The sequence below is a fragment of the Actinobaculum sp. 352 genome (assembly GCF_003957265.1).
GTDB lineage: Bacteria > Actinomycetota > Actinomycetes > Actinomycetales > Actinomycetaceae > Asp313.
Genome location: NZ_RQSN01000006.1, coordinates 1 through 57,671, shown reverse-complemented (window position 1 = coordinate 57,671; position 57,671 = coordinate 1). Strand labels below are relative to the sequence as shown.

At 61.1% G+C, this 57,671-nt stretch carries 46 protein-coding genes (1 of these 46 running past the window's edge); 18 read left to right on the top strand and 28 right to left on the bottom strand.

Features of this window, described 5'->3' with window-relative positions; translation table 11 throughout:
* A protein-coding gene (locus EKN07_RS07510; protein ID WP_108716174.1) for a PLD nuclease N-terminal domain-containing protein crosses the window boundary here: on the top strand, positions 1 to 54 show its end. It extends 315 nt beyond the left edge of the window; the window shows 54 of its 369 coding nt (coding positions 316-369); its start codon lies off the left edge, out of view; its stop codon occupies positions 52 to 54.
* Between the two features lie 96 nt (positions 55 to 150).
* Here the strand turns inward: EKN07_RS07510 and EKN07_RS07505 are convergent, their stop codons facing one another.
* The 4 genes from EKN07_RS07505 to EKN07_RS07490 all read right to left on the bottom strand — a co-directional run bounded on the left by EKN07_RS07505 (position 151) and on the right by EKN07_RS07490 (position 1,836).
* Positions 151 to 834 carry a histidine phosphatase family protein gene (locus EKN07_RS07505; RefSeq protein ID WP_126146071.1) on the bottom strand — a complete coding sequence of 228 codons (684 nt, stop codon included), beginning with the start codon at positions 832 to 834 and terminating at the stop codon, positions 151 to 153.
* Positions 831 to 1,319, bottom strand: coding sequence for a MarR family transcriptional regulator (locus EKN07_RS07500; protein ID WP_108716175.1), 489 nt, complete (start codon positions 1,317 to 1,319; stop codon positions 831 to 833). Before EKN07_RS07500 ends, EKN07_RS07505 begins: the two co-directional genes overlap by 4 nt.
* 113 nt (positions 1,320 to 1,432) lie before the next feature.
* The gene (locus tag EKN07_RS07495) at positions 1,433 to 1,531 is read right to left on the bottom strand and encodes an AURKAIP1/COX24 domain-containing protein (protein ID WP_005504750.1); all 99 of its coding nucleotides are present in this window, start codon (positions 1,529 to 1,531) and stop codon (positions 1,433 to 1,435) included.
* An 89-nt stretch (positions 1,532 to 1,620) separates the two neighbouring features.
* Positions 1,621 to 1,836, bottom strand: coding sequence for a helix-turn-helix domain-containing protein (locus EKN07_RS07490; RefSeq protein WP_126146070.1), 216 nt, complete (start codon positions 1,834 to 1,836; stop codon positions 1,621 to 1,623).
* A gap of 423 nt (positions 1,837 to 2,259) precedes the next feature.
* Here EKN07_RS07490 and EKN07_RS07485 point away from each other — a divergent pair, with 423 nt between their 5' ends.
* The 3 genes from EKN07_RS07485 (at position 2,260) to radA (ending at position 5,917) form a co-directional block, all read left to right on the top strand.
* The gene (locus tag EKN07_RS07485; RefSeq protein ID WP_240611247.1) at positions 2,260 to 3,663 is read left to right on the top strand and encodes a potassium transporter TrkG; all 1,404 of its coding nucleotides are present in this window, start codon (positions 2,260 to 2,262) and stop codon (positions 3,661 to 3,663) included.
* Positions 3,664 to 3,682: 19 nt separating this feature from the next.
* A complete protein-coding gene (locus tag EKN07_RS07480; protein ID WP_108716177.1) occupies positions 3,683 to 4,348 on the top strand; it encodes a TrkA family potassium uptake protein in 666 nt (221 codons plus the stop codon).
* A gap of 195 nt (positions 4,349 to 4,543) precedes the next feature.
* Positions 4,544 to 5,917, top strand: coding sequence for a DNA repair protein RadA (gene radA, locus EKN07_RS07475; protein ID WP_126146069.1), 1,374 nt, complete (start codon positions 4,544 to 4,546; stop codon positions 5,915 to 5,917).
* Between the two features lie 1,024 nt (positions 5,918 to 6,941).
* Here radA and EKN07_RS07470 read toward each other — a convergent pair.
* Entirely contained in the window at positions 6,942 to 8,015 is a 1,074-nt protein-coding gene (locus EKN07_RS07470; RefSeq protein WP_126146068.1) for a hypothetical protein, read from the bottom strand.
* 55 nt (positions 8,016 to 8,070) lie between these two features.
* On the opposite strand from EKN07_RS07470, the gene EKN07_RS07465 reads away from it, so the two are divergent.
* Positions 8,071 to 8,988: an A/G-specific adenine glycosylase gene (locus EKN07_RS07465; RefSeq protein WP_108716180.1), complete on the top strand. Its 918-nt coding sequence runs from the start codon at positions 8,071 to 8,073 to the stop codon at positions 8,986 to 8,988.
* A 42-nt stretch (positions 8,989 to 9,030) separates the two neighbouring features.
* On the opposite strand, the gene EKN07_RS07460 is transcribed toward EKN07_RS07465, so the two are convergent.
* On the bottom strand, positions 9,031 to 9,996 hold the full coding sequence (locus EKN07_RS07460) for a D-glycerate dehydrogenase (RefSeq protein ID WP_126146067.1): 966 nt from the start codon (positions 9,994 to 9,996) through the stop codon (positions 9,031 to 9,033).
* Between the two features lie 415 nt (positions 9,997 to 10,411).
* Between EKN07_RS07460 and EKN07_RS07455 the strand changes: the two genes are divergently transcribed.
* Positions 10,412 to 10,867: a hypothetical protein gene (locus tag EKN07_RS07455; protein WP_126146066.1), complete on the top strand. Its 456-nt coding sequence runs from the start codon at positions 10,412 to 10,414 to the stop codon at positions 10,865 to 10,867.
* Between the two features lie 96 nt (positions 10,868 to 10,963).
* Here EKN07_RS07455 and EKN07_RS07450 read toward each other — a convergent pair whose 3' ends face one another.
* Positions 10,964 to 11,464 (bottom strand): amino-acid N-acetyltransferase, encoded by a 501-nt coding sequence (locus tag EKN07_RS07450; protein ID WP_108716182.1) that lies wholly within the window; start codon positions 11,462 to 11,464, stop codon positions 10,964 to 10,966.
* A complete protein-coding gene (locus tag EKN07_RS07445; RefSeq protein WP_126146065.1) occupies positions 11,461 to 12,465 on the bottom strand; it encodes a sugar-binding domain-containing protein in 1,005 nt (334 codons plus the stop codon). Before EKN07_RS07445 ends, EKN07_RS07450 begins: the two co-directional genes overlap by 4 nt.
* Positions 12,466 to 12,559: 94 nt before the next feature.
* On the opposite strand from EKN07_RS07445, the gene glpA reads away from it, so the two are divergent.
* The 3 genes from glpA to EKN07_RS07430 are packed head-to-tail and all read left to right on the top strand — an operon-like array spanning position 12,560 to position 16,711.
* Positions 12,560 to 14,266, top strand: a complete 1,707-nt coding sequence (gene glpA, locus EKN07_RS07440) for an anaerobic glycerol-3-phosphate dehydrogenase subunit GlpA (RefSeq protein WP_108716183.1) — start codon at positions 12,560 to 12,562, stop codon at positions 14,264 to 14,266.
* 1 nt (position 14,267) lies between these two features.
* On the top strand, positions 14,268 to 15,440 hold the full coding sequence (locus tag EKN07_RS07435) for an FAD-binding protein (protein WP_108716184.1): 1,173 nt from the start codon (positions 14,268 to 14,270) through the stop codon (positions 15,438 to 15,440).
* Positions 15,437 to 16,711 (top strand): anaerobic glycerol-3-phosphate dehydrogenase subunit C, encoded by a 1,275-nt coding sequence (locus EKN07_RS07430; RefSeq protein ID WP_108716185.1) that lies wholly within the window; start codon positions 15,437 to 15,439, stop codon positions 16,709 to 16,711. Before EKN07_RS07435 ends, EKN07_RS07430 begins: the two co-directional genes overlap by 4 nt.
* A 535-nt stretch (positions 16,712 to 17,246) precedes the next feature.
* Here the strand turns inward: EKN07_RS07430 and EKN07_RS07425 are convergent.
* From EKN07_RS07425 to EKN07_RS07340, 18 genes are all read right to left on the bottom strand, one after another.
* Positions 17,247 to 17,894 (bottom strand): ABC transporter ATP-binding protein, encoded by a 648-nt coding sequence (locus EKN07_RS07425; protein ID WP_206435697.1) that lies wholly within the window; start codon positions 17,892 to 17,894, stop codon positions 17,247 to 17,249.
* Positions 17,891 to 20,287 (bottom strand): hypothetical protein, encoded by a 2,397-nt coding sequence (locus tag EKN07_RS07420; RefSeq protein ID WP_126146063.1) that lies wholly within the window; start codon positions 20,285 to 20,287, stop codon positions 17,891 to 17,893. Before EKN07_RS07420 ends, EKN07_RS07425 begins: the two co-directional genes overlap by 4 nt.
* A 630-nt stretch (positions 20,288 to 20,917) precedes the next feature.
* A complete protein-coding gene (locus EKN07_RS07415) occupies positions 20,918 to 21,961 on the bottom strand; it encodes an NAD(P)-binding domain-containing protein (RefSeq protein ID WP_126146062.1) in 1,044 nt (347 codons plus the stop codon).
* Between the two features lie 422 nt (positions 21,962 to 22,383).
* Complete coding sequence (locus tag EKN07_RS07410) at positions 22,384 to 23,943, bottom strand: FGGY family carbohydrate kinase (protein WP_126146061.1); 1,560 nt, start codon at positions 23,941 to 23,943, stop codon at positions 22,384 to 22,386.
* A gap of 622 nt (positions 23,944 to 24,565) precedes the next feature.
* Positions 24,566 to 26,125, bottom strand: a complete 1,560-nt coding sequence (locus EKN07_RS07405) for an FGGY-family carbohydrate kinase (protein ID WP_126146060.1) — start codon at positions 26,123 to 26,125, stop codon at positions 24,566 to 24,568.
* Between the two features lie 120 nt (positions 26,126 to 26,245).
* Entirely contained in the window at positions 26,246 to 26,401 is a 156-nt protein-coding gene (locus EKN07_RS12865) for a hypothetical protein (protein ID WP_206435696.1), read from the bottom strand.
* Between the two features lie 520 nt (positions 26,402 to 26,921).
* Positions 26,922 to 27,554: an ATP-binding cassette domain-containing protein gene (locus tag EKN07_RS07400; protein WP_126146059.1), complete on the bottom strand. Its 633-nt coding sequence runs from the start codon at positions 27,552 to 27,554 to the stop codon at positions 26,922 to 26,924.
* 28 nt (positions 27,555 to 27,582) lie between these two features.
* A complete protein-coding gene (locus EKN07_RS07395; RefSeq protein WP_108716192.1) occupies positions 27,583 to 27,954 on the bottom strand; it encodes a hypothetical protein in 372 nt (123 codons plus the stop codon).
* Between the two features lie 9 nt (positions 27,955 to 27,963).
* The gene (locus EKN07_RS07390) at positions 27,964 to 29,952 is read right to left on the bottom strand and encodes a hypothetical protein (protein WP_126146058.1); all 1,989 of its coding nucleotides are present in this window, start codon (positions 29,950 to 29,952) and stop codon (positions 27,964 to 27,966) included.
* Positions 29,953 to 30,609: 657 nt separating this feature from the next.
* Entirely contained in the window at positions 30,610 to 31,821 is a 1,212-nt protein-coding gene (locus EKN07_RS07380) for a HipA domain-containing protein (protein ID WP_108716195.1), read from the bottom strand.
* Positions 31,821 to 33,449, bottom strand: a complete 1,629-nt coding sequence (locus EKN07_RS07375) for a DUF262 domain-containing protein (RefSeq protein ID WP_126146056.1) — start codon at positions 33,447 to 33,449, stop codon at positions 31,821 to 31,823. The genes EKN07_RS07380 and EKN07_RS07375 overlap by 1 nt, the downstream gene beginning before the upstream one ends.
* Before the next feature lie 491 nt (positions 33,450 to 33,940).
* Positions 33,941 to 35,002 carry a 2-dehydropantoate 2-reductase N-terminal domain-containing protein gene (locus EKN07_RS07370; protein ID WP_108716196.1) on the bottom strand — a complete coding sequence of 354 codons (1,062 nt, stop codon included), beginning with the start codon at positions 35,000 to 35,002 and terminating at the stop codon, positions 33,941 to 33,943.
* Positions 35,003 to 35,029: 27 nt separating this feature from the next.
* Positions 35,030 to 35,731, bottom strand: coding sequence for an L-ribulose-5-phosphate 4-epimerase (locus EKN07_RS07365; protein WP_108716197.1), 702 nt, complete (start codon positions 35,729 to 35,731; stop codon positions 35,030 to 35,032).
* Positions 35,728 to 37,401 (bottom strand): ribulokinase, encoded by a 1,674-nt coding sequence (locus EKN07_RS07360; RefSeq protein ID WP_108716198.1) that lies wholly within the window; start codon positions 37,399 to 37,401, stop codon positions 35,728 to 35,730. Before EKN07_RS07360 ends, EKN07_RS07365 begins: the two co-directional genes overlap by 4 nt.
* 26 nt (positions 37,402 to 37,427) lie before the next feature.
* Positions 37,428 to 38,795 carry a sn-glycerol-1-phosphate dehydrogenase gene (locus EKN07_RS07355; RefSeq protein WP_108716199.1) on the bottom strand — a complete coding sequence of 456 codons (1,368 nt, stop codon included), beginning with the start codon at positions 38,793 to 38,795 and terminating at the stop codon, positions 37,428 to 37,430.
* 83 nt (positions 38,796 to 38,878) lie between these two features.
* Positions 38,879 to 40,429 carry an FGGY family carbohydrate kinase gene (locus EKN07_RS07350; RefSeq protein WP_108716730.1) on the bottom strand — a complete coding sequence of 517 codons (1,551 nt, stop codon included), beginning with the start codon at positions 40,427 to 40,429 and terminating at the stop codon, positions 38,879 to 38,881.
* A gap of 176 nt (positions 40,430 to 40,605) precedes the next feature.
* Positions 40,606 to 41,403: an HAD-IIA family hydrolase gene (locus EKN07_RS07345; protein WP_240611490.1), complete on the bottom strand. Its 798-nt coding sequence runs from the start codon at positions 41,401 to 41,403 to the stop codon at positions 40,606 to 40,608.
* 188 nt (positions 41,404 to 41,591) lie between these two features.
* On the bottom strand, positions 41,592 to 42,677 hold the full coding sequence (locus tag EKN07_RS07340) for a hypothetical protein (protein ID WP_108716201.1): 1,086 nt from the start codon (positions 42,675 to 42,677) through the stop codon (positions 41,592 to 41,594).
* 541 nt (positions 42,678 to 43,218) lie between these two features.
* Here EKN07_RS07340 and EKN07_RS07335 point away from each other — a divergent pair.
* The 7 genes from EKN07_RS07335 (at position 43,219) to EKN07_RS07305 (ending at position 53,260) form a co-directional block, all read left to right on the top strand.
* Complete coding sequence (locus tag EKN07_RS07335; RefSeq protein ID WP_206435695.1) at positions 43,219 to 44,919, top strand: glycerol-3-phosphate dehydrogenase/oxidase; 1,701 nt, start codon at positions 43,219 to 43,221, stop codon at positions 44,917 to 44,919.
* Between the two features lie 226 nt (positions 44,920 to 45,145).
* A complete protein-coding gene (glpK, locus tag EKN07_RS07330; RefSeq protein WP_126146054.1) occupies positions 45,146 to 46,660 on the top strand; it encodes a glycerol kinase GlpK in 1,515 nt (504 codons plus the stop codon).
* A gap of 567 nt (positions 46,661 to 47,227) precedes the next feature.
* Positions 47,228 to 48,892 (top strand): L-lactate permease, encoded by a 1,665-nt coding sequence (locus tag EKN07_RS07325; RefSeq protein WP_108716203.1) that lies wholly within the window; start codon positions 47,228 to 47,230, stop codon positions 48,890 to 48,892.
* A gap of 12 nt (positions 48,893 to 48,904) precedes the next feature.
* A complete protein-coding gene (locus EKN07_RS07320) occupies positions 48,905 to 49,693 on the top strand; it encodes a (Fe-S)-binding protein (RefSeq protein WP_126146053.1) in 789 nt (262 codons plus the stop codon).
* On the top strand, positions 49,693 to 51,252 hold the full coding sequence (locus EKN07_RS07315) for a LutB/LldF family L-lactate oxidation iron-sulfur protein (RefSeq protein ID WP_108716731.1): 1,560 nt from the start codon (positions 49,693 to 49,695) through the stop codon (positions 51,250 to 51,252). Before EKN07_RS07320 ends, EKN07_RS07315 begins: the two co-directional genes overlap by 1 nt.
* Positions 51,249 to 51,881 (top strand): LUD domain-containing protein, encoded by a 633-nt coding sequence (locus EKN07_RS07310; RefSeq protein ID WP_108716204.1) that lies wholly within the window; start codon positions 51,249 to 51,251, stop codon positions 51,879 to 51,881. Before EKN07_RS07315 ends, EKN07_RS07310 begins: the two co-directional genes overlap by 4 nt.
* A gap of 539 nt (positions 51,882 to 52,420) precedes the next feature.
* On the top strand, positions 52,421 to 53,260 hold the full coding sequence (locus EKN07_RS07305) for an SMP-30/gluconolactonase/LRE family protein (protein WP_108716205.1): 840 nt from the start codon (positions 52,421 to 52,423) through the stop codon (positions 53,258 to 53,260).
* Between the two features lie 202 nt (positions 53,261 to 53,462).
* Here the strand turns inward: EKN07_RS07305 and lysS are convergent, their stop codons facing one another.
* Entirely contained in the window at positions 53,463 to 54,998 is a 1,536-nt protein-coding gene (gene lysS, locus EKN07_RS07300; protein ID WP_241228153.1) for a lysine--tRNA ligase, read from the bottom strand.
* Between the two features lie 635 nt (positions 54,999 to 55,633).
* On the opposite strand from lysS, the gene EKN07_RS07295 reads away from it, so the two are divergent.
* Together EKN07_RS07295 and EKN07_RS07290 are read left to right on the top strand one after the other, a co-directional pair.
* A complete protein-coding gene (locus EKN07_RS07295) occupies positions 55,634 to 56,551 on the top strand; it encodes a hypothetical protein (protein ID WP_126146051.1) in 918 nt (305 codons plus the stop codon).
* Positions 56,548 to 57,324 (top strand): hypothetical protein, encoded by a 777-nt coding sequence (locus EKN07_RS07290; RefSeq protein ID WP_108716207.1) that lies wholly within the window; start codon positions 56,548 to 56,550, stop codon positions 57,322 to 57,324. Before EKN07_RS07295 ends, EKN07_RS07290 begins: the two co-directional genes overlap by 4 nt.
* Positions 57,325 to 57,426: 102 nt before the next feature.
* Here the strand turns inward: EKN07_RS07290 and EKN07_RS12570 are convergent.
* Positions 57,427 to 57,671: hypothetical protein (locus EKN07_RS12570; protein ID WP_164546634.1), on the bottom strand; the 245-nt coding region annotated here is incomplete at its 5' end.

Below are 57,671 nucleotides of genomic sequence, written 5' to 3'. Positions count from 1 at the left end.
GAACGTCAACAAGAGGAACAGGACGGCGACGACGGCGCTCCAGCCACCAGATAGCACCTCCGCTGGCACACAGTGCGTACGCCGTCGTAGCTTTTTCGTAGCGGCCCATTGTTTCTGCAGCCGCTCAGTCTCACGCGCGCCGGTCGCTATTCAGTCCTGCTGGCTCTCGCCGGTATTCGTCGCAGCGACGGACACCCCGGGGGTCACATCGCGTGCCTGCGAGAGAAGTGCCGCCACTGGCTCTGCATAGCCCACCGAAATGAGCTGCCGTCCCACAAAGCTCAGCGACGTCACCGAACATAGCGCGCACTCCCGGCGCCGCGGATCGTGCGCCAGCGAGCGCCGTTCGACGAAGCTGCGCATCGTCCAAATCGGCAACTGGTGCGAAACGAGGATTGCCTCTCCCCCTTCCGCTAGCGTGAGCGCATGCCGAATGGCTCCGGAGAATCGGTCAACTATATCGGTATACGGTTCGCCCCACGAGGGCGTAAAGGGGTTGCGGTACCAACTCCAGTAGCGCGGATGGGCAAGAATCATACGATTCCTATTCACATTGACGCCCTCGAAACGATTGCCCGCCTCAATGAGCCGCTCATCGCTCAGGATCGGCAACCCGAGCTGCTTGGCCGTAGGTTCGGCAGTCTCATACGCTCGTTCCAGTGGAGAGGAGATAATGGCACGCACATCGTGCCCAGCGAAGTAACCCGCCAGTTCTCCCGCCATGTTGCGGCCCAGTGACGTGAGATGGTAGCCCTCACGCCTCCCGTAGAGCACACCGGCCGGATTATCGACCTCGGCGTGACGAACCATATGGACTACTGTTAACTCAGTCATGAAGACCATCCGATTACACGCGGCTGGGAGGAAATCAGATCGGCGCATATCTCGCCCAAGTCGAGCATCCTCTCGTGACCCAGAACATCCACGAGGCTTCTTCGTACCGATCGGTCATGTACAGGAAAAGAGTCGAGGAACTTGGCGTATCCCTCATCGGTCAGCGTGCACTCCACGCCCCGACGGTCCTCTTCACACACTTTGCGCCGAACGAATCCGAACCGTTCTAGGCGTGCCACGGTGTGACTGAGGCGGGAACGGGAATGAACCATGACATCCGCCAGCTGTGACATGCGCATGCAATAATCCGAGGCCTCGGAAAGACGCTCCAAGACCTGATACTCGTTGAGCGATAGCCCGGTCCCGTCCACAAGCTCCCTATTCAGCATTTCGGATATCACTGCAGTGGCTCGCAGATACGAGCTCCACGCTTCATGCTCTTCTCGTGTCAGTCGGAGATCTGAGCCGTCAATCGAGCCGCCCATATCGTGATGTTCCTCTCCACATTGTCTCCAGTGACGATAAGACTATGCCAAAAACATCACACTTCGCGAATGTTCCTCAAAAACCGAGGGCCCGGATACCCGAGCCCCTCGTGTCACTTCTTGTTACGACGCTGGTGACGAGTCTTACGAAGCAACTTGCGGTGCTTCTTCTTCGACATGCGCTTGCGACGCTTCTTGATAACAGAACCCACGGACTACCTCCGGACGTTGGATGGGGCTAACACCCCGTATGAACAGGAATATGGTACAGCGTCAGTACTCCACGCTGGAAACGGCCGACTCAGTCACCAGCCGCTTGGCGTTCCTCTGGCACCTCAAAGGAGGTCAGAAGCTCATCGACTGCAGACTTCGGGACGCGATAAGAACCTCCGACACGCACTGCCGGCAATTCACCCGAATGAACCATTCGATACACCGTCATGCGCGACACCCGTGTCAACTCGGCAACTTCAGCCACCGTGTAGAACTGTGGCCCCGAGCGTGGTAGCTGCGTCATCCTGTCCGTCCTGCGAGAATTAGAGCGGGAAGCTAGCGAAGGGTTCAAACTACGAACCACAACATGCTCAGGATACCGCACTTTCACTCAATTCACATGTTCCTCAAGCGCTTTGCGGATCACGTCACGGTGAGTCATCCACATGCATCCCCGCCACCGACCGAGGTGTGCCTCTCCTACCAGGGACGATGGCATGCGCACCCCTTTTTCTCCTACACATTGCGCATATTCGCCGACACCTCCTCTTCGGGGGCGGCGACCATTCGCTTCCGATGAAGAACCCGACGAGGACGAACAGAACATGGCCAAGCACCCCGCGGCGCAGGAGGCAACAGGCGGCACCGTTGCGGGCGAACACAGCCAGGGTCGCCTCATGCGCGCTACGCTGTACTTCATACCGGATTCTGTTGAGGGGGTGTGCGCGTGACTAAACGCGTGGGGCGGGTTCCACCATCCGCCATCGCAAGTCCTTCCGTGTGGTCACGCGGTCGAGACGCCATCGACAGGGTGGCACGTGAATCGCCCGCCCGCCTTACCTTGGCTGTCTTTGCCGGTATCATCCTCCTGTTCACCGGCTTGTTGCAGTTGCCCGCCGCCACCGTCAGCGGCCACCGCGCACCGTTTATCGACTCGCTTTTCACCGCGACGTCGGCCGTATGCGTTACCGGCTTGGTTACGGTGGACACTGCATCCTTCTGGTCGCCACTGGGCAAGGGCATCATCTGCATCGCCATGATGGGCGGCGGACTGGGCATCATGACCCTTGCGTCCATCCTCGGAATGGCTGTCTCCCGGCATATCGGCCTCACCCAGCGCCTGCTCGCGGCCTCTGAAACCAAGTCCCGGCTCGGGGAAGTCGGCTCCCTGGTACGAGCCGTCGTCGTCGTCGCCCTCTCCGCCCAAGCGGTGCTCTTCCTCGTCCTCATTCCGTTCTTCTTGCAACGCGGCGACGCACTACTCAACGCACTCGGTCACTCCCTGTTCATGGCGGCGTCGATTTTCAACAACGCCGGTTTTGTCATCATGCCGGAGGGTCTCACTCCGTATGTGGGCAACTGGGCGTTGACCTTGCCTATCATCCTCGGTACCTTCACCGGAGCGATCGGGTTTCCCGTTATCCTTGATATGTGGCGTAATCGAACCGCGCCGCATCGCTGGAACCTCACCACAAGAATCACTCTGGTCACCTACTTCTCTCTCTTCGTTCTCGGCGCGATAGCCTTGGGCGCCTGCGAGTGGTCGAACCCGCAAACGCTCGGTGCACTTTCCATCCCGGACCGGCTCAACGCCGCACTGCTCCACTCGGCCGACGCCCGCTCTTCCGGACTAGCCACGCTGGATGTTGGCAACATGACCGAGACCAGCTGGTTCCTCATCGACGCGCTTATGTTCGTCGGTGGCGGTTCGGCCAGCGCAGCCGGCGGAATCAAGGTGACAACGGTTGGCGTTCTTCTATTGGCGATTATCGCCGAAGCGCACGGTGATCGCGATACGGAAGCGTTCGGGAAGCGCCTGCCCACGGACGTGCTGCGCCTGGGTATTGCGGTGACCTTCGTCGGCGCCCTGATGGTACTGTTGGGAACGATTTTCTTGCTACAGGTCACCGATCTACCGCTCTCGCAGGTTCTTTTCGAGGTGATCTCCGCCTTCGCCACCTGCGGCCTTTCTACCGGGATCACACCGCTATTACCTGCGTCCGCCAAATGGATGCTGGTTATCCTCATGTATGCGGGTAGAACCGGAACTATGACTCTTGCCGCTGCCCTCGCCCTGCGCTCGCGCCAGCGGCTCATCCGTCTTCCTGAAGAACGGCCGGTTATCGGCTGATTGGCAAAGGAGAGAAGCTATGGCCAGAAGTCAGTCACGCGACAATGCCGTCCTCGTCATCGGTCTAGGACGATTTGGAACCGCCATCGCCTCCACTCTGGACGGCTTGGGCCGCGACGTCCTGGCCATTGAGAAGGATCCGGACATCGTCCAGCAGTGGTCGCATCGTTTCCACATTGTTGAGGCGGACGCCACCAATGCTGATGCATTGGCGCAGGTCGGCGCATCCGAGTTCTCCATTGCAGTGGTTGGTGTGGGAACGTCGCTGGAATCCTCCGTGCTAATCACCGCTAACCTCTCCGACATCCGCATGCCGCAGATCTGGGCGAAGGCGGTTTCGCGCTCCCACGGACGTATTCTGCGCCGGATCGGAGCGCATCACGTGGTCTATCCTGAGTACGACGCCGGAGCCCGCGTCGCGCATATGGTGACCGGACGCATGCTTGATTACATTGAGATGGAGGACGGCTTCTCCATTATCAAGATGCGCCCGCCGCGCGACATCCAGGGATTCACACTGGATGAGACCAAGGTGCGCGAACGTTTCGGAGTGCGGATTATCGGGGTGAAGTCTCCCGGCCAGCCCTTCGAATATGCCAGTGCCGATACTCATATCGGCCCGGAAGACTTGATTATCGTCTCGGGAGACTCCTCCCTGCTGGAGGCCTTCGCCAACCGCCGCTAGACGGAGTCACTGCGTTCATTGGGTTCATTGGGTTCACTGGACTCACTGGGCAAGGGGTTCACCGGGCTCACCGGGATCATTGGGCAAGGGGCGCCGCAGGGTGTGCACCCACCTGCCCGCAAGGACGGGAACCGCCGACCTCCGGCAACCTGTCGGCCGCGCAGAACTGTCGGACCCTACCCTTATGCTGTTGCTATGGCGTCACGCGTATCTGTCACTTTCACCTGCACCGAGTGCGGTTGGACCACCAACAAATGGGTCGGCCACTGCCCCCATTGCCAGGCCTGGGGAACACTGGAGGAACTTGCAGCTCCCGCACACTCCGCGCCATCGCTCAGCCCGGTATCCCCCGCACAGCCGATTACCGAGGTGTCCACGACCGCTTCGCATAAGCAGCCCACGGGTGTTGATGAACTCGACCGCGTTCTCGGCGGTGGCCTGGTTCCGGGCGCCGTCGTTCTTCTAGGCGGCGAACCGGGAATCGGTAAGTCGACTCTGCTGCTCGATGTGGCCGCTCGCGCGGCGCAGCACGCAAGCAAGTCTCGGCGTTCGCCGGTTCTCTATATCACCGGTGAGGAATCCGCCTCTCAAGTTCGCTTGCGCGCCGAACGCATCCACGCCCTGCATCCGCACCTGCATCTGGCCGCAGAATCCGATCTGGCGCGAATCCTTGGGCATGTGGAAGAAACCAAGCCCTCGCTACTCATCGTCGATTCTGTCCAGACGATCGCCGACCCGGCGGTAGAGGGCGCACCCGGCGGTGTCGCGCAGGTTCGAGCCGTCACCACGGCCCTCGTCTCGGCGGCGAAGGCGCGCTCCCTGCCCGTGGTGCTTGTTGGGCACGTGACGAAGGACGGTTCAATTGCCGGTCCTCGCGTACTAGAGCATTTGGTGGATGTGGTGTGCCAATTCGAAGGTGACCGGCACTCTCGCCTGCGTATGATCCGCACCGTTAAGAATCGCTACGGTACCACCGATGAGGTCGGCTGCTTCGAGCTGGTCGACGACGGTATTGTCGGCTTGGCGGATCCTTCCGGCCTGTTTCTCTCCTCACGGAATCTCACTGTTCCCGGCACCTGCGTCACCACAACCTTAGAGGGGCGGCGGCCCATGCCCGTCGAAGTACAAGCCCTCGTCGTGCCGACGTCGGGCTCTCCGCGCCGCACCACCAGTGGGGTGGATTCGTCGCGCGTTGCCATGGTCACCGCCGTTCTCCAGTCGCGGCTCGGTTTCGAACTAGATCGGCAGGATATCTTCGTCTCAACGGTTGGGGGTGCTCGCGCCGGGGAACCCTCTTCGGATGCCGCCATCGCCCTTTCGCTGGCCTCCGCCGTGCTGGAACTGCCACTCGCCCCGGGCGTCGTCGCCGTCGGGGAAGTCTCTCTTACCGGGGAATTGCGCCCCATCACGGGCCTACAGCAGCGTTTGCAAGAGGCCGCCCGGCTTGGATTCACCCTGGTGCTCACTCCTCCGGCCGCAGACAGTATCAAGGTGCCGGAGGGAATAACAAGGCGGCCATGCGCGGACATCGTAGCCGCCATGCACGCAGTGTTGCCAATCGAGGGGTGATCGGCGGCGACGGATAAGCGGCAGCTGACGCCCATGCATCAGCCGTCCCAGGTGCCCAGCGGCACCCAGCGGACATCAAGCGCCCCCGCACCCACGCACCCAGCGGACATCAAGCGCCCCGCACCCACGCACCCAGCGGCCCCACGCACCCAATCACCCAGACGCCTAGGCAGACACCGCTCGAACAAACAAGACGACACCCGCCAAACCCTAGCCCGCCGCGGTCGCCGTCAAGTGGTACTACCCGCGACAAGTAGATCGCTGACGCTGCAGGATCCTCTCGCCATCGCGCTGTCTTCCCGGTGAGTCACGCCGTCGAGTACCCGGGCTGCGTCACGTCGGCAATGAACTCACAGCCACCCCCTGCTCCGTCCGCGCCCATTTGCTCCTTGATATGCCCCGTCCGGCAATCCTGAACACACCCCGTCCGGCAATCCCAGATGCGCCTCACCTCCTAATTCCAAATACGCCGCGCCAGATGCGGCTTGAAACCGACATACTCGCGTGGTTCGCGCCCGCTGGTCATGGATGTGTTTGGTCGGCCATGGATTTGCACCGACGATTCAGACTCCCCTTGGTAGTCAAGACCATGGAACTGTTTGGTCGGCTATGGATTTGCACCGACATATTCACAAAACACCGTGAAAAGACCGGAGAGCACTGAATAACCCGGAGCGAATCCGTAGTCGACCAGTTGATACACCCCACCGGAACGTATTCCCGGAAACCTCGCCGGAACGTATTCCCGGAATATGTTGTCCCCAAGAAGAAGTAGACGTGAGTACACATAGGCCCTGAGAACGCATCGGCCCTGAGAGCACACCGAGAGCTTCACATGAACGCCCAGGCCCAAAGCCCCGAGTGTCGCGCTGAGGCTCGCCATTAGAAACACTGCGATTGATCACACGGCCTCAGTCGACCTTTCGTTCCGATGCCGTGAGTGGCGAGTCACTCGCGACGCCGTCACACGGCCGATACTCTCAATCCCGTAATACGCCCGTTACTCCCGATCCCGTAACGCCTGTCATTCCAGCACGAAGCTCTTGCTGGCAGAGGGGGCAGAATCACCGGCAAAGGTCAGGTTTGCCACATAGGTGCCAGCCGTCGCCGTTCCCTGACCGCTGGAACAGCCACTGGCGGAGGTGGAACCATCCCATGTCACCGTGGTCGAAGTAGAGAAATCACGGTTGAGGAGCAGCTGTTTCGACTCGCTACCCGCTTGGCATGCGGCCGTGCTGGAGAGGTGCTGCCCACCTGATTCGATCTCGACATCCATGCTGGACCAGCCGATGTCGATGTAGCACGGGTTGTCCTGCGACTTATTAGTGAGCGTGATCGTGAATGTTACCGGCGACCCCGCCGTGCTGCCCGTCGCCGTGATCTCCGCATCCACCATATCGGCAGTGCACGCCACCGGCGTATACATGGTGGTCGGATCGACGCGCACGATAGTGGAACGCTCGTGCAATTTGCCGGTTACGAACTTCGCTGCCATAGCAACACCCACAAGACCAACGATGCACAAAACACCAAGGATAATCAGCCTGTTGCGAATCTGACGCTGTTGCTGGGCTGCACGGCGCTCATTGGCCCGCATCCGGGCGGCCTCACGTGTGCGCGTGGACTCGCGTGAGCATGGCCGTGCTGAGGCCGAACCCCTGCGCGCGCCTTGACCTTGTTGTGCCATCCCGCCACGTCGCGACGCTTGCGCCTTCCGTCCGGCCTGGTTCTTCTGCGGCGAGTGCCTCCGCCGCGAGGTTGCAGAATCCTCCCCGCGATGCGCGCCACCTGCGCGGCGCGACCCCGCGTCACCCGCGCGACGTGGCTTCCCCGCTTCGGCCCGGGCATTCCCCGCCTTTGCGGTGGACGGCGAACCGCCCGCCGTTCGCGACGCCCGCTTCGCCTCACGGCCCGCATCTCGCGTACCGCGAGTGGCTTTGCCGTCACGTGCAGCGGCACCCTTCTTTCCCGCTGCGGCACGGCGACCTTCTTGAGAACGTCTCCCGTCCTGTGCACGACCCTTGCGTGCCACTCCCGGCTTTGACCGGGGGCTCTGCCGCTCCCGGCTTTTGCCTGGTTCCTCCGCATCTCGTGCCACGGCGCCCACGCTACCATTTCGCGCGCCGTCCACCGAGTGGGGCACACTGGAGAGCGTGCAAAAGGATAAGCCCGCCGTTTACCACGATGTCGTCGCCTGGTACCGGCAAAACGCCCGCAAGCTGCCCTGGCGTGAGCCGGGCACGGACGCGTGGGCCATTCTCATATGCGAAGTCATGAGCCAACAGACGCCGGTCGCACGGGTGGAACCCGCCTGGCGGCTGTGGATGGAGCGCTGGCCCACCGCAACGGCCCTCGCCACGAGTTCACCGGCGGATGTGCTGGTGGCCTGGGGTAGACTCGGCTATCCGCGCCGGGCGCTGCGACTGCGCGAGTGCGCCGCCGTCGTCGTGGAACGCCACCACGGTGTACTTCCGGCCCGGCGCGAAGAACTTCTGGCGCTACCGGGTATCGGACCGTACACGGCAGATGCACTTATTGCCTTCGCCTATCATCGCCGCTCGACCGTACTAGATACGAATATCCGCCGTGTGCTTGCCCGCTGGCAGACAGGAACAGCACTCCCGCCGCCCACACTGCGTAAAGAGGAGACATTACGCGCACAGCAGTTGGTACCGCTCCTCGACTCTGCGGCATGGTTGTGGAACGCGGCGCTGATGGAGCTCGGCGCTCTGATCTGTACAGCGCAAACGCCACGCTGCCAGCTCTGCCCACTAGCAGATAGCTGCCAGTGGCTGGCGATTGGCAAACCGCAGAGCACCCAGCCGCGCCGTACCCAGGCATTTGCCGGAACCACGCGCGAGGCACGCGGCAAGGTGATGGCCGTGCTGCGCGCCTCCCGCGGCCCGGTTACAGTTCCCCAACTGCTAAAACAGACGAACCTAGTCGAGTCGCGGTTGCGTACAGCCTTAGAGGGGCTGGTCGCCGACGGTCTGGCATGCCGCAGCGACGGCGCCTACACCCTACCCGGCCTGACGACGGCGGACCTGACTGCGGCGGATGACTCGCACTAGCTGCGCGAGTGCGCCACATGCTCCGCTGCCGCGTTCCGATTTCTATTTCACCGGCGTGAGCGCCTCACCTCCGCCCAGTACCGCCAGTACATTGTCGAGTGCCAGCTGGCACATTCTGTCGCGCGTGGCCTCGCCGGCACTCGCCGTATGCGGCGTAACAACAATCTGCGGGCGACGCAACAACTCCGGATTGACCACCGGTTCACCCTCGAAGGTGTCAATGGCGGCGCCGCGTATATGCCCCGCGTCGATCGCTTCCAGCAGGGCCTGCTCGTCAACTACACCGCCCCGTGCGCAGTTGATGAGGTAGGCCCCCTCCTTCATCGCGGCGATGGTCTGCGCATTCATCAGGTGGCGAGTGGCGGGGAGGAGCGGAACGTGTAGCGAAACGATATCTGCGCGCGTAAGCAGTTCCTCTTGGGAAACGATCTCCACGCCGTCGATAACCTCCCCGGCCGTCAGCGTTGTGTCTGCCGCCAGGACCTCCATGTCGAAGGCGCGGGCACGGGCGGCAACGGCCCGTCCGATACGTCCGAAACCAATAATCCCCAGCGTCGCCCCTGCTGATACATCCAGTCCGACGAACATGCGCGGCCCCCAGATCCACTCCTCGCCTTCGTGCAGGAATCTGTCGGCCTCAACCACTCGACGGCACAACGCCAGTATCAGCGCCAGCGTGTGATCCGCCGTCGCCCCATCAAGCACGCCGGGCGTGTTCGTGATCTGCACGTTATGGCGCTGCGCTGCTTCCACATCGATATTGTCGTAGCCGACGGCGACGTTCGCCACCACCTTGAGCTGCGGGCCGGCTGCGACGAAGAACTCCTCATCGATCCGCTCCGTGAGGGTGACGATCGCGGCATCTTTCCCTGCGACGGCAGCAAGAAGTTGCGCCCGGCTTGGCGGCGCCTCCTCTCCCACCTCGAAAGAAAAACCATCCAACGTGGACAACCCGGCCAGCACGTTGTCCGTCAGGAGCCTTGCAACATACACATTCTTGGTGGCCATTTGTTCCCTACCCTTTCCGTCCGCGCAGCCCGCGCGATGACGCTACGTAGTATCAAGTTGTTTGCGGTGATCGCGGCGCGACACAGCGCCACCGCTCGCCCTCATCAGCTGTCGGCGCTCGGGAGAAAACAGGCCTCTACCAGCTAAGGGACTCACGCCCGCGTGTTTTCATCATATCCACGCACACTCACGAGTGGCTACGGCAATGCACTACTGATCATGCCGTTGACTGCGGCCGTCGTTGCATCTCGGTACCTTCGTCCTGTCCAAAACGCCGGAAGCTGACATTTACCCTACTTTCGTCCTAGGTGCGGTGCTGGCGGGGCGGCCGGGCCGGTCTCCGTCCACCCATCGGATTCACAGCACGGCGCGCCGGATGGACGCCTTACCTCTAGACTTGCCTGCGGGAGGAGTCATGAGAAGTAACGAAGTGTCCACCGAAATGCGTGACGCGCTGCGGCGCCTACGTTTTCTTCTTTGCTGCAGCGTAGGCTTGGCGCTGGGCATGCTGTTGCTCTGCCTGCTGGCACTGCTCTTCATTTCCTGGGCCACCGATGCCACAGCCAAACAGCTGCCGCTCATGTTAGTGGCTCCCGGCGCTTGCCTTCTTCTGGCGAGCGGCGCCGTACTGTTTCTCGCCATTCGCTCCACCGCGTGGCACTCCGCATACCGGAGCGCAGCCGACGTGCTACGCATTTTGACCATTCTCAGTGTTCTTGCCACTGCGGCCTGCGCCATCCTCTTTATCCCGCGCGCCGCACTGCAAACGGTGCTGCTGACGCTTCTCTGCCTGCAAGTGCCGGTTGCCCAGTTCTTCTTGTCCCGGCATTTGCGCCGGGCGACGGCGGGTATCGGCGAAGAGCAGCCCTAACCACGATCCCACCACCAGATTGCACTCGCCTGTTTCGACTCTCCACCTGCGGCGTACCGGTCTTTTGCCGGAACACCAAGGCAAGGTAGTCCCTGCTCAATACAGCTCTTTGAGCATGCGGGTGTTGCCCAGCGTATTAGGCTTCATCTTCGCGAGGTCGAGGAACTCTGCAATGCCGTCGTCGTGCGAACGCAGCATCTCTTGAAACACATCGGTGCCAACAGGAGTACCCGCAATGGGATGGAAACCATGCCGGGCAAAGAAGTCCACTTCAAAGGTCAAGCAGAACAGCCTTTTCAAGCCCAAAGTCCGAGCCCTCTCCTCGAGCTTTCCGAGCAAACGATGCCCCACCCCGGCACCGAGGAATTCTTCGGCGACGGCGAGTGTGCGTATCTCCGCAATGTCATCCCACAGCACATGCAGTGCACCGCAACCGATCACACGTTCATCCTCACAGGCCACGATGAACTCCTGCACATCCTCGAAGTAGGAGATGAGTTCCTTGGAAATGAGAATGCGTCGGGCGGAGTAGGGGGCAACAATGGCTGCGATTGCTCGCACATCGGAAGGACGGGCAGGACGGAAGCGGATAGTCACTCGGCTATTCCAGCATGACCGGGCCGCGCATGCCAACGGCGTTCGTTTTCCTCAATGACGCGCCGCGCACATTCGTCGTCGACAATAAGATCCGTCACCGCGCCGGAACGTAGCACACCCGCCAAGGCCGTAGCCTTCGCCGGACCGGCAGCAACGCATATACGCCGAGGAATCCGTGCCAGTTCGGCGGGAGTGGGCCCGGAGGCGCGCGAATTGATCTCAATATCGGCATAACTGCCGTTGGCTCGAACAAGGACCGTACACACGTCCCCGACGACGCCGTCGCGACGCAGCCTCAATACCTCTTCGCCGCTCATGTAACCACCGGCATACACATGCGAGGCGACCGGGGCGGAGAATGCACCGACACCGAAAACGGCGATATCCGCTCCCCTGCCAGCATCTCGGACAGCGGCGATGGAACGTTCTCGCCACATGGCGGCCCGCGTGGAGGCGTAGTCGAAGAACGCCGGCACCGGGAAGGCGAGAATCTTCGCACCGAAGGCACGCCCGAAGTTTCCCAGCAGTTCCCCCACGTATGGGATACCGGTTGTCACGGGATTGGCGGCGCCGTTGAGCTGGACGATAGTCACGCGTTCCAGCGGCTTCGGTACCAGCCGCTCGGAAATGGCCGACACCGTGGTACCCCAGGCAATACCCAGGGTCATGCCGTCTTCCAGGGCCTCGCTGATCATGGCACCGGCCACCGATGCCACTTTCTCCAGGCGCCGCAGTTCGGTGGTCGCCTGGGGCGTAGGCACAATGGTCACCCTGACGTTGTACATATCCCCCAGCTGAGAGGCTAGCGTTCCGGTTGGTTCTTGCGGAGCGTGTAAAGAGATCCGTACCAGGCCTTCATTACGCGCTGACGCCACCAAACGAGACACGGTCGACCGGGACAATCCCATCTTCTTCGCGATCGACTCCATCGTTTGCTGCTCCAGGTAGTAGAGCAACGCCGCCTCATACGCGAGACGACGACGTTCCGCACTATCAGCCATGGCTCCATTATGCACGGTTTCCCGCCGCGACATTGCACCAACGCACATTGTCACTCCAGCCACACCGAATACCTGCACCTTATAACCTTGAGATATGTCTGGCACGAAGCTTTCTTGCGATGTCGTTGTCATTGGCGGTGGAGCCACCGGCGTTGGCGTGCTCCGCGATGCCGCAATGCGCGGCCTTTCAGCAATCCTGGTCGAAAGAGTTGATCTGGGCCAGGGCACGACGGGCCGATACCACGGTCTACTCCATTCCGGAGGACGCTACGTGGTATCCGATCCCGAGTCAGCCACCGAGTGTGCCGAGGAGAACGCCATCCTCACCCGCATTCACCCCGACGCTGTCGAGGCAACCGGTGGCCTCTTCGTCGCCGTCGCCGGTGACGACGAATCCTATCCTGACCGTTTTCTTGCCGGGGCCGAGGCCACCGGCGTTCCCACCTCCGAGATCACGGTGGCCGAGGCACTGCGCCGGGAGCCACGCCTCAACCCGCAGATCTTCCGCGCCTTCGAGGTGCATGATGGCACCGTTGACGGATGGCGGATGGTGTGGGGAGCCGCCGACTCCGCCCGCCAATATGGAGCGCAGGTGCTCACCTATCACCGCGTCACTGGTATTGAGGTGCGCGACGGCGCCGTCGCCGCGGTCATCTGCCATGGCGATAAAACCGGTGAGGACGTCACCATTGACTGCCGGGCCGTTGTTAACGCTGCCGGGCCGTGGGCCGGAAAGATCGCCGAGCTTGCCGGTGAGCAGGATGTCGAGGTCGTTCCCGGCCGCGGCATTATGATCGCCATGAACCATCGCCTGGTGAACCGGGTTGTTAACCGCTGTGTTTACCCGGCCGACGGCGACATCCTGGTCCCCGTGCACACCGTGTCGATTATCGGTACCACCGACGCCCGTGCCTCCGATCCCGACCGGTTGGCAATCGAGCCCGCCGAGGTCCAGCAGATGCTTGACGCCGGAGAACAATTGATCCCCGGCTTCCGCCAGGCCCGTGCCTTGCATGCGTGGGCGGGCGCTCGGCCGCTTCTGAAGGATCGGCGAGTCAGCGCCGATGACACCCGGCATATGTCGCGCAATATGAGTGTTATCACCCATGATGTGCGCGGCCTAGTGACCGTAGCCGGAGGCAAACTGACCACTTACCGGCTCATGGCCGCCCGCACCATGGATGCGGTATGCCAAGTGCTGGGCGAGAATCGCCCCTGCCGCACCGCCGACGAAGCGGTTGCCACCGGCTCGACGTACAAGGTCACGCACCGCCTAGGCGAGGTGGAGAAGGCAAAGAAGGCCTCCCACGGTCTGCCCGATCCAGACCCGGTAATCTGCGAATGCGAGCTTGTCACCAAGTCGATGATCACGGATCTTCTCGCGGCACAGCCAACTGCCACCTTCGACGATCTACGCCGCCAACTCCGCATCGGAATGGGACCATGCCAAGGCGGGTTCTGTGCCTCGCGCACCGCCGGAATTGCGCACGAGTCCGGTTGTTGGAGCGCGGCGCAGAGCACGGAACTGCTGCGCCTGTTCTTGAAGAACCGGTGGAACGGCATCTACCCCATTCTTTCCGGAGCGCAGGCGCGCGAGGCCTCGCTGGACGAGTGGATTTACCAAGGCACATACAGCATTGATGCGCTCCCGGTAACGGATCTACCCGCCGGTGCCGAGCTTGTATCTGCTACGCCGTATCCATCGCCGGGCCCAAACCCGGCGGCCAGCACTGGAGACACTCAGAGCACGGACTCCGCCAGTGGAACCAGTACCGCAAACTCGAGCGGAGAGGGGAAGTGACATGACAACCGTAGTCATTGGGGCAGGCATTGCCGGGCTTACTGCGGCGATTATGGCACGCAAGGTCGGCGAGGATGTCACCGTGGTGACCGTCGGCTTCGGAGGGTTGCAACTCGGCCAGGGCACGCTTGACATATTCGGGGCTCCGCGGCCGCTTGAGATGATCGGTAAACTACCCGCAGGTCACCCCTACACCGTCATCACCGAGGAGTCATTGCGTGCCGGCTGCGCGGCCTTCATGGAGATTGTTCCGCTGCAGGGCAGCCTGGAAGAGACCACGGTTCTTCCCACCGCATTGGGCGCGCTGCGCCGCACGAGTTTCTTCCCCGCATCCATGGCGGCCGGAAGTGTCGACGACGGCGCCCGCTACCTGCTGGTCGGGTTCAGCGGTCTGAAGGACTTCTATCCACTCCTTGCGGCAGAGAATCTACGCAGTCAGGGTGTCGAGGCCCGCGCCGAAGTGCTTGAGCTCGTAGCATCCGGGGATACGTCGCTTCCCTACTCGCGGATGCTCGCCGATCCGGCCGCCGCCGAGTCACTTGGAAAGCGACTGGGAGAATTGGCACAGGAAGGCGAGCGCATCGGTATTGCCGCTGTCGCCCGCGAGGATGCCGCCGCACGGATCGAGCAGGCCGCCGGGCATCCGGTATTCCAGATCCCGACGGCGCCGCCGTCCATCTCCGGTCTGCAAATGAACGAAAAACTGCGCCAGGCCTGCGTCGATATGCGCATTCGCATGTTCTTAAACGGCAAGGCAGTTGGTGCGGTGACCTCCGGTGACCGTGTGAGCGCTGTGAAGGTGCAGGTGGCGGGATCGGTGAAGGAACTGCCTGCGGATCACGTCGTCTACGCCGGTGGCGGTCTCGATTCAGGCGCCCTGCTGTACGATTCCTACGGCGAGCTCTCGGATACCGTATTCTCGCTGCCCGTCGTCGGCGCGGAGAATCCTGTGCACGGCGACTATCTGGGCCAGCGGCAGCCGCTGTTTGCTGCCGGTTTGGCCGTTGACGCCGATATGCGGCCGCTGGATGGCGACCGTCCCGTCTACACGAATGTGCACGCGGTGGGCGGCATGCTCGCCGGTGCCCAACGTGCCCATGAGAAATCTGGCGAGGGTATTGCGCTTGGAAGCGCCGCGCAGGCCGTCGCCGCTATGCAAAGGAGCGACGCATGACAGCCCTCGACAACGCCCGCGCATCGTTGGCACGGGCCAGCCTCGACCAGTGCGTCAAATGCACGATCTGCGAAACACAGTGCCCGGTGGCGGAGGCGACCCCGCTGTTCCCTGGGCCGAAGTATGTAGGACCGCAGGCGGAAAGGCTGCGGCACGGAGAGTCTGTGGACTACTCGCTTGACTACTGCTCCGGCTGCTCGATTTGTTCCACCGTGTGCCCGCAGGGAGTGAAGATCGCCGAGATCAACGCGCAGGCTCGCGCGGTGATGAAGGCCAACCATATGCCTTTGCGTGACCGCCTGATTACGCAGACGGAACTGGAGGGCAAGCTGCTGACGCCCTTCGCACCGATTGCCAATGCGGCTCTGAAGAATCGACCGATTCGCAAGGTTGTTTCCGCCGTCGTCGGCGTACACGAGGATGCGCCGATGCCCAAGGCGCAGCGGCATAGCTTCCAGCACTGGTTCAAACGGCATACGCCGGTCGCCGCCCCGACCCGCGGCCCTCTCGTGTTCTTCCACGGCTGCGCGGGCGGCTACTTCGAAGTCGAGACTTCCAAGGCCACGGTTGAAGTGCTGGAATACCTGGGATACGAGGTGATCGTGCCGCCGCAGGGCTGCTGTGGCCTCGCTTTCCAGTCCAACGGACTGTTTGACAGCGCGGCCAAGAAGGTTCGCAAACTGGCGAACCAGTTGCGTGCGGCCGGCGAAGACCTCACGATCATATCGTCGTCGGGTTCCTGTGCCGGCATGATGCGCCACGAGGCCCACGAGATCATGGGTCTCGAGGACTCGGAGTTACTCGATGTAGGCTCCCGGATGGTGGAAACCTCCGAGTTCTTGGTGGAGCTTCTACACAAGGGCGAGTTCCCGGTGGGGGATCTGCGCAGGATTAACGCGGTCATTCCTTACCACCAGCCGTGCCAGGTGAAATCGCAGGGCATTGGCAAGCCCGCCATTGAGCTGATGGAGGCCATCCCGGGGGTCACGGTGATTGAGTCCGGGCGTGGCTGCTGCGGCATCGCCGGAACCTATGGCCTGAAGAAGGAGAAGTACGAGGTTGCCCAGCGGGTGGGCCGTCCGCTCTTCGACATGGTTCGCAGCACTAACCCCAATCTGGCCGCCTGCGAGACGGAGACCTGCCGCTGGCAGATCCGCAAGGGCAGTGGCGCGGAAGTTATTCACCCCGTGCAGCTGATCCACGCCGCGCTGGGTCTGGGTGGGGCCGAGTTGGTGGAGCAAGCCGAGCGCGCCGGGACTGCGGTGCGCTGATCTCCACAGTTTGGGTGTTCGTGCCAGTAACTCTCGGATGTCCCCTCTAGTGTACTAGAGGGGACACGCATGTTCACCGCATGCGTAGTTCTTGGGCGTGTGTCTCGGGTGCAGGCGTTGTGCGCTGCGCGTGTAGAGCTTGGGCGCATACGTTGCGTGCTGTGGGCGTATACCTCCAGCATTGCCTGCTGCGGACGCGGCGCCTCGCCCTCGGCAGAAGTGCGAGTCTCCGGCAACCCGTTACAGACTCCGCGCCATCCTTGGTGATATTCCTCGCCGGGCTCGGCGGCTGGCTCTGGTACCAGGCCGGGTGCCGCATACGTTTCGTAGGCTATGGTTTTTCTCCGGCTTTTCCGCAAGACTCCGCGAATAACCCGGAAGACTGCCAAAAACCCGGAGAATCGGGAGCAGCGCGCAAAGGCGGGGCGTTAAGAGCCTGGTAAAGCGCCTGATTCTTGCGCGGTCAACCTCCACGCGCACCCTTTATATGTTGTATGCGGTTTATATGCCGTATGCGGTTCCGGCGGCGATCCACCTATGCGGTGTATGCCGCAAGATCAAGCGTGGCGTCGGCCCGCGCGGCAACCGTCGGATCGTGAGTAACGACGAGCAACGCCGCACCGCGCTCGCGTACAGTGGCGAACAACTGCTCGGCGACGGCGTCGCGGGTGATCGTATCCAGCGATCCGGTGGGTTCGTCCGCAAGAACGAGTTCCGGATCCGTCGCCAGGGCGCGCACCAGAGCGGTACGCTGCCGCTCTCCGCCGGAAAGGTCAGCGGCCCGAGTATCGGCAGGAACGCCAACCTCCTCCAACAGTTTGCGCGCCTTCTCGATACGCGGTTCCTTACCGCCCGGCTGGTTGAGCATGAGGGCGACGGCGATATTCTCCGCTGCAGTCAACTCGGGCAACAACTCGCCGTCTTGGAAGACCACCCCGATATGCTCGCGGCGGATTTGCGCAGCCTGCGCCGGCTTGGCCGAGGAGATCTCTTCCCCAGCGACCTCGATACGCCCCTTGCTCGGGTGGGTCATGCCAAGAATGGCCGCGAGCAAGGTGGACTTCCCAGAACCGGATGGCCCCACCACCGCCAGGCTCTGCCCGCCCTCCACACTCAGTGACAGCCCGGAGAACAGGGTTCTGGACGGAACCGTGCAGGAAACATTCTCAACGGTCAGAATCATCGGGAACCTACCTTCCATGTATTCAAGGCGCGACGAGATGAGTACAGAGCGGATAGCCAACCAAAGAAGACAATCACCGCAGCAACCACACAGGCGGCGATTGCGAAGGGGATCAGCCGGGAGACAACCTGCGACATATTCATGGCAAAAGCCGAGCAGAAGGCTATGGAGAATAGCAGCCCTATCCCCATGCTGATCAGCGGGGGCATGCACACACGAATAATGCAGACCTTCCGCAACATACCGGGCGATCCAGCCAGTATCGTGGTCGGCGCCAGCCGCCGCGCCGTCACCGCCGTGTCTTGAGTCAATTGGACAAGAACGCCACACAGCGCAAATGCCAGGCCGATAACACCCAACCAGACCAGCCACCCGACTTGCCGCGCCGCACTGGAGACAACGTTACCTCCAGGTTGGTGGATCGGCCACATCGGCGCTGTGTGTGCCGCGACGCTGTCCTCCACCTTGATCTCATCGATCACCTGCCCCGGTACGGCCAGCACGCCGTACTCGTATTGAATGTCCCAGTTGTCATAATCGCGACCGATACCGTCACGCATTTCGGAATAGGGAACTATCTGCAGGGTGTTGAGATCACCGCCAGTAAGCCAAGCAATGTAATCGGCAACCACTTCATCGGTTCCCTCCAGGTCACCGGCAGTTACCGATGCCAAGGAATCATCGCTTGCCGATAGAGCAAGAGATAAACTGCCGTCCTCGTTGTTGATTTGGCGGCTAATAAGCACTCTCACGCCGGGAGAGGAGTTCTCAAGAGAGTCGAGAAGCGTAGGTGTTTGACTGGTATCGGCGCCCGGCATCGGCGCGATGTGGATGACCCGGCCTTCAAGAGAACTGAATTCGTCTCTGCTTTCGGCGGCTAGCTCATCCAGCTGGTTGACAACCATAAACGTCTGACTGGCGATGATGAGGATAGAAGAAAGGACTACCGCCGCACCCGAAACAGCACGCGCATTTGCACTCAGTCCAGCCGCCCCGATAACACGTCCTGCATCGTTCTTCGCGTGGCCCCGTCTCCTGACAAGGATGGCACACCAAGCCAGGATCATCCCAAGCAAGTCACGTTGAGTCGACAGTACCGCTACAAGAAAAACCACGAAGCCGAAGACGAAAATGACGCTCCCGGCCTTATTCGCCAAGATGAGCATACCGGCTGCCACGGCAGCGAATACGAGGCAAGCGATGGCGCGGCTCCCGCTGAAAGAGACGGGCCTGTCCACCGGCCGGTTCTGCTGGAACGCACGCGGACGATGCGCCGAGAGAAGGAGCACCCAGGCGCTGAACAAGAGCACGGCACCCAGAGTTAGAATTGCGATCTTCGGCGACGCGGCACGCACATCTCGCGCCTGCGCGATAAAGTCTCGCCCGGGCAGGTCGATATCCACTATGAACCACAGAATACAACAAGCGATTCCAAGTATGGTTCCAAGTGTCAGCGGACGCCATACTTTTCCTGCCTGCCACAGAATGCGCTCACGCGTAGTCGCCCCCAACGTCAGCAAGGCAGTAGTGTCTGCCCGGCGCTCCGCCAGGCCTATCCGGACCGCTACCCAGGCAAGAAGAAAGGCTCCGAGACCAACGGTAAATGAATACGCCAGCAAGAAGTTGAGAAGCGGTTCGCGCTCTACCGCGTCCGCAAGCCAACCACCATTGCTACGAGCACCGAAGCCAAACACTTGGTACATATAGTCGTTCTCGGTATCGGCAATTTCGTGGCGCGGGTGGATGTAGGCCAATTTCTCTGTCGGAGACGCAAGCCCGTCGGAACCGATTTCGCCGACGACGGTACCATAACGAGTGGCAATACCTTCGTCTCGGCCAGTCTCCGCTAATGCAGGTGAGAGAAGCACTTCGCCTTCGCCAGGCCAGGCGTCAACACCGGATGGCGTAGGTGCATCTGCTGTTCGCGGGATCACGTAAACGATGGAGATCTCCTCACCGGTGGTGATCAACCGGTCGTGAATCGCACCGTATAACAACGGCGGGTCTGATGCTTCTTCATTGGTAACAGGCATCCGAGCCACATCGCGGGCCGTAACACCGTCGTACACGGCAGTAATCAGACCCGCACCAAAGTCGGCAAGCACGACGCATACCGTCGCGATGACCATGCCGAGTGGGCCGAAACGCCCAAGATGGCGAGGACGGGAGCGATACCCAAACTCACTGAGCGAGGTGGCCAAACGGGCACCCGGCGCCTTCACGCGGCGCGGTCCGGCAGACTCGACGGCGCGCGAACCGGCTGTACCGGTTGATTCAACCGGTGAGGTGCTGGCGAGCTTTGCACCCGCAGTGTCACCGAGCTCCGCAGCTCGATTCGCGGCCCGGGCATCAGTATGCTCTGCTCCCTGTTTTCGAGGGGACCGATATGCCATCGCCACTACCACTCCGCAGGGATGCGCAAGGCGCTGCCAACAGGTGTGCCGAGGCATTGAGAGCTTAGGGTGAGCGCGCCAAAAGCGCAACGATGCCACATAGGTCCTCCAGGTCTTTCTGAAGAGTCAAGCGATTTCCAATTAGCTTGAGGTTAGGACGTCCGCACCGCCATATCAAGGGAAAACGCCGAAGCTGGTTTGTTTGCTTGGTTGCGCCCCTGCGGCCCTAGGTACGGAACGCTCGGGCGACGAAGCAGGACGGGTGTTCGTAGCGGACAACAACCTGCGACCTTGGTACGGAACACTAGGATGACTATGTCACCTTCGCTACTGGTGCATCCACGTTACTGATACCAGACCGCTACTGACCATCCGACCTCTACCGACCGCCCTTCCCACGACCGACAACCAAACCACTACCGACAACCAAACCACTACCGACCGCCCCTCCCACGACCAACAACCAGAGCACCGCTCACAACCAACTCTCTCCGCAACACCCCCTTGCCAGACGAGCAGAGACAAATTCTCCGGGTTTTCCGCAAAACTCCGCGAATAACCCGGAGAACTGCCAAAAACCCGGAGAATTAGGAGCAGTACGCAAGGGCTGCGATTGAGCGAACCTCGCCTCTACGGCTGCGTCGGCAACACCGCCTCGATCAGCAGGTCCAGGTAGTCCGGCGCCTCCTCGTGCACAATCTTCTGCGCGGCGTACAGCAACGGCATCTGCTCGCGAATCTGCGGCGCCGACTGCTCCACCAAGGACACCGCCAGCGGCAGCGCGGGCACGCCTTCCACCGTCTGTTCCAGTTCTTCCATGGTGCGCAGCGCGGCCTTCGCTCCCTCGCCACGTCCGATGCGCATGCCGTAGACCTTGTTCCGCCCGGACAAACCGGTAACCTCCAGATCCCCCACACCGGGAAGCCCATATGGCGTGGCGGGATCGGCGCCCAGCGCACCGGCGAGCAGCGACATCTCGCGCACCGCCTGCGTGAAGGTCGCCGCCTTCAAATTGTGGTGCGGGTGGCCGGTCTTCTCCTCCAAACCATCCGCGATCCCGAGCATGATGGCGTAGACGTTCTTCATGGGAGCACAGACCTCCACGCCGACTTCGTCACCGGACGGCTCAATCCGGTACCGGTCAGAGCGGGCGAGGCGAGCATATTCGGTGGCCACGCCCAGATCGCGACTACCGAAAATCGTGGCAGTCGGCTCGGCGGCCGCACATTCGTTGGCCTTCACCGGCCCGGCAATCGCCACGATGGGCGGTAACTCGTGCCCGGCTGCCGCGGCAATGGACCGGATGCCATCAGGTAGCAGCATGATCTTGCCATCGCGCGGCATAAAGCCCTTTGATGTCAGCCAGAGGGCCTTCGCCTTAGTGATCCCGTCCAGAGCCATTTCGGTGATCTTGGGGACGCCAACCGACGCGACGGCAATCACGACGACGTCGACGCCGTCGAGCGCCTCCTCCAGTTCGGCGCAGCGGAAGGCATTCACCTTCTCCGAGATCACCACATTGATGCGCGGATGCGGGGTACCTGCTTCGATGGCGTCAATAAGATGGTCGTCCAGCCAGGTTCCCCATAGGTTCACCGTCCAGTCGGCCCGCGCCATGGCATTGGCCAGGGCCGATCCCATGGCGCCCGCACCGAGTATTGCAATAGAAGGCATGTTGTTCGTGTTCCTTTCCAATGAGTATGAGTCTCGTCCTTGAATCCCGGCTCTTCCACTGCCGATCCTGTGATTACCGCTCTTGGAATATCAACCCTTTCAGTGCTGACTTCTTGAATCCTGTGCTCATTGCTTCGACGACTTCCCTTCCCTGCGTCGGATCGTCAGGAGGCATTGCCCGAGCGGCTACACCACTCTGCGGTCTCACGAACGTTGCACCACATTGCCGTGCCACAAACGCTGCGTTACACAGCTGTGTCACAAACGCGGCGATGCATTGCCGTGTCACAAAACGCGGCACCACTCCGCCGTCGCACAAACACCCTGCGCCGCATCGCCGCACCAAGTGCACTACGCACTGAGAGTACCGGGAACGCCGGCAGCGCCGCACACCACCAGTATCGGCGCCGCCGACGTCGTCTTTATCCTTCGTCGGCCAATTCGGCATCCGGGTACCGCTCGGCAAAACGGTGCAGCAGCGAATTGGTTTCACGCAGGTCGTCGTACAGGCGGCCTTGAATCTCACCCAACTCGTTGTAAATCGCGTGCGCCTGCGGATCCGGCTCGGTCACGTCGGTGAAGGCCGCCATATGCTCGGCGGCGGTAGCCACTTCGGTATCTCCAAACACGCCGGTGGAGGACATTGCCACCACGGCGGCACCCAGCGCAGAGATCTCCTCTTCCTGGCAGGCGGTAATCGGCAGGCCGATCGCGTCGGTCATGATCTGCCGCCACAGCGGCGAGCGCAACCCGCCACCCATGGCGCGCACCTGCGTGAGCGGCACACCGGTGGCCTTGGCGAGCTCGCGCAGCGAACGCGCCATCTCCAAGCAGATGCCCTCCAATACCGAACGGTACATGGAACCGCGCCCGTGTGTTCCCCGCCAGCCGACGACGGCGCCACGCGCGAGCGGATCCCAGTACGGCGACTGCACCGCATTCCAGTACGGCAATGTGATGAGCCCGCCACTGCCCGGCACCCGTGCCGCAGCCACGGCTTCCAACTCCGGATCGGGTGCTCCGGCCAACTCGGGATCGCCCAATGCCCGGCGGTACCACGACGCCAGATAGGCACCCGATGACTGCAGAATCTCCAATACGTAGGTATGCGGCATTCCGCCAGCCAGTGTGCGGAAGACCTGCCCGCACTGATAGTCGGGAGTCGAGACTCCCGCATTAACCGCGGTGCCCATATTCAGGTATGCGGTATCCGGGCTGACGGCGGCCGCACCGATACCGGCAGCCTGACCGTCGCCCAGGCCCGCGATGACGGGAACATCCTGCGTGATCCCCCACTCGCGAAGAATCTCCTGCTTCACGTAGCCCAGCGTCTCACCAGGATTCTTCACATCCACCATCTGCTCGCGCCGCACACCGGCGATCTCCAGCAGAGAATCGTCGTAGTCGAGACGGGCGATATCGAATAGGCCCAGCGAGTCGGCGCAAGCCGCCGAATCGATCCACTCCCCGGTCAGGCAAAATGCCAGATATGCGGCGACGTCGGCGATCTTGTCCGCCGATGCCCACATTTCCGGCTCATGCTCTTTCACCCAGGCCATCTTGTAGATAGCCGGTGTCACATCGGCTGGCTTGCCGGACAGTTCATGGATCTCTGGTGTGCCGTAACGCAGAATCTGGTCAGCGGCCCGGATGTCCAGCCAGAGAATGCCATTGCGCAGCGGCGTGCCATCCGTGGTGAACGGCGCAAAGGACTCACGCTGATGCGTGATGCCGAGCGCGGCAATACGCTCCTTCTCCGCCACAGTCAGCTTAGCGACGGCCTCACCAATCGCCTCATTGGTGGAGGTCCACCATTGCCGCGGATCATGCTCACCAAAGCCTTGACTCGGTGAGAGGAAGGTGATGTCCCGCTTGCCGAGGGCAAGCACCTTTCCCTCGGTGTTGACCACGATGGCCTTGGTCGCCGTCGTCGACGAATCAATGGCGATCACAAGAGGATCGCTAGTGGATGCGGTTGTCATTTATTGTTCCTTTCGGTTGGACGCCGATGCCCCTGGAATCGCACCGGCGTATGCGCGCCGTCCGTAGTGGCGCCTTTGTACGTTGGCATCGGTGCCAACGCGTGTTCGTGTCATCTGCAGCAACGGCCACAGCGCATATCGGCATCTGCGTCGGCGCGTATTGGCGGCATCTTCCGTAGCAAGTCTGCACGTTCGCAGCTGTTTGGGGTCGAGTTGGTTTCGGTTCCCGTGCGGATTGTTCTCTGTTCCCACGCCAATTCCCGTGCCGATCAGTAGCGGTTCCGGTTGTCGTGTTACTCGGTGGCGGTTCCGGTTGTCGTGTTGCTCGGTGGCGGTTCCGGTTCCTGTGCCAATTCCCGTGTTGTCCGGTACCAGCTCCGGTTCCCATCGCGATCGGTAGCGCTTCCCGTGACGAGAGGCGCCGCGCGCCACCCATCTGCTCGCCTATCACGTCAGCGTCAACTCCCGTCTAGACAAGCATCTGTGCCGATTGCCATCCGTGCCAATACGTACCGCGCCCCCGCCGCTGCGGTTTGTGCGCGGACGGCAGCACAAACCGCAGCGGCAGATCATCCCCGCCTGCCGACCCGACGTCGTCGCCGAACCGGCAGGCGGACGACCGTCACTCATCCGCCAGTTCGGCGTCCGGGTAGCGGTTGGCGAAATCGTGCAGCCGCGCATTGGTCTCACGCAGACTCTCGTAGAGCCCCTCCTGAATGCCGGACAGCTCCTGGTAGATCTCATGCATCTGCATATCCGGCTCGGTCACATCGGTGAAACCGGCCATATGCTCAGCAGCCGTTGCCACCCGATTATCGCCGTACACGCCGGTAGACGCCATGGCGATCATCGCCGCGCCGAGCGCGGAAATCTCCTCCTCCCGGCACGCGGTAATCGGCAGGCCGATCGCGTCGGTCATGATCTGCCGCCACAGTGGCGAGCGCATGCCGCCGCCCATGCCACGCACCTCGCGCAGCGGCACACCCGTTGAGACCTCCAACTTGCGCAGCGAGCGCGCCATTTCGAGGCAGATTCCCTCAAGAATGGAGCGGTACATCGAGCCGCGTCCATGCGTTCCGCGCCAGCCGACGACGGCGCCGCGCGCCAGCGGATCCCAATGCGGCGACTGCACCGCACCCCAGTAGGGCATGGTAATGAGTCCTCCGCTGCCCGGCGCACGCGCCGCAGCGACCGCCTCCAGTTCCGGATCGGGCGCACCCTCCAATTCCGGCTTGCCAAAAGCGCGCCGGTACCAGGTGGAAAGGTAGGCGCCGGAGTTCTGCACCAACTCAAGTATGTAGGTGCCCGCCACCCCGGCCGCCTCGGTGCGGAAGAGCTTCTCATAGCGGTATTCGGTGGAGGGAACTCCGGCCACCACTGCGGTGCCCATGTTCAGGAAGGCAATATCGGGAGTAACGGCGGCGGCACCCACTCCCGCGGCCTGCCCGTCGCCACAACCGGCGATCACCGGAATCTCGCCAATACCCCATTCTTCGGCGATGCCGGGAAGCAGTGTTCCCAGTACCTCGCCGGCTTGCACGAGATCCGGCATTTGTGCCCGGGTGACGCCGGCGATCTCCAAGAGGCCGTCGTCGTAGTCGAGGGTTCTGATATTGGAAAGGCTCAGGGAGTCGACGCAGGCCGCCGAATCCGTCCACCTGCCGGTGAGGCAGAAGGTGAGATAGGCCGATACGGTGGTCACCTTATCCGCCTTGCGCAGTGAGTCCGGCTCATGCTCCTTCAGCCATGCCATCTTGTACAGGCCGGGCGTAACATCGGCCGGGCGTCCGGACAACGCGTGAATCTCCGGCGTGCCGTAGCGCTGCACTTGCTCCGTGGCGCGAATATCAAGCCAGAGGATTCCGTTGCGCAAGGGCGTGCCATCTGCGGTGAAGGGCGCGAAGGTCTCGCGTTGGTGTGTGATGCCGAGCGCGGCAACGCGCTCTTTTTCCGTCGGGTTGAGTTGGGAAAGCGCGGCCGCGATAGCGTCACGGGTGGATGTCCACCACTGCCGCGGGTCATGTTCACCGAAGCCCTGACTGGGCGAGAGCAAAGTGATGTCCTGTTTGCCGAGGGCGAGCACCTTGCCTTCGGTGTCGACCACAATCGCCTTTGTCGCCGTCGTCGACGAATCGATGGCGATAACGAGCGGGTTATCCACTGCCATAAAACCTACCTTCATCTTCGAAGTGTCTGCGTGTTACCTATCGCGTCGAGCGCTGCCACGAGTTGCCACGCCATGACCAGGTTGCCGCTCATGCGGCATCGCCATGGTCATCACGACTCACACGACGGTCGCCACCTACGTGGTGACCGAATCGCACACGGCGTATTCGACGCCATTACCACGCCGCCGCGCAACATCCGCTTCCTGCCGGGGGTTCATGATCGGACCGTGCCCGGCTCGGCACGGAGCCAACTGACCACTTCCCACATACGCGGGCCGCGAACTGCGCATTTGACGCGATAGTACGATTATCGCACGGGGTCATGGGCGCGAATCATGTTTCGCCGCGCGCATATTCCCATGCGATGTTGCCACATGCGGGAGGGCTCCCATGGCGCTTGGGCAATGCGTGGCGGAAATAACGGGGTATCACCACGTGCAGGAGGGGTCCATGCACGGGTTTCGTCGCGGCGGCGCGCACCTCGAACGCTGCCGCTCAGCCTCGCCGATGCACAACCAGGGCGGCGGCCCACACCAGGGGCACACGGCAGTGTCCGGGATAAGCGCCACGCCGCCAGTCCACACCCGGAGCACACCCCGCGCCGGGGAGCACACCCCGCGCCGAAGGGTCACCTTGATTCTCACTGTCCAAATCCCGTCCAAACGAAACGGCACCGAACGGCACACCAGCCAGAATCCGCACGATTCCGCCATTCCTAGAATGGTACCAATCCAGATTAGCGTCGTTTGGACGGGATTTTGACACACCCGCACCCGGAAAACAACCACTCATCCCGCCCACAGCGGCTGGCTACCCCAGCCGATAACGGATGTCGGCGTGGGCAGCTAGTTCCTCGTCGTGGGTGGCCAGCACGACGCAGGCCCCGTTAGCCGCAGAGTCGAGCAGTAACTCGGCGACCCTTTGCCGGTTGCCCTCGTCCAGTGATGCGGTGGGCTCATCTGCGAAGATATAGCTGGCTCCTTTGTAGATGGCTCGCGCAATGCCGACGCGCTGTTTCTCCCCGCCGGAAAGCACTGCCGCATGATCGTCAGCGCGGTCGGCCAGCCCAACGGTTGTTAGTACTTCCGTCAGGCGTTGATCCGGCCGCGGACGGCGGCGCAGTGGACGGGGTCGGGTGAAACGGATATTAAAGTCCACCGTTTCATCATCGATCAGGCCGTAATCCTGGTAGATGAACGCAGCCTTCTCCTGCCAAAAACGCCGACGCCGACGCGGCGACCACGCTGAGGCGTCCTCATCGTCGATACTGATCCGCCCCTTGGTGGGACGCAGCAGCAGCCCCAAGCAATTCAGCAGTGTCGTCTTACCCGACCCGGAGGCGCCGGTCAGAGCAGTTACGCTACCCGCTGGGCATTCCAAAGACAACGGTTCAAACACCCGCCGCCCTGCGATACTCATCGATAAGTCAGTTGTCCGGATCATATGCTTTGCTCCTTGTTCTCGCGCTCTCTCAACGTTTGTTCCTCGGCGTACCCTTCGCTTCTACTCGCCGTGTCATTCGCCCGCTACAGCAGGGCGGACTGTTGTCCGGTTCGAGTGGCACGGTGATGACGTTGTATTCGCCAGCCGCCGCGAGGCGGACCGGCCACCGGTTTTCGGCTGTCACCTGCATGAGGCATTCACCCGCTATCTCAGGACGGACCGCCGCTAGCCGAGCCATTTTCGTTCCGTTCAGGATCGCCTGCCCGGCGATGACGTCCTGCGTGACGGTGGTGGCCCGCGTAGCCATTCCGGCCTGCCTTGCGACGAAGGCCTCTACCCGCCGATCTTCGGCCTTCCCAGCCTCCACAGCCAGCCAGGCACTCCCCAGCGTCGGTCCCATCGTTCATTCTCAATCCTTCCGGCCAATTGCCCGCCTGAACTGTCCGCGGGCAGCAAGGGTGTAAGCCACAGCGGCTGCCAGTGTTGCTGCCAGCACGATCCCGCACACCAGCAGCACCATGCCAAATCCGCCGATATGCAGAACGGCGGCCGAGAACACCATGGCGGCAACCCCCGCCAGTGCCATGAAGATGGCCTCCCTTATCACCGGCCAGCGGGCAATACGCGGAATCGAGGTACCGGCACTATGCATCACGAAGATGCGCCGGCGGCTCGTTGCCGCCCACACCTGCGCCGCTTCAATCATGGCGATGAGGATAGCCGCAACGCCAAGCACTCCCGCGCACACACCGAAACGCGCCTGGTTGCGGTATTCACGTGCGGCAATGATCATGCGATCCGCAGCGTTATCGACAGAGGAGGTATACGGTTCCAGCGAATACTTGTGGATCAAGGCGCGAACCTCAGCGGCGTCGCGGAATACGGTTTGCCCGTTGACAATGGTCGACTCCAGCAGGCCGGGTTTGAAAGTTTCCATGGCGTCGTCGACGTAGACAACGAGTTTTCCTCGCAAGTCGGTGCTCTGGGCATCCGATAGGGTACCGCTGATAACAGGGACACCCTTCTCCCCGTGGTACTGGTACAGCCGAAGATCGCCCTCGTGCCCCTGCCGGGTAAAGCCTGTCAATGTGCCGTTACGCGGATCGAAATACTCGTCGCGTATTCCTGGCGGCAGAGCTTCGCGATCCACCGGTGTGAAATCAGTGTTGGTCACAGGTGATTCAACACCCACCAAGGTGAGGAAGTTCCCGTCGACGACGGCAATCCCGTCATAAGGTTCCAGCGCTCCTTCCGGTAGGTATGAGCTGTCCTGCAACACGGAGGTGGCAGCAAGATCGTTCGCCGCGGCGTCGTCGATAAACGAAGCCAGCTGTTGCTCGTACTCGTCTCGTCCGGACTCGGCATCGATCAAGGTGGTCATGGTGACCGTGACCGCATTGCGTGCGTTCGTCCATGCCGTGACGGTGCTCTGGGCCTCTTGCGCCCAAGTGACGTATTGGGCGGAATAGGGGATCACGACGACGGCGACTAGCACACCGGCGGCGCGAATCACCCATCCCATGTGGACAAAAGAGCTCAGCGGCGGAGTCCTCCTGGCGAGGGAGTCAGTATCGGGTCTCCCCAATAGCGCGATAGCGAGAATCACCACCGCTAACACCAGCGTCATCACGCCGAGTACACCGGCAGACCAAGCGGCGTAGAGCGGCAGGCGCGTGGTGCCGTAGCGCCATGCGACCACCGCCAGCGACGCCGACCAGGTCAGCCACAAGGGTACGAGTACTAAGCCGTAAATGCTGCGCAGATCTTGGCCGATAATGCGGTGCAATGGTACTCCGGCCAGGAGGCGAAGGGCTCCGCTTCGTGCCCGCGACACGTACCAGACGATGACGCATGCCAGTAGGGTGACAAGCACGCTCAGTGCCACCATGCCGATTCCGTTGTTGAGCGTGAAAGAGCCGATGAAGGAGCGGAGGTGTCGGCTTTCTTCCCATTGCAGGTCGATGCCGTTGCTCTCCGCCCAGGCGGCAACGGCTTCTTTTTCGGCTTCGCCGCCCGTCATCATGAAATAGCCGGAGAACGGGCGGTCGCCCAGCTCCGTCCACGGCACCACTTCTCCGCCTGTTGCCGGATCGAACCACGGAGCCTCGGCCGATACGTTGTCCGCGCCCAAGCCGAAGGCAATGAGATCCTGCGCGTTTTGTGTGGATTCTTCGTTGATGGCCCGTTGATAGATGGCAATGCCGTGCTGGTGGGCGAGGTCATTGAGCTCACCCACCAACACGTCTTTCGGTTTATCACTGCCGGTTATCGCCTGGCTGAAACTGCGGGAAGTCCCCAGCGGAAAGGCCGCATTGTCATACGTCACCAGCATGACGCTGAGCACGGCGGCAAACAGCGCCGTGAGCGTGGCTAGTAGGCGAAGTACGTTTTTCAACATGGGGCACAATCCTCCGGGGAACCATGTAGTCTGATCTATTTATTAGGATGGAGACCCTCACCCGCAATGATCAAAACGGTAATGGTAACGGTAAGTGGTCCACGGTGCGCCCTGCTTCGATGCACGCGACCACTTTCCTGCGGTTGTTGCTGCAGATCTCGCCTGAATCTTACCCTCTCGCGTAATTGACGAGCCATGGCATCTTGAGCCGTGGTAGTAGTCTGAGAATGCCACGCCAACACCTCGCTTACCATAAACCCATTCGCCACCGCTGGCGTACTGTCGCTCGGCTAGTGCGGCGCTGCCGGTTCCGAGCACTAATCCAACAGCAAGAACGACGGACTTAATCCGTTTTCCAACTTTTATCACACACTCCTTTGTCTTGAGTTCAGTCAACACCGGTGGTACGGGATTGTGTACCTAACAAACCAGCGTTGAGGCGATTCTACGCTGAGTATCCTCTTGCAACAACCATTGTGGCGAAATCTCTAGACAACTGCGCGAGAAACGCGAAGACTCGTCCGGCACCTGAATCTGCAAGGTTTTCCGGGACACACCGGAGGCGAGTATGTCACGTGTACGGTCGAATGCTGCGATACAGCAAGACCACGAGGCTAACCCGGCCGGAACCGGAACCTCTCGCAGCCTCGGCATCGCCTAATGCCTCAACCGATGCGCGGTTTGCTCCATACGCTCGGTAATCCAAGCGCGCACCGGGCTGGGAACCGCATCAATCTCTTCTCGCAGACCGAAGAACCTCTCCACCGTGTCATCGACGACGTCGAGCACATCCGCGGTGCCAACCGCGAGTTTCTTCTGCAACTCGGCGAAATGTTCCCGGGTGACATCCTCCAGTTGTCGTGCACCGAAGAAGGGCAGCCCCAGTTCGGGATTCTCAGCAGATGGCAAATAGACTCCCGTGCACACCAGATCATATGCGGGTGAAAGCCGCGCACGCCTACCATCCGGATAGATCAGGGACCAATTCTTCAAGTGCGCATCGTTGTTGCCAACGAGCAGGTTGAAAACGGTGCGGCGCACCACCTCCTGCAATGAGACGTGGTCCTGCCCGCGGTAGGCCAAGCCAGCGACAGTTTCCATATTGGACTGGTATTTTCCCGCGCCTGCGCCGTACCTCCCAAGCACTTGGGCGAAATCCTCTATGTGAATGCGTCCCGAAGCGGATCGGTCAAAACGACGAATGGAATACGCCTGATCCTCATCCGAAACCCAAGCACCCGGACCAAGATCATCAATGGCGTCTCGCGTCCGCAACATGGTTTGCGGCACGTCGATTCCCACCTTGCGGGCCAATCCCATAACGGTGTGCTCGTTTGCGGGCAGATTCGGATAGGAGACACTCGGTATCTTGACGATCCAATCACCATCTTCCCCATGCGCAGGCAATGTCATGCGGTCGCCCTCCTCCCGAAGTGAGAACTTCACCGCCATACCCGCCAGCGAGAAGCGCAATAGCCCTCTTGTCTGTGCTGGTTCTTCGTTCTCTACCACATCAGACATGTCGGCGGTGGCCGTCGCCTCCGGGTCCGAAACTACTGCGACGGCGCCGGGAAGATCGTCACCGATCCGTTCCAGCAGGTCAATCTCCTGGTGGACGTTAACCTTTTGATCCCGTGCGATGATTTCCCGCAACCGCCCCTCGGGTAGCAGATTCGAGAACCAGGCCGGTACTTGATCGGTAGCATGGGGTTGCCTGCGCGGATGATCCTCGAACCATCGTCCGAGCACCATGCGCTCGGGCCGCTCCCAATAGTCCCGATCGAACACCAATTTGGTGAACCGGTCCCGCCGCTGAATAGAAGCCACATGTTCGCCGTGCAGTAGCACTGCGTATACAGCCTCTTTCATTACTCAGCTCCGTCGTCGAAAACAAAGTCCGACAGCGGCGGGGTGTCATCCTGCCCCCACGCCGTTCGCACCCGCAAGAAGGTCTCCAGGTACTCTTTCAAGGCGTACTCCCTGCGGCGGGCGAATTCGGAGAATCGGTTGTTCTGCAAGAGGTCAATCATCTCGGCATCCAGCAGCAGCGATGCAAGGTCCTTGGAGCTATCCAATAAGCTCAGCGCGTCGCGCCGATCCATAACAGATATCATCTTCGTGGCGGCTACGGGCTCCTCAGCTTCCAGGGAGGCAGGTGGAACCAAATCAGCCAGCACAACACGCGGTGTCGTCTCTCCCTCCAGTTGTTCCGACAACTCCTCAATGGTGATGGGTTCGTTGGAACGAAGGTCTACCGGATGAAGGTTCCACAACGCCGCCATGATCATCTTGCTGTCCGAGCGAGTCGCGCGGAAAACAGTTAGATCCGGCAAGTGGAGGTCATCTTGTAGATCAGCAGCCGCCAGCAACCGCTGCACCGATTCGGATTCTTTCCCTTGCCTCACGCGCGCCGCCATATCGCGCAGGTCAGTCTGCGAACCGCTGATCCCCAGCACATCGGCACCCACACTCGTCCGCCAGACCCAGCGGGAGAGAAGTTCCAAGTTACGATCGGACGGCTCGGTGAAAAGCGCGAAGAACCGCGTGAGAACTAGCAGCTGGAAACGGAAAGGAAGAAAAACTACATGCGGAATGCCGCATTTCACCTGCAGGAAGCGCGCCGCTTCGACGAGTGCACCTTCAGTCGCCTCGTACGCCTGCGCCTCGCTTTCGCCGGGAAAGTCACTTACCCGCCGTCGACTATCTGAAAACTCGCCGTGAACATCTCGTGTGATATCGGCATGGCGCCGCACCAGAATCGCCTGCACCACGATTTTGTCATCCAGCACGCCAAAACGAGTCTGGGCATCGACACTAACGGCAATACCGGAGGTTGTAGCCCCTTCGTCCGGTCCTCCATGAATAGCATTGAAGATCTCGGCCGCATTCAGCCGCTTGCCACGGGAATTGATCCTGTCGAACACCTCACGCAAAGTCTTCTCGTCGGTATCCTCCATCACTGTCGCCGGGACAGTAACGCGGTTAAGCCTGCTCGTCACATCCTGGATATGCTCAGCGTAGTCAGCCGCAGCAGGATTGTCCGTCAACCATGCAAAGGCCCGCGAGAAGTCGAATAAATCCGGCAGCGGGATGGCCAACGGGTCCTCCAACCAGCGGCCATTCACCACTTCACGACGACGCAAGGAGTAGCCGAGGGCAAAACGTGGATCCTGCGCTCCCTCGGGGTCAACAGCATTCACCAAGCTAGTGACGCGCTGTTGGCCATCCACCACCCACAGTGCGTCGGGCCGTTCCTGCGCCCGCACGTGCAAGGAGCCGATGCGCAAGTTTTCAGCCGGTGCCTCGCGTTTCCACAACAACAGGCTACCGAAGGGATAGCCGCGCATAATCGAATCGAAAAGGCTCAGCACATCCTTCGCATCCCACCGGAAGGAGCGCTGAAACTGTGGAACTCGCAGGCGACCAGATTTCACTAGCGCACGCAATTGCGCAATCGTATAGGCTTCACTGGTCGATACTGCCTGGAAGTCATCCATGCCTCAATCATGCCATGTGCTGTAGACTCACCCGATAACTAACTCCGTGTCATCAGTGCTACAGCATTCCGCTCAGACTCCTTGCAGTACAAGCTCGCTGTCGTCACCTTCCTCGCCGCCACCTGTTTTCGCTGGCCACGCCGACAGCTTTCGTGTCCAAATCCCGTCCAAACGGGAATCGCAAGCTTCAGCCGCTCCACCAAAACCGCATGATTCCGCCATTCCTAGAATGGAATCAATCCAGTTATGCGCCCTTTGGACGGGATTTGGACACGTCCGTCCCGCCACGGGCACAATCCGCAGCACGACCCGAACGCTGGACCGGATTTTGACACACCCGCACCACCACAGGCATCCGCCCTACCAACCACCACAACACACACTGGCGGGGCCACCCGAAGGCAGCCCCGCCAGCAACAAACCTCACCTACAGCGGCACATCCCGCCCACTGCGGCGGATCCCGCTTACTCAGGCCACTTACTTCCGGCCATTACTCCAGGCCGCGGAAGAACTTGTCCCACGGCATCTCCAGCGGCGCATCTTCCGCCACCACCGAGTAGAGGAAGCGGCACAGCGGGTACTCGTCCTCGCCGATCACGCCTCGCTCGGTAAGCGGACCAAGCGCCTTACCAATCACCTTGATAGCCGCCACGCCTTCCAGGGTCACGCCCTTCATGAGGCGCTCCTGCACGTCGGAGAAAGGAATGCCCTCACCCACGAAGGCGCCGGCGCGCACATTGCGCCCGCCCATCGAGGTGACGAACATATCGCCCACCCCGCCTAGGCCGTCGCCGGTCTCCGGATTGCCACCCATCAGCTTGATGAAGGACCGCAGTTCCTTCTGCCCTTGCGCGAACACCGCGGCGCCATAGTTGTACATGACGTAACGGTCGTTCTCCTTACCGGCCTTGCGCAGCATACCCTGCGCAAAACCGGCCGCGAAGGCGTACACATTCTTCGTGGCGGCACCCGTCTCATGCCCAACGAAATCCGTGGATGTCCACACGTGGTAGTAATCGGTGCGGTAGAGGTCGGCCAGGTACTCCAGGTCCTCCTTATTCTCACCGCAGAACACCACGCAGGTGTCATGGTGAACGGCCAGCTCGCCCGCAATGGACGGGCCTACAATCGCATTCCAGGAAATCTGCTTGTCCAACTCAGGGTCGAGGTAGGAGCGCAGGATATGCGGAATGATATGCATCGTGCCGTCGTCGTCGGCCCGCATACCCTTGGTGACCACTAGAACCTTCTGGCCCGGATGCAGCAGCTTGGCCAACTGCTCCCCCGCCCACTCGACACCGAAGGAGTTGACGCCGCACATCACGATATCGGCGTCGGCCACCACTTCGGGGGCCTCCTCCAGCTGGTAGGCCCGAACCGTGTCGTTAACCTTCAGGCCAAGGTCTGGGTGAATACCCGTCTTCTGGATCGAATCGATGATCTCCCGGTCAAGGAAGGTACCGATGAGGCGAACGTCGTTTCCATTCTCCGATGCCGGGAATGATAGGGCTGTCGCCATAATTCCCGACCCCAGCACAGCAATTTTTGCCATCGTTTTCCTTTCACATAATTGTAGGTATCAGTGCTGGCCGTATACGTTCTGGTACCGGTCATACAGTGCATCAATATGTTCTTGCGCCACGGGCACCGGCTCGCCCAACTGCTGGGCGACGGCGACCGTACGCGCAACTTCTTCCACCATCACCGCAGCCTTGACCGCCGCCTCGGCATTCTTCCCGATGGTGAACGGGCCATGATTAGCCATGAGCACGGCGGGCGAGCGCGAAGAACGCAAGGTCTCCACGATCCCTCGTCCAATCGAGTCATCGCCGATAATGGCGAATGGTCCCACCGGAATCTCGCCGCCAAACTCATCCGCCATCATAGTCAACACGCATGGGATGGGCCGATGCAGCGATGCGAAAGCTGTCGCATAGGTGGAATGGGTGTGGACCACACCGCCTACATCCGGCATATGCCGGTACACGTAGGCGTGGGCAGCCGTATCCGACGACGGCGTCAGCGACTCCGGAGTTCCGTCGTCGATCTTTTCGCCATCCAATGTGCACACCACCATCACGTCCGCGCTGAGCTGGTCGTAGCGCACCCCGGAGGGTTTGATGACGAACAGATCAGCACCGACCACACGTTCGGACACATTGCCTGCGGTCCACACCACCAGTCCGTTCTCGGGTAGCTCGGCATGCAGCCAAGCTACCCGCTCCCGGGCCTCCTGGACTTCCTCCTGAACAGCAGGAGAAAGGTCAGTCAGCTTGATCATGCCAGGCCCCCACGGACCCGGTCACGGATGTTCTTCAGCCTGTGCATCGGAGAGACTCCGTTGTAACGCCCGAAGAAGTCATGCAGCTCCTTGTAGATCTCGTACAGGCCGTCGTACTGCTCGGAGTTCTCCGGGGTCGGCACGTAGGCATTCTTCCGCACCGACGCCATTGCATCGGCAGCCGCGAACACATCCGGATACACGCCCGCAGCCACCGCTGCGAACACCGCCGATCCCAGGGCACCCGTCTGGTCAGACTCCGATACTGTGATGGGGCGCCGGGTAATATCGGCCAGGAGTTGCATGTAGAACTGATTCTTTAGAAGACCACCGGCGGCAACGATCTCGTCCACTTTCACGCCATGCTCTTCGAAGTTGTCGATGATAACGCGGCAGCCGAAAGCCGTGGCCTCCAGCAGCGCCCGGTAGGTATCCTCCGGCCGGGTGACCAGTGTCTGGCCAATCACCATGCCAGAGAGGCGCGCATCCGCGAGGATGGAACGGTTGCCGTTCTGCCAATCCAGTGCAACAAGCCCATGCTCACCCACCTTCTGCTTCTTCGCCTTCTCCACCAGCAAGTCATGGATCGAGATACCGCGATTCTTCGCCTCATCGAAGTATTCGCCGGGCACCTGGGTATCAATGAACCAGGCGAAGATATCGCCCACGGCTGTCTGGCCGCCCTCGAATCCCCAGTAGCCGTCCACGGCGCCGCCGTCGACAATGCCGAACACGCCCGGACAATCCCGCAGTTCCTCGCCATTGACCACATAGCAGGATGAGGTGCCGAGAATGGCGGTTAGCTGTCCGGGGCGCACAGCGTTTGCACCGGCGACGACGACGTGCGCGTCAATGTTGCCGGAAGCCACCGCAGTGCCTTCCTTCAACCCCATGAGCTCTGCCATCTCAGCGGTCAATCCACCAACCTTGCCACCGAGCGGCAGGATAGGCGCCGACATCTTCTCATCAAAGACGTTTCCGAAGCCCGGCTTGACGGCCTCCAGGTACTCATGCGAGGGGTACTGGCCATCCTGATACATGCGCTTGTATCCGGAGTCGCCGGCCGCTTGGGTCAAGGTGCCGGTCATCTTCCAGGTCAGCCAGTCCAGAAGGTTGCAGATAACGTCGGCTTCCTCGTACACCTCGGGGGCCATCTCGAAGACTTCTAGCACCTTGGGCAGAAGCAGCTCTGAAGAAAGAACGCCGCCATAGCGTGCCAGCCACGGCTCACGGCGTGCCTTTGCAACCTGAACTAGGCGATCCGCCTGGTCCTGAGCACCATGATGCTTCCACAACTTCACCCAGGCGTGAATATTGTTCTCGAAGCCCGGCTTCTGGCACAGAGGCGTGCCGTCCTCATCGGTGAAGAACACCGTGGCCGAGGTGGCATCGACGCCGATACCCACAATATCCGCCGGGTCAACACCGGCATCCTTAACCGCACCGGGCACCGCTTCCGCCAGCACCTTCATATAGTCGGCCGGGTCCTGCAGGGCGAACTCTGGGGGCAGTTCGCGCCCGTCACCCGCAGTTAGCGTGCGGTCCATAACCGCGTGTGGGTATTCCGTGACGGCTGTGCCCAGCTGGGTTCCGTCGGCGGCGTCGACGACGATAGCGCGACCGGACAGCGTTCCGAAGTCGATGCCGATCAGGTACTTCTTGTCACTCATTGACATATCTCCTTATGATTTCGTTGTCAGGCCTCGGGGTGCCGATGTTGACCCCAGAAGCCCTCGGGTGAGAACAGATACTCGACCGCCTCGTCGAACATGCCGAGATCCGTCAGGATGTCCAGCACCGTGTACCGATCCCGGATCATCCGCGCCTTGAGATGGGTCTCGCGGAAGCGATCCCAATCAATATCGATCAGCTCCGGATGGTAGGGAGCGCCGACAGTCTTCAGCCGGTCCATCACCTCCTGTGGTGTCATGATCTGTTCCTGGCAGCGCTCACGCAGCGAGGGCCAGACCTCCTTGAGTAACTCAATCCGTTTACGTAGCGCGTCGCCTTCTATACGCTTAGTCAGCGAGTGCTTCACCGCCTCATCCTGCATCTGCGGCTTGAGTGTGGAGCGAACCTCCGCTTCCACTTGTTCTGGAGTGCGCACACTTGCCAGCGCGCGCTCCACGTCGAAGTCTTCCACCGATTTCGAAAGGAAGAACTCCCACAGCGCGCAGGATGCGATCGTGCCGATACCGACCTTGAAACCGTGCGACAGCGGTGGCTCCCAGTCCAAGCCGTGTCCTTCCATCTCCCAGGTGTGGGAGAACTGGTGGCCTGCACCCGAGGCCGGCCGGGAGGATTGCAGCGATTGCATGGCCAGACCGGACATAATCGATCCCTCAGCCAAACCTTCGATGGCTTCCGGATCACCGACCCCGATGGCCGCAGGATCGGCAAGCGACTCGCGCAAAGGCCCTTGCACCAGATTCCAGGTGTACTCGTCGATGGCTTCCACGCCCAACGCGTCCGCCAGAATCCAGTCGGCACCAGCGGGAACCTTCTCAATGAGATCCCCATAGCCTGTGGCGGTCAGACGCTTGGGTGCGTCAACCATCACGGCGATATCAGCAACAAGTCCAGCGGGCGCCGGGCAGGAACGCGTGATTTTGAAACCATCCTTGGCGATGGAGGCTCCGAAGGAGGCGTATCCGTCCACGGAAGCCGCAGTACACACGTTCATGTAGGGGCGCTTCAACTCGCCAGAAGCGAGTTTGGCGATGTCGTTCAACGTGCCGGAACCGATGGAACACACGACGGTGTTCTCCAACGGAGCCATATGCTCGCGCAGCTTGATCACGTTGTCATACCCGGCATACAGGGTGGGCGTACCGGGGAAAATGTATGGATCCTCAGCGAATTCCACGCCGGACGCACGCAGTGACGCGACAACAGGCTCACCCGCTGCGGCAAAGGTGTTGTCATCGGCAACGACGAGGACACGTGCACCGGGGAATAGCTCGGTGAACATGGGGCCGGTTTCACCCAGCACATCGTCACCAAAGGCAATCGCCTTTGTCTCGGTAGCAGTACTGAGAGCCTGAGTTATGAGTTCGCTTGACATTAATGTATTCCTTCTTTCTTCTCTTCTGCTTCCGGCGTTGAGTGGGGCGGCGAGTTAATGTCCTCGCCGCCCCGGGCGTCGTCCTATTGGGCGGCGTCGCGTTCAGAATCCACGTGATCCACCGTGCGGTGGATGAGGTCCTGCATCAGCGGGTACTGCTCGCAGTACTGGTCAGCGTAGAACGCGTAGCGGTCGTGCTTCTCCATATCGGGCTCTATGTGCTCGCGCTCGTGGACCATCGCATCCGCCGCATCCTGTACCGAGGGGTACAAACCGGCGCCGGCTGCCGCCAGGATGCAGGAACCAAGCGTAACTGCGTCGCCGACTTCCGGCAGCGTGATTGGAACTCCCGTGACATCCGCGTGCATTTGTGCCCAGGCGCGCGACTTCATCGCCCCGCCGCAGCCGACGAATTCCTCGACGGCGAAGCCCGCGTTGCGCAGCATACGCAGATTCGCCTCCACGCCGTAGCACACGGCCTCTTGGATCGCCCGATACATGTGCTCGCGACTGTGTGCCAGAGAAAGCCCCGACATCACACCGCGCGCCTTGGAATCCGAATAGGGGGTGCGGTTGCCCTGGAAGTACTCGTTGATGATCAGACCGTCGCAGCCGATCGGAATGTCCGCAGAGCGACTGTTCATAATGTCGTAGGCATTCAAGCCCGTCTGCTCGGCTGCCAGGGTGATATCCGGGCAGAAATTGTTCTTGAACCAGGCCAGAACCGATCCCGAGGAAACCAGCGAAATCTCCACCGTGTACTGGCCAGGGACGACTCCGTCGGTATACCCACCGAAGAAACCGGGGCCGGAAACCGGATCGGGTGACTGACCCGACATAACGTGCGAAGATCCCGTCACCAGCGACATCTTGCCCGGCCGCAGCACGTTCAGGCCGATCTGACCATGCCACGCATCACCGCCGCCCTGGGCAACGGGCGTGCCTGGGATGAGCCCGAGCGCCTCGGCCGCGGTCTTTGAGAGGCCTCCCACCGGCACCCCGAGATCGTTGACAACTGAGGGGAGCTTGTCGAACACGTCGCCGGCCCCTGCCTCTTCGTACAGGTCAACCGGCCAGCCGCCGTTGTCACGGTCGTAGTAGGCGCGATGGGCAGCGGTATTGATGTTCTGTGTCCACTCCCCGGTGAGTCGGAAGGTCAACCAATCCGGCGCATCGACCAGGCGATAGGCCTTATTGTAGGTCTCCGGCTCATTCTCCTTCAGCCATGCGGCCTTGAAGGGATACCATTCGGCGGTAGGCGGAAGCGTACCCCCACCGGTGTAGCGGCGAGCGGGCGAACTGGTATTCACCACACGGGCCGCCTGCTCGGTAGCGCGCACATCCATCCACATGATGGCTGGCCGCAGCGCCTCCCCTGCCTCATCGAGTGCGACGACTGTCATCGTCGTGGCATCATACGAAATTCCGGCAATCTCATGTGGTTGCAGACCGGAGCGCTGCATCACCTGATGTGTGGATGCGATAAGTGCATTCCACCAGTCCACCGGGGACTGCTCCGCCCAACCGGGTGCCGGATGCGTGGTCTGATAGCCCGTTGCGGCGAAGGCGACCGGGGAACCGAGAAGGTCAAAGATGCCGACTCGGCACGACTCTGTTCCAAAGTCGATGCCCATAACGTAGGGACCGCCGGTCAGAGAATTAGGGTTGTGAAAAGTGGACAAGGCAACCTCCGTGTTGCAGTTGTAGGTTTACGCACGAGTTTACTGACATCGTTGTCACCGTATGTGTGCCGTTCGCGCCAGCCCGCCACTGGCCGCGCACGACGGCGGACACACATGATTCCTAGCGGTCAGTCGTTGTCGCTCCAGCCCCATTGCTTCCGAATCTCGTCCGGGATGAGGTGGTCGACGCGTGAAAGCGCGTAAGTGGGCTGAGACGCTGGGTCGAGCGCCTCGGCTTCCTCCAGCGTGGAATCGCCCGTCAGCACAAGTGCCGAGGGGATTCCCGTCTTGATGGCCATGCCGATATCGGTCATGAGCCGGTCGCCGACCATAATGCAGTTGGCTGGATCTACATCCAGACCTGCAATAGCGGCGTCAAGCATGATTGGCTCCGGTTTACCCATGTTCGCGACGCAGCGAGTACCGGTGCACGCCTCGATAGCGGCAACAATTGAAGCGGCATCAGGTTCCCCACGTCCCCCCGGGAACGGGCAGTACCGGTCCGGGTTGGTAGTAATCAGGAATGCACGCTTGTGGTACCAGATGGCGTCAAAGGCGATCTGTAGTTTCCGGTACTCGAAGGTCCGATCATAGGAGGCGATGACGATGTCAATCTCTTCCGGATCTTCACTCATGGCAATGCCCGCCTCAGCCAGCGCATTCTTGAGCGGCTGCTCGGAGATGGGAAACACCTTCGCATCGGGGTGATTGGTTCGCAGCCAGTGGACCGTAGTGACAACCGTATTCGTAATGTCCTCGATGCTGGCGGGAATATCCAGCCGGTTGAGTTTCTCTACGTACAGTTGCGGGTCACGGGTCGGATTATTCGAAAGAAAGCGAACCGGTTTGCCGAGGCGACGCAGACCCTCGATAAGGCGCTTGGCTCCCGGGAGGAGATGATCTCCCAAGTAGATAGTGCCGTCCATGTCAAAGATGTAGGCGTCGAATAGTTTTCCGGGCGAGGTGTACTCCACGTGAACTGGCTCCTTGCGCTTCCGATTGTGACGTGCAGTGGCGGTGTTTGACAGGCGATATACTTTGCGGAATTCCATCCGCGTTGGCTCCCGTCCGCCGGGTGTCGCCGCACCCGGCGGACGGAGTTCTGGATAATGCGCTATGCGATTAACCCGGCGAGGACCCACACCAACGTGTTGCAGATCCAGATGGCGGCTGCCGGAGGATCAATGTGGGAGACGCCGCGGTTGTACCACATGCGGGCGAAGAACTCTGCCAGCACCGCTGAGATGATGCCGAACACCGCAGCGATGACAAGGGCAAGAACCGCCATCGTCCAGGTACGAGAATCCCAGGTCGAGGTCGCCGTCCAGTGGAAGGTATCCAGCGATTCGCCCATGAGAATCGGGAAGAAATTAATGGCCGCCAGACCGGCGATATTCGTGACGTGATGCTGCACCGGCATATTCCGGTTGGTGATCAGGAAGAGGATGATGACGGCCGAGATACCGAATCCGAAGGTATTGGCCTGCCGCGCAGCAAGATCGAAGGCCACTTCCGGATGGCTCTCCGCCAGAGCTGCGCCCACGTTGGATGCCAAGAACAGCGAAGCACCGGCTCCGAAAATGCCGAAGAGTGAACCGATTGTCAACAGCGGACCGGTCTTCTCCTGCCACTCCAACCAGTGACCGTTGGGGCCGGGCTGAATCTTGCCGAACAGGCCGCGTGCACCATCGTTGAACTTCTCCGGGTTGTGCAGCGAACCCTTGCAGACACCCTTTCCAGGTGTGCCGCCGAACATGATACGAGCGACAATACCGGAGGTGACCACGGTCAAGGCCACCGAATCAGTGTGGCTCCCGAACCATGGTATCTGAGAAATTCCAATCTGCAGGAGGTAGCCGAACACGCCGAAGGCGGAACCGACAAGCATAACGTCTGCTCGTCCGAGACCCGCGAGCGGTGAGTTGACATCCTTGCCGTCGGTATGAGCTCCCCTGTAGCGAGCGTAAATGGCGGCCGCAGCGCCACCGGCGAATGCGATATGCGGACCCATGAAGGGACCAAAGGCCAGGTAATCGAGGCCAAACGTGCTACCGGTAGCTGCGAACACGCCCCAGGAGGCAAGTACACAGAAGCCGGTGAGAACGAAGGCGTAGTTGCCTCCGATGGCGGCACCGACGGCTCCGCCGGCGATGGCGGCGAGGAGGCCGAATAAAAAGACCCCAACAGACGTTATGAACATAGACGTTCCTTAACTCTTCTTCGAATTGGTATCGGACATTATTCCCTTGGTGTCGATACACGACCGACATACCCGAAGTAACCTCGGCCGTTACCCCGCTGTATCCGCACGTCGCCGTGCACCTTACGAGGCAAGAGCGTAACAGTGAACCCCCAGCCCACATCATGAATTGAACACTCTTGCACATACTTCGAGCACGTGGCGCGCCTGTGAGAAAAGTTGCACGCACGTGTCCGCGTGGATGAGCCCGCGACGGATACCCGCTCTTTCGCCCTGCGCATGCACAGGTGTGCGCACTAGTGACTATGTGCCACCGCTCTGGAAGGATGAGGTGTGGAGCACAACACCTCCACAACCAGCAAGTTTAGTAGACAGGCGCGCCGAGCAAATAACTGGACCGCACGAAAGTGCTGCTGACCAGAACATTCGAGTGACCAGAGCATTCGAGGTCGGCAAGATCAGTCCGAAGATCCACAAGGAGTGAGAGACGTTGCCACTAGCCAAACTTTCGCAAAGAGAACGCCAGCACGCACTATCAGACATGGCCACCGATGATGACCTGGACATACTCATTATCGGAGGCGGGGTGACGGGCGCTGGAATCGCCCTGGACGCCGCAACCCGCGGATTACGCGTAGGTATTGTCGAGGCACAAGACTGGGCATCTGGAACATCGTCGCGCTCATCAAAGCTTATCCACGGCGGCCTGCGCTACCTCTATCAACTCAATTTTGCTCTTGTCGCCGAGTCGCTACGGGAGCGCGGCCTGCTGTTGACCACCACGGCGCCCCACCTGGTCAAGGCCCAGCCCTTCCTCTGGCCACTGAAAATGCCCGTGATTGAACGGACCTATTCCGCGGTCGGCGTGGGCATGTATGACGCCATCGCCCAATTCGCCCACCGCGGCTCCGTGCCCATCCAGCGCCACTACACCCGCCAGGGCTCGCTCGCCCTGGCACCCGCACTGAAAAAGGACTCTCTTACGGGCTCGATTGTCTACTATGATGCCCGTGTTGACGACGCCCGTTTGGTAGTGAATCTGATACGCACCGCCGTCCGGCACGGGGCACTTGCTGCCAACCGCGTGCAGGTGACCGCTCTGACCAAGGACGCCACCGGACGAGTCGCGGGGGCACAACTGCATGATCTGGAAACCGGCGACGTCGTCGCCGTCAAGGCACGTACCGTCATCAACGCCACTGGCGTGTGGACGGAGAAAACGCAATCCCTAGCCGGCACCACCGGCGGTCTGAAGGTCCTCGCCTCTAAGGGCATCCATATAGTCGTTCCCAAGGACCGCATCGATTCGAAAGTCGGCATTTTCCTCCGCACGGAAAAGTCGGTCCTTTTCATTATCCCGTGGAAGCGGTATTGGATTATCGGCACCACGGATACCGCCTACCACGAAGATCGCCGCGAACCAGTGGCAGATAGCGCAGATATTGAATACGTCCTGGAGCAGGCTAACTCAGTTCTCGCCCAGCCGTTGACGAAGAGCGACATTATCGGCACCTTCGCCGGACTGCGCCCTCTTCTACAACCCGGCACGCTCGATGGCGACGAATCGAAGTCAACGCAGGTATCCCGCGAGCATACCGTCACCGAAGCTGCACCGGGCCTGGTCGTCATTGCGGGAGGCAAACTAACCTCCTATCGCAAGATGGCCGAGGACGCCGTCGACTTTGCGCTCGGCAAGAAGAGAGCGAAAGAGAATCCGTCGCTCACCACCACGACCACGCTGTCTGGAGCGGCGGAATACGAAGTGATGTGGAGTCGCCGCCATACCATCGCACGGCAGAGCGGCCTGACCCTTGACCATGTCGAGGATCTTCTGAATCGATATGGATCAGATATAGATCTACTTCTGCAAATGATCACGGAGCGCCCCGATCTTGCGGGAGAATTGGAGGGAGCCCCCGAGTACCTACGCGCGGAGATTGCTTTCGGCGTGGAGTACGAAGGAGCGCTCCATTTAGAAGACTTGCTCGCACGCAGGACGCGCCTGACGTATGAGCATCGTGACCGCGGCTTGGCGACTGCCGACGAAATCGCCACCCTGGCGGGCGAACTACTCGGATGGGACGAGAGGAAGAAGGAAACCGAGATCGCCTCCTATCACGCAAGGTGCGAGGCAGAGGAAAAGGCAGAGGGTATACGCGACGAAGCGGAGGCTCAGCGTGTACGCGCAGAGGCTCCAGATGCCACGCCTTTCCTTGATGTCGCGCCGGAGATTCACGGCTAAGACGACTCGGCGGCAACACAAACAGAAGACTGTGATCAGCGCTGGGCAGGGCGTCACTCCGTTGGGGCGATCCCTCCCGCCACTGTCACCGGCTCGGCAAGTTCGAGTGTTGCTAACGAATTGAGCGAAAACGGTGCCACTGGCTTCGCGACTCGGCTAGAATCACCGGCACTACTCGGGAGCCCGATTCTTCCCGCCCGCCATCAACGAGAAAGGAATAGTCCATATGAGCGACACCGAACGCAAGTACGTTCTCGCGATCGATCAAGGCACCACATCAAGCCGAACGATCTTGTTCAATCACGCCGGGCAGGTCGTTTCCAGCGGCCAGTTGGAACACGAGCAAATCTTCCCCCACGCCGGCTGGGTGGAGCACGACCCGGTCGAAATCTGGGGAAATGTGCGCGAAACGGTTGGCATGGCCTTGGCACAGGCCTCCGCCAACCACCACGACATCGCAGCAGTTGGCATCACGAATCAGCGCGAAACCACCATTATCTGGGATCGAAATACGGGCGAACCCGTATACAACGCCATCGTCTGGCAGGACACCCGGTCACAGGACATCGTTGACCGTCTCGCGGCCGACGGCGGCCTGGATCGCTTCCACGAGATCGTGGGTGAGACGCTGTCCACCTATGCCTCTATCACCAAGATCATGTGGATCTTGGAGAACGTGGAGGGAGTGCGCGAGCGTGCTGAACGCGGCGAGCTGGCCTTCGGCACCCCGGACACCTGGTTGATCTGGAATATGACCGGAGGCGTCAACGGCGGTGTTCACGTCACTGATGTCACCAATGCATCCCGAACTATGCTGATGGACCTGCGCACGCTGAGCTGGCGTGAGGATATCTGCGAAATCGCCGGCATTCCCATGTCGCTGCTGCCGGAAATCCGGTCCTCCTCCGAGATTTACGGCTACGGCAGGCAAGAAGGTCTCCTGCCGGGCAAGCCGATCGCAGGTGACCTGGGCGACCAGCAAGCCGCAACCTTCGGGCAGGCCTGTTTCCAGCCCGGCATGGCGAAGAACACCTATGGCACCGGCTGCTTCATGCTGCTGAATACCGGTACGGAGCCACAGCTCTCCAAGAACGGCCTCATTACAACCGTCTGCTACAAGATCGGCGATCAGGCCCCGGTATATGCCCTCGAAGGCTCGATTGCTGTAACCGGTTCACTGGTGCAATGGCTGCGTGACAACCTCGGTATCATCACGTCGTCGTCGGAGATTGAGGCACTGGCCGAGACCGTCGATGACAACGGCGGCATGTACTTCGTCCCCGCATTCTCCGGTCTATTCGCACCGCACTGGCGCAGCGATGCGCGTGGCGCGATTGTCGGAATGACGCGATACAACACCAAGGCACACCTGGCACGCGCGGCACTGGAAGCCACAGCCTTCCAGACGCGTGAGGTGCTGGACGCCATGGAAGCCGATTCCGGGGCGAAGCTCGAGCAACTGCGCGTTGACGGTGGCATGACCGCCAACAAACTGCTGATGCAGTTCCAGGCGGATATCCTCAATACCGACGTCGTTCTGCCCGTCGTGGCGGAAACCACCGCTCTCGGCGCGGCGTACGCCGCCGGCATCGCCGTCGGATTCTGGGAGGGCGAGGACGACGTCATCGCCAACTGGGAGGAGGCCACGCGCTGGAGTCCGCAAATGGACGACGGCGAGCGTGAGCATCAACTCCATCAGTGGAATAAGGCGGTAGCCAGGACACTGGACTGGATCGACTAATTCCCCGAACCTCCGGCTCAGGGGCCGCTGCACCCTCTCTTTTTGGTGCGGCGGCCCCTTGCCATGTTGGTGCGGCGGCCCCTTGCCACGCGCACGACTGCGGGCGTACGGACCGCGCATAGCAATCCTTGCTGCCGCCATCTGCCTGCCCTGTGACCCGTCCGCACGAGCCTAACGTCCCAACTCACCCGCTCCCTACCGGCCCGGTCAGAGCCGAGTGCATATTCCCACTGCGTGTTCCCCGGCATCATCTAGCGGCACAGCCTTACGCCGCACCCTCCCCACGCCGGACTTTCTCCCGAAGTTACAGGTCAAACGACCACCCCGGGGCACAGAACTTTTCCGCGGAATCTCAACAACTCCCGAAATTGAATTACGTGAGACCTTCCTTGTGTATGTCGATTTCCGCTAATGTACCGAATAGTGGCTTGTAGACTTTCGTCCCATAAAGTAGCGGGATGCAAAGCGAGCAAACCACATGTCAAAACTAGCCCATGGTGCACAGGGTTCGGACGGGCTAACACCCGGCCACCCACACACCATCCGTACTCCAATGAGGGAGCGTTCATGCTACTAGCCGCCTCTTTCACCCCATCAACCACGGCGGTGGGGTCCAGTCTCGTCCTCAGCGCACTACTCGGTCTGCTGCCGCTTGTGGTGTTCTTCGTCATGCTAGGCGTTTTCAAAGTCCCAACTCACAAATGTGCCATCGGCTCCTTAGCGGTGGCGTTACTCATTGCCATGCTCGGCTTCCACATGCCGGTTGGACTGTCAGTACTGTCCGCCACGCAGGGGGCAGCGTTCGGCCTCTTCCCCATCTTGTACATCGTCATTATGGCGGTGTGGATCTACAACCTGACCGAAACATCAGGGAGATCAGAGGACGTCCGCGCCGTTTTCTCCGTGGTTGGCAAAGGCGATATGAGAGTACAGGCTCTTCTCATCGGCTTCTGCTTCTGCGGTCTGCTCGAGGGTCTAGCAGGCTTCGGCGCCCCGGTTGCGATTGCCTGCGCCATGCTCCTCGCGCTCGGCCTTCCGCCCATCAAGGCAGCAATTGTCACCATGGTGGGAAATGCCCTGAACGTCGGCTTCGGCGCCATGGCTATTCCCGTCACCACCGCCGCCCAGCTGGGTGGCTCGCCCGCCGATATTGTCGGTGCCACCATGGGTCGGATCACCCCGTTCCTGCTGTGCTGGCTGCCCATCCTACTTCTGGGCATCCTTGACGGGATGCGCGGTATCCGCCAGGCCTGGCCCGCAGCACTGGTCGCCGGCCTCGGAATGGCCGCCGGTCACTTCGTCGCCTCCAATTTCCTCTCCTACCAACTCGCAGCTGTATTCGCCTCGCTCATTTCTTTCGCTCTCGTAGCCATTCTGTTGCGCTTCTGGCAGCCGACCACCCCCGAAGAGCAGCACTCGTCGACCGAGGCGGAAGGCGGACTATCGGCGTCCCGTGTAACACTCGGCCTCATGCCCTACTGGCTGGTGGTACTAATCTTCGGTATCGTCAAACTGTGGAACATCGGTGTGGACATCCCCGCCTGGCTCTCCTCTACCGACATCGCCATCAAATGGCCCGGCCTATACGGCAACCTGCTGACCGGTTCCGGTGAGGTGTCCGCCTCCGCCATCTTCAACCTGCAATGGCTCTCCTCCCCGGGCACCATGCTCCTACTCACCGGACTGATCGTCTCCATCGCCTATGGAGCGACGTCATCGGGCGGTCGCTTCACATACTCCTTCGGTCGTGGCATTCGCACGCTGAGCAACACGATTTACAACCTGCGCCTGACGATCCTGACCATTATGGCTGTGATGGCTCTTGCCTACGTCATGAACTTCTCCGGGCAGACGGTTGCCATCGGCACCTGGCTGGCGGCCACCGGCGGCGCCTTCGCCTTCCTCTCCCCGCTGCTGGGATGGATCGGCACCGCAGTCACCGGGTCCGCGACGTCGGCCGGTGCGCTCTTCGCCAACCTTCAGTCCACCGCCGCTGCACAAGCACATCTCAGCCCACAGCTGCTGCTGGCAGCCAACGAGATCGGTGGTGGCATCGGCAAGATCGTCAGCCCACAGAACCTTGCCATCGCGGCAACGGCAATCAAAGAGCCCGGGTCAGAGTCAACCTTGCTACGCAAGTCGGCGCCATTCTCAATACTGCTCATCGTATTGTTGGGCATCATCATCTTCCTCGCCTCGCGCGGGGTTCTAGGATTCGTCATCGTGAGTTAACAAGGAGGTTCCATGAGAATCGCTTTATTCGCGACGTGCATCTCCGACGTCATGTTCCCGCAGGCTTCGCAGGCTACAGTCCATCTGCTGGAGCGGCTGGGGCACGAGGTAGTCTTCCCTGAGAACCAGGGATGCTGCGGCCAGATGCACATCAACACCGGCTACTACCCGGAGGCCATGCCGCTTATCCGCAACCATGTGAATACGTTCCAACCCGTCCTCGACGGCGAGTGGGACGCCATCGTTGCTCCCTCGGGTTCGTGTACGGGTTCACTACGTCACCAGGCATCGATGGTTGCTGCCGATCAAGGAGAGGAACAACTCTCCGCCTATGCAGCGGCTATCGCAAAGAAGACGTATGACCTGCCCGAACTCCTGGTCAATGTGCTCGGCATGGAAGACGTGGGCGCCTATTTCCCGCATCGGGTCACGTACCACACCACGTGCCATTCCCTGCGTATGGCACGTGTGGGTGACACTCCAATCCGGCTAATCAAAGCCGTTGATGGTATCGACTACGTTCCGCTTCCCGATGCCGAGATCTGCTGCGGTTTCGGCGGAACATTCTCCTTGAAAAACCCGGAGGTCTCATCATCGATGCTCTCGGACAAGATGTCGAACATCCTCGCAACGGGCGCGGAAATCGTCGTCGCCGGAGACTACTCGTGCCTGATGAACATCGGCGGGGGGCTCTCGCGCACGCGTTCCGGAATACGTGCCATGCACCTGGCCGAGGTGCTGGCCGGAACAAGGGATGAACCGTGGGTGGCTCCCGCAAGCACAACAAAGGTGGGGGCATGATGATCGATTCACTGCGCAATCTTGCAACGAAGCTGAAGATCAACCCCTCCGAGTGGTCCGAGAAGGATCTGGAGGCGGCAGAACTCGGTTGGTATCCCGGCCATCCGATTCCGGAGGACCCGCTGCGGTGGGGGCAGACCTTCCAGGAAGGCGCACATGAAACCCTGCGCAATACGCAGATGCGCCGCAACCTCGGCTATGCCACCACAAAGATCCGCACCAAGCGCGGCACCCGCGTAGACGAAATGCCTGATTGGCAGGCCCTGCGCGACGCCGCCTCCAATATCAAGCGGAACACGATGGCGCACTTGCCGGAGCTGCTGGAGCAATTCGAGGCGAATGTGACGGCCCGCGGCGGTATCGTGCATTGGGCGCGGGACGCTGAGGAAGCCAACCAAATCGCCTACTCCATCATCAAGGAGAAGAACGTTGATGAGGTGGTCAAGGTAAAGTCCATGGCCACCCAAGAGATCAACTTCAATGAGTACCTGGCCAAGCGGGGCATCCAGGCGTGGGAGACCGACCTGGCGGAGATGATCGTGCAGCTGTCGAACGATATGCCGTCGCACGTCGTCGTTCCCGCCATTCACCGCAATCGCGCCGAAGTGAAGGCAATCTTCGAAGCGCGCATGGGTGATGCTCCGCCGAATATGGGCAATGAGCCCCGCGAGCTCGCCATGGCGGCTCGTGCGCACTTGCGCAAGAAGTTCCTCAGCGCAAAGGTAGCGATTTCCGGTTCCAATATGGGCATCGCGGAGACGGGCACACTATCTGTGTTCGAGTCCGAGGGCAATGGGCGCATGTGCCTGACTCTGCCGGAAACGCTGATCACCATTATGGGCATCGAAAAGCTCGTACCGCGCTACCAGGATATTGAGGTGTTTAGCCAGCTGTTGCCGCGATCAGCAACCGGCGAGCGGATGAATCCCTACACGTCGTTCTGGACAGGCGTCACCCCGGGTGATGGCCCGCAGGAGTTCCATCTCATTCTGCTGGATAACGGCCGTTCCAAGGTGTTGGCGGATCCCGTTGGCCGCGAAGCCCTGAAGTGCATCCGCTGCGGCGCCTGCATGAACATCTGCCCGGTGTACCAGCACGTGGGCGGCCATGCCTACAACTCCGTGTACCCGGGACCGATCGGAGCGATTCTGACGCCGCAGCTGTTGGGAGCCTTCGACCACCACGATCCGGCCTCCACGCTTCCCTTCGCCTCGTCACTGTGCGGCGCCTGCTATGAGGCGTGCCCCGTGCAGATCGACATTCCGACCATACTCGTTCACCTGCGGCACCGGTACACGGAGGAAAACCGCGGTGGAATCCCCAGTATCTGGGACGTCGGCATGAAGGCGACGTCGAAGATCATGGGTTCCGGAAAGAACATGGCTGCCGCGGGCAAAGCGATCCATCCCGCACGTCTGATTGCCGGGTCGGATCGAAAGATCGGGCATATCCCGTTACCGATAGCGCAGAACTGGACACATGTCCGTGATATCCCCGCTCCACCGGCGCAGAGTTTCCGTGAGTGGTGGAAGGCACGCGATAAGGAGGAGCAGGAATGAAAGCCATGAACGAGGCCAAGGTGGAGATTCTGCGGCGTGTTGCCGCCGCCGGGCCAGTGGAGGCTCCGGAAATCCCTCGCGAGTACCGTACCTCCGGCAGCGGTGACATCGTCGCCGAAATGGAGCAGGCACTGATCGACTACACGGCAACCGTTACGCACTGCACGCCGGACGGCATTCCAGAGGCTATTGCTGCCGCATTGAAAGGCGCTTCGTCCGTGGTGGTACCACCAGGCCTGGAAAAGAGCTGGCAGGAAGCGGCGGCGAAAGGCTGCGAAGTGCGTGTGGATGATCCGCCGCTGACCAAGGACGAACTCGATGGCACCGATGCCGTGCTTACGGCATCCAGGGTGGCCGTGTCGCTATCCGGCACGATTATGCTCGATGGCGAACCCGATCAGGGCCGCCGCGCCATTTCCTTGGTGCCGGATATGCATGTGTGCGTCCTGTACGCCAGCACGATTAAGGCGACGGTGCCGGAGGCCGTCGAGGTGCTTTCACAGCATCCGACCCGACCCACGACGTGGATTGCCGGTCCGTCGGCGACTTCTGATATTGAGTTGGTGCGTGTCGACGGCGTGCACGGCCCGCGTACACTGCGCGTCATTATCGTCGACGACGTCGGTTAGCACTGCGAACAGTCGATATGCAGCGGTGGGTGTGCTCGTATGCAGGGCACACCCACCGCTATGCCGAGGATCTTCCTCACTCCCCATTCCCCAAAACTTCGCCGCGTCCCGCACTGGCACACGATGGGCCGACGGCGGCCCCAGTCCCCGTTGCCCCAAAAACTCCGCCTTTCCCCAGTTTCGCGCGCATATCGCGCAAAACTGCAGAAACCCAGAAAACCACGACACCCACGTCCTGAAGACAAAAGCCCACCCATGTCCTGACCGGTCACCCATGTCCTGACCGGTCAGTCCTGACCAGCCACCGGTCAGTCCCGGCCAGGAATCCACCACCATCCCCACCGCTCACGCGTTTCCCCTCGCACTTGCCTTCCCATCACGCGCTTCCCCTCGCACACGGCCCACCGCCGACCTATCCAGGATTGGGTTGCCGACCCGACCGCATCTCCTCTCGCACACACCTGCCCTGAAAGCCCAGGTCGGCAGACCCGGGCGACATCACCCCCTCGCACACACCTGCCCCGCTATGATCGTCAGTGATGCATCCCGAACAAATCACTGACGTAATCGCCTACCACGGCGAGGGACCCGTCTGGCACCATTCCTGGGGAGGCCTGCGCATGGTCGATATGCTTGCCGGAGACATTCTCACCATTGATCACGCTGGAGCCGTCCAACGCCTCGCCACCGGTTCGTCCATCGCCGCTTTTGTCCGTCCGCGCACGCGCGGCGGCTACGTCGTCGGCCTCGAACGAGGCATTGGCCTTGCCGACTCTGCATTTGTGCCTCCCACGGCGCTACCTGCCATGTGGGAGGATCCGACCGTGCGCATGAACGAATGCGGTATTGATCCACACGGCCTGCTGTACGCGGGTGGCATGCCCTATGATCGGCGCCCCGGGGGAGCGCAGTTGTTCCGAATCGCGGCGGACGGGTCCTATGATGTCGTTCTTCCATCAGTCACCACGTCGAACGGAATCGAGTGGTCCCCGGATGGTAGCCGCGCCTATTTCAACGACACCGCCACAGGCGGCACTGACGTTTTCGATGTGGCCGACGACGGTCACCTCGTGAACCGTCGGCTCTTTCACGACGGAGACGGGGGACGCCCCGACGGCTTGGCCGTCGATTCGGCAGGGAACGTGTGGTGTGCCCTTAACCGGGTGGGCAGGGTGCGGCTCTATTCTCCCGCTGCGGAGATCCTCGGCGAATGGCAACTGCCAGTGCGAGGGGTAACAGCGGTGACACTCGGTGGAGAGGACAGGCGGGATGTCTTCATCACGACATCGCGCGAAACCTCCGATGAACCACGAGCCGGAGCAGTCTTCCACCTGCGTGCAGAGGTGCCCGGGCAACCCACTCGCGAATACGTTGGGTGAAGCGCATGCCTTAAAGCCATCTGCGCAATCCCCAACGGTGCAGTGCCCGTCGGCGCAATCCCCAACGGTGCAGTGCCCGTCGGCGCTATGCGCACCGCGTGTACACAAGGCTGCGGGTTGCACGGCCCCGCTGACGTCATGCCAACCACCGGTACATGAACTCGGACCGGTACCGCGCCCCAAACCCCGCTGGCGTCGCGGACTATCCCTGCGGCTTGATGAACGGGAAGATGATGGTCTCTCGGATGCCCAAACCTGTCATCGCCGTCAACAGGCGATCAATACCCATTCCCATGCCACCCGTGGGCGGGAAACCCTGCTCCATAGCTTCCAGGAAGTCCTCATCCAGCTGCATCGCCTCCGGATTTCCGCCGGCGGCCTCCAACGACTGCGCGACCAGCCTTTCACGCTGAATCACCGGGTCGGCAAGCTCGGAGTAGGCGGTACCGAGTTCCAGCCCCCGCACGTACAGATCCCACTTTTCGGTCAGCCCCGCCTTGCTGCGATGTTGGCGGGTCAACGGGGAGGTGTCCTCCGGAAAGTCGCGCACGAAAGTCGGCTCCCAGAGTTTGTGGCCCACCAGCTCTTCGAACAGCTCCTCGGCGATCTTTCCATTGACCCAGAACGGAGCCACCGCGATACCGTGCGCCTCGGCCAAAGCCTCCAGGCGTTCACGCGGCGTCTCAACCGTCACTTCTTCGCCTACCGCCTCACTCAGCGCGGTGTACAGATCCAGGCTTGCCCAAGTGCCACCGAAGTCGTACTCCGTGCCATCCGCCAGCGTAACGACGGTTGTTCCCAGGGTGTCGAGGCATGCCTGCTGCACCAGATCGCGCGTCAGCTCGGCCATGGTGTCATACGTAGCGTAAGCCTGATACGCCTCCAACGCCGTGAACTCCGGAGAATGCGTGGAATCTGCACCTTCGTTTCTGAAGTTGCGATTGATTTCGAACACCCGATCAATTCCGCCGACGACGGCGCGCTTGAGGTGCAGTTCCGTGGCGATACGCAGGTAGAGGTCCTCGTTATAGGCGTTGATATGCGTGGTGAAGGGCCGGGCGGCCGCGCCACCCTGGACGGTCTGCAGCATGGGTGTTTCGATCTCGGTGTAGCCACGCCGATCAAAGTTCGCCCGCAAGGACTTCAAAACCCCGGCACGCAAATGCACCATCTCGCGTGCCGCCGGGCGCATGATGAGATCGAGATGCCGCTGGCGTACCCTTGACTCTTCGGAAAGCGAAACATCTTCGCCCTCCGCATTCTTGTATACCTTCGGCAGGGGGCGAATCGCCTTGGAGGCAATCCGGAAACTGTGCGCGAACACCGAGAGCTCGCCCCGCTTGGACGCGCCGATATGCCCTTCCACGAAGAGGTGATCACCCAGATCGACGTCGGCCTTGAAGCGGTCCAGTCCGTCTTCCCCTACGTAGGCGAGCGAGAAGATGACTTGCAGGCGGTTGCCCGCACCATCCTGCAGGGTGGCGAAACAAATCTTGCCGCCGGTACGAGCGAGCATCACTCGACCCGCCACACCGACCCTATCATCGGCCAGCTCAACTCCCGGTTCCACGCCCCGATAGTCGGCCCGCACCTGCTTGATGGTGGAGGTAATGGGGAGCTCAACCGGGTACGGCTCGATGCCTTCATCCATGAGCCGCTGACGCTTCGCCAGGCGCACCCGAATCTGTTCTGGCGTGTCATCGGCTGCGGCTAGGTTTTGCTGGTTCTTCTGAGTCACGAAAACAAGCCTATCGGGCGCGGTCCTCCAGCGCATTCTGGGCGGTGGTGATTTTCATCAGAACTGGGGATTCTCGTGCCCCGCCGCGTGGCTGTTTCACACCGGTTGTACCGGTTCGTCGGGCACGGAATAATACCGACGACGGCCGGTGCACCCGCCCATACACGCAGTTCCGAACAGAGGGTTGGGTACCAGTAGATGAAGCGGCCGATGTACCGCCCATATTCACGGTTCCAAGCAGGGGCAGGGTGCCGGTGGATGATACGGATGGTGTGCCCGCCCATATGTGTGGAGCAGTTGGAAGGAGCGCGGCGCAACCTTTCTCAGTTCCTCACACCCGAACGGCAGCCTAAGACCAACCCCACGCTGGCGGGGATCCCGCGGCGCTGACCGCGTTGGCCCATGAGATCGTGCAGCCAACTCCACGCAAGCGGGGATCCCGCTCAGCTCCTCGCACCCGGATGGCAACCTCGCGCGAACTGGAGGAGCGCCAGCCAAGGTGCGCCCGCTTCGTCGTCGTCCGCCTACGGCAGATACGGCCCGATAAGAACTGATCGGAGCGCTCCTTTCGGGTAGACTGCCGTGCGGAGCCCGATTCGTTGCGAATACTCACACGGGTAGAGGTTGAGGTGCTTATGAGAATAGAACTTCCAGACTCCTGGCAGGAAAAACCAGCCACCGGCATTTTCGACGGCGCCGCCTACGTCGCACTTGGGCCCGCCGGTTATCGTGACTACGCACCGTCCGTCGTCGTTCTTCGCGTTGAAGACATGCAGGATTCTTTGGGGCAGTGGACGAGCCGATCCCGTAATGATATCCCCAGCGATATCGCGACCTACCGTCTCCTTGATATCGGCGAACTGACACTTGCCGGCAATCCGGCGACCGTCAGTATGACCGTGCTATCGATCTCGGGGGTGAGTGTTACCCAAACTCAGGTCCTGACCATCACGCCCCGCGGTGACGGCTACCAGATCACAGCCTCGTGCGCGACGCCGGATTATCCGAAGCTAGTTGACCTGCTGCACAGCATTATCGCCACTTTCAACCCGGAAGAGGATCCGCTGGGCGCCGATGAGGAACCGGCCACCGCCTATGTCCACTCCTTCCCTGGGCGTCGGCTGCCCTCCAGTTGGCGCGAGCAACATCGGCCTGCTACACCCGGTACCGCCAAGCGAAACGTGCCAGCCCCGCAACCGGGCCAACGTTCCAGCGAACGCACCGGAACTACGCAGAACCGTTCGAAGGCTCCCGCCGCGAATGCTTCAGTTCCTGAGCCGCCGACGGATACAGCTGCGCCGGAGCAGTCGGCCGGTGGTTCCGTGTCCGCGACGCCGACGAGCACTGCAGCGCCGGAAGAAGCACCCGCTGCGACGCCCGGCGTCATACCCCCGGCAGGACCCGATGGTGACCACAATCCCCACAACGTCGCACCGTCATCCGGGGCGGCCACGAATGGCGGCATGCCGGCTCCGCCTGAGCAGGCGGACATGCACCGCGAGGAGCCAGGAGCCGCGACAGGTAGGACCGCTACACCAGGGGAGGACGCATGAAGGACGCACGAAGAGTCTCCAGCCGCGAAGCGGACTGGGATGCCTTGCAGGGATTCATCGACGACGAACACATTCGGGCTGCTCATCGTCGCCTGCTGGAACTAGGTGCGCGGCCCCCTGATCCACGAAGCATGGCCGACCGATTGGACCGAATGTCGAACTGTTATGAACGGCTCCAGGCCAACGGCTTTATCGACGACGGCCGCCTCACCCGTGGTGCACGCCACCTCCTTGAGGCCTACCTCAATCCAGTGCAGGGCTTTCGCCTCGAGCTTGCCATCTCAGACAGGCGGTACGAATCACGAATCTGGGTGGCAGCCAATCATGTGGGATTCATCGAGGAGCGGACCCGCATCCAACTGCTGCTCCGCAGAATTCATCCCGGTGTTCTTCCGACGGTGATTGTGGACATGCTCGGGATCGGTCCCCGCCGTCAGATCGATACCGACGCCACGCTCGACGTGCCAACGCAATACATCACCGACCTCATCGTGAGTCCCTTCAGAGGTCGGCCAGGCCAATTCGCTGAGCATGTGGAAAGCACCTTTCCCACCGTCGCCGCAGACCTGCGGAAAAACCGCTGGAGTTGCTGGATGCTGAGTCGGCTCGATATCACGCCCGATGACTTTGTTGGTCGCGGTTCCCTTGCCGCATTAGATACACCGAGCGCTCTTCTGGGTGTAGAGCTTCGCGGGAAGAACTCACGCCTGGTACCGCTGAACTCGCAGCGCTTGTGGATGCTCCTGGCAGATGGTCTGGGGGTCGCATCCTAGTAAGCGCGTACTCATTGGCAGCCCAGCGATTAGCGGAACCGGCCCGGGCGGGGAGCACGTCAGGCAATCGTCCCTCTTCCGCTTCATCGCCGCCCATCGCCCCTATGGCAGCGGTAAAAGGAAGGAGTTGACTAGGTCCATGATGGTTGCATGTGCGGTGCCATCGGTTGTTTCGAAGTCCTCGGCTGTGCTTCGCAACGCGGAGGCCAGTTCTTCCAATCGGGCAATGCTGGCTTGACGCCCGTCCGATAATGCCGCACCGGCATCCATGGACTTGCTCGAGAGTTTCGCACTGGGCACAGCCGACCAGCTACCGATTAACGACGTAGAACCCGGCGTGTTACCGA

Bases quoted from the DNA above. Each gene is read 5' to 3' on its own strand.
- EKN07_RS07305 (WP_108716205.1), top strand. From the start codon at position 52,421: ATGCATCCCGAACAAATCACTGACGTAATCGCCTACCACGGCGAGGGA.
- EKN07_RS07375 (WP_126146056.1), bottom strand. From the start codon at position 33,449: ATGGATGACTTCCAGGCAGTATCGACCAGTGAAGCCTATACGATTGCG.
- EKN07_RS07320 (WP_126146053.1), top strand. From the start codon at position 48,905: ATGAGAATCGCTTTATTCGCGACGTGCATCTCCGACGTCATGTTCCCG.
- EKN07_RS07380 (WP_108716195.1), bottom strand. From the start codon at position 31,821: ATGAAAGAGGCTGTATACGCAGTGCTACTGCACGGCGAACATGTGGCT.
- EKN07_RS07360 (WP_108716198.1), bottom strand. From the start codon at position 37,401: ATGAGTGACAAGAAGTACCTGATCGGCATCGACTTCGGAACGCTGTCC.
- EKN07_RS07505 (WP_126146071.1), bottom strand. From the start codon at position 834: ATGACTGAGTTAACAGTAGTCCATATGGTTCGTCACGCCGAGGTCGAT.
- EKN07_RS07410 (WP_126146061.1), bottom strand. From the start codon at position 23,943: ATGACAACCGCATCCACTAGCGATCCTCTTGTGATCGCCATTGATTCG.
- EKN07_RS07345 (WP_240611490.1), bottom strand. From the start codon at position 41,403: ATGGACGGCACTATCTACTTGGGAGATCATCTCCTCCCGGGAGCCAAG.
- EKN07_RS07310 (WP_108716204.1), top strand. From the start codon at position 51,249: ATGAAAGCCATGAACGAGGCCAAGGTGGAGATTCTGCGGCGTGTTGCC.
- EKN07_RS07435 (WP_108716184.1), top strand. From the start codon at position 14,268: ATGACAACCGTAGTCATTGGGGCAGGCATTGCCGGGCTTACTGCGGCG.
- EKN07_RS07400 (WP_126146059.1), bottom strand. From the start codon at position 27,554: ATGATCCGGACAACTGACTTATCGATGAGTATCGCAGGGCGGCGGGTG.
- EKN07_RS07455 (WP_126146066.1), top strand. From the start codon at position 10,412: ATGAGAAGTAACGAAGTGTCCACCGAAATGCGTGACGCGCTGCGGCGC.
- EKN07_RS07445 (WP_126146065.1), bottom strand. From the start codon at position 12,465: ATGGCTGATAGTGCGGAACGTCGTCGTCTCGCGTATGAGGCGGCGTTG.
- EKN07_RS07430 (WP_108716185.1), top strand. From the start codon at position 15,437: ATGACAGCCCTCGACAACGCCCGCGCATCGTTGGCACGGGCCAGCCTC.
- EKN07_RS07290 (WP_108716207.1), top strand. From the start codon at position 56,548: ATGAAGGACGCACGAAGAGTCTCCAGCCGCGAAGCGGACTGGGATGCC.
- EKN07_RS07370 (WP_108716196.1), bottom strand. From the start codon at position 35,002: ATGGCAAAAATTGCTGTGCTGGGGTCGGGAATTATGGCGACAGCCCTA.
- EKN07_RS12865 (WP_206435696.1), bottom strand. From the start codon at position 26,401: ATGCGCAGTTCGCGGCCCGCGTATGTGGGAAGTGGTCAGTTGGCTCCG.
- radA (WP_126146069.1), top strand. From the start codon at position 4,544: ATGGCGTCACGCGTATCTGTCACTTTCACCTGCACCGAGTGCGGTTGG.
- EKN07_RS07460 (WP_126146067.1), bottom strand. From the start codon at position 9,996: ATGGCCACCAAGAATGTGTATGTTGCAAGGCTCCTGACGGACAACGTG.
- EKN07_RS07500 (WP_108716175.1), bottom strand. From the start codon at position 1,319: ATGGGCGGCTCGATTGACGGCTCAGATCTCCGACTGACACGAGAAGAG.
- EKN07_RS07420 (WP_126146063.1), bottom strand. From the start codon at position 20,287: ATGGCATATCGGTCCCCTCGAAAACAGGGAGCAGAGCATACTGATGCC.
- EKN07_RS07355 (WP_108716199.1), bottom strand. From the start codon at position 38,795: ATGTCAAGCGAACTCATAACTCAGGCTCTCAGTACTGCTACCGAGACA.
- EKN07_RS07365 (WP_108716197.1), bottom strand. From the start codon at position 35,731: ATGATCAAGCTGACTGACCTTTCTCCTGCTGTTCAGGAGGAAGTCCAG.
- glpA (WP_108716183.1), top strand. From the start codon at position 12,560: ATGTCTGGCACGAAGCTTTCTTGCGATGTCGTTGTCATTGGCGGTGGA.
- EKN07_RS07340 (WP_108716201.1), bottom strand. From the start codon at position 42,677: ATGTTCATAACGTCTGTTGGGGTCTTTTTATTCGGCCTCCTCGCCGCC.
- EKN07_RS07325 (WP_108716203.1), top strand. From the start codon at position 47,228: ATGCTACTAGCCGCCTCTTTCACCCCATCAACCACGGCGGTGGGGTCC.
- EKN07_RS07295 (WP_126146051.1), top strand. From the start codon at position 55,634: ATGAGAATAGAACTTCCAGACTCCTGGCAGGAAAAACCAGCCACCGGC.
- EKN07_RS07415 (WP_126146062.1), bottom strand. From the start codon at position 21,961: ATGCCTTCTATTGCAATACTCGGTGCGGGCGCCATGGGATCGGCCCTG.
- glpK (WP_126146054.1), top strand. From the start codon at position 45,146: ATGAGCGACACCGAACGCAAGTACGTTCTCGCGATCGATCAAGGCACC.
- EKN07_RS07335 (WP_206435695.1), top strand. From the start codon at position 43,219: ATGGCCACCGATGATGACCTGGACATACTCATTATCGGAGGCGGGGTG.
- EKN07_RS07405 (WP_126146060.1), bottom strand. From the start codon at position 26,125: ATGAAGGTAGGTTTTATGGCAGTGGATAACCCGCTCGTTATCGCCATC.
- EKN07_RS07480 (WP_108716177.1), top strand. From the start codon at position 3,683: ATGGCCAGAAGTCAGTCACGCGACAATGCCGTCCTCGTCATCGGTCTA.
- EKN07_RS07350 (WP_108716730.1), bottom strand. From the start codon at position 40,429: ATGGGCATCGACTTTGGAACAGAGTCGTGCCGAGTCGGCATCTTTGAC.
- EKN07_RS07315 (WP_108716731.1), top strand. From the start codon at position 49,693: ATGATCGATTCACTGCGCAATCTTGCAACGAAGCTGAAGATCAACCCC.
- EKN07_RS07395 (WP_108716192.1), bottom strand. From the start codon at position 27,954: ATGGGACCGACGCTGGGGAGTGCCTGGCTGGCTGTGGAGGCTGGGAAG.
- EKN07_RS07425 (WP_206435697.1), bottom strand. From the start codon at position 17,894: ATGATTCTGACCGTTGAGAATGTTTCCTGCACGGTTCCGTCCAGAACC.
- EKN07_RS07390 (WP_126146058.1), bottom strand. From the start codon at position 29,952: ATGTTGAAAAACGTACTTCGCCTACTAGCCACGCTCACGGCGCTGTTT.
- EKN07_RS07490 (WP_126146070.1), bottom strand. From the start codon at position 1,836: ATGACGCAGCTACCACGCTCGGGGCCACAGTTCTACACGGTGGCTGAA.